Source organism: Bauldia sp., from assembly GCF_020442045.1.
In the GTDB taxonomy this organism is placed as follows: domain Bacteria; phylum Pseudomonadota; class Alphaproteobacteria; order Rhizobiales; family Kaistiaceae; genus Bauldia.
Window position 1 is genome coordinate 1 of the sequence record NZ_JAGRLA010000008.1, and the last position, 52,728, is coordinate 52,728.

At 65.1% G+C, this 52,728-nt stretch carries 55 protein-coding genes and 1 pseudogene; 31 read left to right on the forward strand and 25 right to left on the reverse strand.

The genetic code is table 11. The features are described 5' to 3' along the window. Both KDJ86_RS00865 and KDJ86_RS00870 read right to left on the reverse strand, forming a co-directional pair. Positions 1–408 (reverse strand): annotated as a pseudogene (locus KDJ86_RS00865) (hypothetical protein); the annotation flags it as partial. A gap of 63 nt (positions 409–471) precedes the next feature. Further along, the gene (locus KDJ86_RS00870) at positions 472–726 is read right to left on the reverse strand and encodes a DUF2249 domain-containing protein (protein ID WP_291741664.1); all 255 of its coding nucleotides are present in this window, start codon (positions 724–726) and stop codon (positions 472–474) included. A 218-nt stretch (positions 727–944) separates the two neighbouring features. Between KDJ86_RS00870 and KDJ86_RS00875 the strand changes: the two genes are divergently transcribed. The 3 genes from KDJ86_RS00875 (at position 945) to KDJ86_RS00885 (ending at position 2,468) form a co-directional block, all read left to right on the forward strand. Then, entirely contained in the window at positions 945–1,376 is a 432-nt protein-coding gene (locus KDJ86_RS00875; protein ID WP_291741666.1) for a hypothetical protein, read from the forward strand. Between the two features lie 78 nt (positions 1,377–1,454). Next, positions 1,455–1,733 (forward strand): hypothetical protein, encoded by a 279-nt coding sequence (locus tag KDJ86_RS00880; protein ID WP_291741668.1) that lies wholly within the window; start codon positions 1,455–1,457, stop codon positions 1,731–1,733. A 252-nt stretch (positions 1,734–1,985) separates the two neighbouring features. Next, a complete protein-coding gene (locus tag KDJ86_RS00885; protein WP_291741670.1) occupies positions 1,986–2,468 on the forward strand; it encodes an RrF2 family transcriptional regulator in 483 nt (160 codons plus the stop codon). A gap of 91 nt (positions 2,469–2,559) precedes the next feature. On the opposite strand, the gene KDJ86_RS00890 is transcribed toward KDJ86_RS00885, so the two are convergent. From KDJ86_RS00890 to KDJ86_RS00935, 10 genes are all read right to left on the reverse strand, one after another. After that, on the reverse strand, positions 2,560–3,840 hold the full coding sequence (locus tag KDJ86_RS00890; RefSeq protein WP_291741671.1) for a molybdopterin molybdotransferase MoeA: 1,281 nt from the start codon (positions 3,838–3,840) through the stop codon (positions 2,560–2,562). A 261-nt stretch (positions 3,841–4,101) separates the two neighbouring features. Beyond that, positions 4,102–4,305 carry a cbb3-type cytochrome oxidase assembly protein CcoS gene (gene ccoS / locus KDJ86_RS00895; RefSeq protein ID WP_291741673.1) on the reverse strand — a complete coding sequence of 68 codons (204 nt, stop codon included), beginning with the start codon at positions 4,303–4,305 and terminating at the stop codon, positions 4,102–4,104. Next, on the reverse strand, positions 4,302–5,105 hold the full coding sequence (locus tag KDJ86_RS00900; protein WP_291741675.1) for a DUF2189 domain-containing protein: 804 nt from the start codon (positions 5,103–5,105) through the stop codon (positions 4,302–4,304). Before KDJ86_RS00900 ends, ccoS begins: the two co-directional genes overlap by 4 nt. Before the next feature lie 13 nt (positions 5,106–5,118). Further along, positions 5,119–5,283, reverse strand: coding sequence for a hypothetical protein (locus KDJ86_RS00905; protein ID WP_291741678.1), 165 nt, complete (start codon positions 5,281–5,283; stop codon positions 5,119–5,121). Next, the gene (gene ccoP / locus KDJ86_RS00910) at positions 5,280–6,170 is read right to left on the reverse strand and encodes a cytochrome-c oxidase, cbb3-type subunit III (protein ID WP_291741680.1); all 891 of its coding nucleotides are present in this window, start codon (positions 6,168–6,170) and stop codon (positions 5,280–5,282) included. The genes KDJ86_RS00905 and ccoP overlap by 4 nt, the downstream gene beginning before the upstream one ends. Further along, positions 6,167–6,343: a cbb3-type cytochrome oxidase subunit 3 gene (locus KDJ86_RS00915; RefSeq protein WP_291741682.1), complete on the reverse strand. Its 177-nt coding sequence runs from the start codon at positions 6,341–6,343 to the stop codon at positions 6,167–6,169. Before KDJ86_RS00915 ends, ccoP begins: the two co-directional genes overlap by 4 nt. Then, a complete protein-coding gene (ccoO, locus tag KDJ86_RS00920; protein ID WP_291741683.1) occupies positions 6,340–7,068 on the reverse strand; it encodes a cytochrome-c oxidase, cbb3-type subunit II in 729 nt (242 codons plus the stop codon). The genes KDJ86_RS00915 and ccoO overlap by 4 nt, the downstream gene beginning before the upstream one ends. 4 nt (positions 7,069–7,072) lie before the next feature. After that, positions 7,073–8,701 (reverse strand): cytochrome-c oxidase, cbb3-type subunit I, encoded by a 1,629-nt coding sequence (gene ccoN, locus KDJ86_RS00925; RefSeq protein WP_521085243.1) that lies wholly within the window; start codon positions 8,699–8,701, stop codon positions 7,073–7,075. Positions 8,702–8,726: 25 nt separating this feature from the next. Next, positions 8,727–9,143, reverse strand: a complete 417-nt coding sequence (locus KDJ86_RS00930) for an RrF2 family transcriptional regulator (protein WP_291741687.1) — start codon at positions 9,141–9,143, stop codon at positions 8,727–8,729. Between the two features lie 161 nt (positions 9,144–9,304). Continuing rightward, positions 9,305–10,198: a LysR family transcriptional regulator gene (locus KDJ86_RS00935; RefSeq protein ID WP_291741689.1), complete on the reverse strand. Its 894-nt coding sequence runs from the start codon at positions 10,196–10,198 to the stop codon at positions 9,305–9,307. Positions 10,199–10,369: 171 nt separating this feature from the next. Between KDJ86_RS00935 and KDJ86_RS00940 the strand changes: the two genes are divergently transcribed. Further along, a complete protein-coding gene (locus tag KDJ86_RS00940) occupies positions 10,370–10,939 on the forward strand; it encodes a cbb3-type cytochrome c oxidase subunit I (RefSeq protein ID WP_291741692.1) in 570 nt (189 codons plus the stop codon). Positions 10,940–10,962: 23 nt separating this feature from the next. Here the strand turns inward: KDJ86_RS00940 and KDJ86_RS00945 are convergent, their stop codons facing one another. Then, positions 10,963–11,337: a DUF488 domain-containing protein gene (locus tag KDJ86_RS00945; RefSeq protein WP_291741694.1), complete on the reverse strand. Its 375-nt coding sequence runs from the start codon at positions 11,335–11,337 to the stop codon at positions 10,963–10,965. A 106-nt stretch (positions 11,338–11,443) separates the two neighbouring features. On the opposite strand from KDJ86_RS00945, the gene KDJ86_RS00950 reads away from it, so the two are divergent. Beyond that, positions 11,444–12,151, forward strand: a complete 708-nt coding sequence (locus KDJ86_RS00950; protein WP_291741696.1) for a 5-formyltetrahydrofolate cyclo-ligase — start codon at positions 11,444–11,446, stop codon at positions 12,149–12,151. Here KDJ86_RS00950 and KDJ86_RS00955 read toward each other — a convergent pair. Continuing rightward, positions 12,148–12,609: a redoxin family protein gene (locus tag KDJ86_RS00955; protein WP_291741698.1), complete on the reverse strand. Its 462-nt coding sequence runs from the start codon at positions 12,607–12,609 to the stop codon at positions 12,148–12,150. The two genes, KDJ86_RS00950 and KDJ86_RS00955, sit on opposite strands and share 4 nt — an antisense overlap. Continuing rightward, complete coding sequence (locus tag KDJ86_RS00960; RefSeq protein WP_291741702.1) at positions 12,606–13,091, reverse strand: PAS domain S-box protein; 486 nt, start codon at positions 13,089–13,091, stop codon at positions 12,606–12,608. The genes KDJ86_RS00955 and KDJ86_RS00960 overlap by 4 nt, the downstream gene beginning before the upstream one ends. 581 nt (positions 13,092–13,672) lie before the next feature. On the opposite strand from KDJ86_RS00960, the gene KDJ86_RS00965 reads away from it, so the two are divergent. The 7 genes from KDJ86_RS00965 to KDJ86_RS00995 are packed head-to-tail and all read left to right on the forward strand — an operon-like array spanning position 13,673 to position 21,847. Next, positions 13,673–14,758: a substrate-binding domain-containing protein gene (locus tag KDJ86_RS00965; RefSeq protein ID WP_291741704.1), complete on the forward strand. Its 1,086-nt coding sequence runs from the start codon at positions 13,673–13,675 to the stop codon at positions 14,756–14,758. After that, a complete protein-coding gene (locus KDJ86_RS00970; RefSeq protein ID WP_291741705.1) occupies positions 14,758–16,338 on the forward strand; it encodes a sugar ABC transporter ATP-binding protein in 1,581 nt (526 codons plus the stop codon). Before KDJ86_RS00965 ends, KDJ86_RS00970 begins: the two co-directional genes overlap by 1 nt. Beyond that, the gene (locus KDJ86_RS00975) at positions 16,338–17,378 is read left to right on the forward strand and encodes an ABC transporter permease (RefSeq protein ID WP_291741708.1); all 1,041 of its coding nucleotides are present in this window, start codon (positions 16,338–16,340) and stop codon (positions 17,376–17,378) included. The genes KDJ86_RS00970 and KDJ86_RS00975 overlap by 1 nt, the downstream gene beginning before the upstream one ends. Positions 17,379–17,411: 33 nt before the next feature. Further along, positions 17,412–18,209: an SDR family NAD(P)-dependent oxidoreductase gene (locus tag KDJ86_RS00980; RefSeq protein ID WP_291741712.1), complete on the forward strand. Its 798-nt coding sequence runs from the start codon at positions 17,412–17,414 to the stop codon at positions 18,207–18,209. Between the two features lie 44 nt (positions 18,210–18,253). Beyond that, positions 18,254–19,090: a phosphoenolpyruvate hydrolase family protein gene (locus KDJ86_RS00985; RefSeq protein ID WP_291741715.1), complete on the forward strand. Its 837-nt coding sequence runs from the start codon at positions 18,254–18,256 to the stop codon at positions 19,088–19,090. A gap of 4 nt (positions 19,091–19,094) precedes the next feature. Then, complete coding sequence (locus tag KDJ86_RS00990) at positions 19,095–20,339, forward strand: Tm-1-like ATP-binding domain-containing protein (RefSeq protein ID WP_291741717.1); 1,245 nt, start codon at positions 19,095–19,097, stop codon at positions 20,337–20,339. Next, on the forward strand, positions 20,336–21,847 hold the full coding sequence (locus KDJ86_RS00995) for a flavin-containing monooxygenase (RefSeq protein ID WP_291741719.1): 1,512 nt from the start codon (positions 20,336–20,338) through the stop codon (positions 21,845–21,847). The genes KDJ86_RS00990 and KDJ86_RS00995 overlap by 4 nt, the downstream gene beginning before the upstream one ends. Positions 21,848–21,918: 71 nt before the next feature. Here KDJ86_RS00995 and KDJ86_RS01000 read toward each other — a convergent pair whose 3' ends face one another. Further along, positions 21,919–22,503 (reverse strand): TetR/AcrR family transcriptional regulator, encoded by a 585-nt coding sequence (locus KDJ86_RS01000; protein WP_291741723.1) that lies wholly within the window; start codon positions 22,501–22,503, stop codon positions 21,919–21,921. A 157-nt stretch (positions 22,504–22,660) separates the two neighbouring features. Between KDJ86_RS01000 and KDJ86_RS01005 the strand changes: the two genes are divergently transcribed. Both KDJ86_RS01005 and KDJ86_RS01010 read left to right on the forward strand, forming a co-directional pair. Continuing rightward, positions 22,661–24,172: an AMP-binding protein gene (locus KDJ86_RS01005; RefSeq protein ID WP_291741725.1), complete on the forward strand. Its 1,512-nt coding sequence runs from the start codon at positions 22,661–22,663 to the stop codon at positions 24,170–24,172. Between the two features lie 60 nt (positions 24,173–24,232). Continuing rightward, on the forward strand, positions 24,233–24,682 hold the full coding sequence (locus KDJ86_RS01010) for a MaoC family dehydratase (RefSeq protein ID WP_291741728.1): 450 nt from the start codon (positions 24,233–24,235) through the stop codon (positions 24,680–24,682). A 63-nt stretch (positions 24,683–24,745) separates the two neighbouring features. On the opposite strand, the gene KDJ86_RS01015 is transcribed toward KDJ86_RS01010, so the two are convergent. Further along, the gene (locus KDJ86_RS01015) at positions 24,746–25,918 is read right to left on the reverse strand and encodes an acetyl-CoA C-acetyltransferase (RefSeq protein WP_291741731.1); all 1,173 of its coding nucleotides are present in this window, start codon (positions 25,916–25,918) and stop codon (positions 24,746–24,748) included. Between the two features lie 102 nt (positions 25,919–26,020). Here KDJ86_RS01015 and KDJ86_RS01020 point away from each other — a divergent pair, with 102 nt between their 5' ends. The 9 genes from KDJ86_RS01020 (at position 26,021) to glcF (ending at position 37,822) form a co-directional block, all read left to right on the forward strand. Continuing rightward, positions 26,021–27,973 (forward strand): acetoacetate--CoA ligase, encoded by a 1,953-nt coding sequence (locus KDJ86_RS01020; RefSeq protein ID WP_291741734.1) that lies wholly within the window; start codon positions 26,021–26,023, stop codon positions 27,971–27,973. After that, positions 27,973–29,130: a thiolase family protein gene (locus tag KDJ86_RS01025; protein WP_291741735.1), complete on the forward strand. Its 1,158-nt coding sequence runs from the start codon at positions 27,973–27,975 to the stop codon at positions 29,128–29,130. Before KDJ86_RS01020 ends, KDJ86_RS01025 begins: the two co-directional genes overlap by 1 nt. Further along, entirely contained in the window at positions 29,127–29,537 is a 411-nt protein-coding gene (locus KDJ86_RS01030; protein ID WP_291741736.1) for a Zn-ribbon domain-containing OB-fold protein, read from the forward strand. Before KDJ86_RS01025 ends, KDJ86_RS01030 begins: the two co-directional genes overlap by 4 nt. A gap of 5 nt (positions 29,538–29,542) precedes the next feature. Further along, positions 29,543–30,748 (forward strand): MFS transporter, encoded by a 1,206-nt coding sequence (locus tag KDJ86_RS01035; RefSeq protein ID WP_291741738.1) that lies wholly within the window; start codon positions 29,543–29,545, stop codon positions 30,746–30,748. A gap of 3 nt (positions 30,749–30,751) precedes the next feature. Next, on the forward strand, positions 30,752–31,942 hold the full coding sequence (locus KDJ86_RS01040) for a YbfB/YjiJ family MFS transporter (protein ID WP_291741740.1): 1,191 nt from the start codon (positions 30,752–30,754) through the stop codon (positions 31,940–31,942). Between the two features lie 122 nt (positions 31,943–32,064). After that, positions 32,065–34,014 (forward strand): oxidoreductase, encoded by a 1,950-nt coding sequence (locus KDJ86_RS01045; protein WP_291741743.1) that lies wholly within the window; start codon positions 32,065–32,067, stop codon positions 34,012–34,014. Then, positions 33,998–35,389: an FAD-binding oxidoreductase gene (locus tag KDJ86_RS01050; RefSeq protein WP_291741744.1), complete on the forward strand. Its 1,392-nt coding sequence runs from the start codon at positions 33,998–34,000 to the stop codon at positions 35,387–35,389. The genes KDJ86_RS01045 and KDJ86_RS01050 overlap by 17 nt, the downstream gene beginning before the upstream one ends. After that, positions 35,386–36,519, forward strand: coding sequence for an FAD-binding protein (locus KDJ86_RS01055; protein WP_291741747.1), 1,134 nt, complete (start codon positions 35,386–35,388; stop codon positions 36,517–36,519). The genes KDJ86_RS01050 and KDJ86_RS01055 overlap by 4 nt, the downstream gene beginning before the upstream one ends. A 10-nt stretch (positions 36,520–36,529) precedes the next feature. Further along, positions 36,530–37,822: a glycolate oxidase subunit GlcF gene (glcF, locus tag KDJ86_RS01060; RefSeq protein ID WP_291741749.1), complete on the forward strand. Its 1,293-nt coding sequence runs from the start codon at positions 36,530–36,532 to the stop codon at positions 37,820–37,822. 233 nt (positions 37,823–38,055) lie between these two features. Here the strand turns inward: glcF and KDJ86_RS01065 are convergent, their stop codons facing one another. Beyond that, positions 38,056–39,033, reverse strand: a complete 978-nt coding sequence (locus tag KDJ86_RS01065; protein ID WP_291741751.1) for a zinc-dependent alcohol dehydrogenase — start codon at positions 39,031–39,033, stop codon at positions 38,056–38,058. Between the two features lie 254 nt (positions 39,034–39,287). Between KDJ86_RS01065 and KDJ86_RS01070 the strand changes: the two genes are divergently transcribed. The 4 genes from KDJ86_RS01070 to KDJ86_RS01085 all read left to right on the forward strand — a co-directional run bounded on the left by KDJ86_RS01070 (position 39,288) and on the right by KDJ86_RS01085 (position 44,080). Then, positions 39,288–40,430 (forward strand): sugar ABC transporter substrate-binding protein, encoded by a 1,143-nt coding sequence (locus KDJ86_RS01070; protein WP_291741753.1) that lies wholly within the window; start codon positions 39,288–39,290, stop codon positions 40,428–40,430. Between the two features lie 122 nt (positions 40,431–40,552). Then, a complete protein-coding gene (locus tag KDJ86_RS01075; RefSeq protein ID WP_291741787.1) occupies positions 40,553–42,064 on the forward strand; it encodes a sugar ABC transporter ATP-binding protein in 1,512 nt (503 codons plus the stop codon). An 82-nt stretch (positions 42,065–42,146) separates the two neighbouring features. Then, positions 42,147–43,058, forward strand: coding sequence for an ABC transporter permease (locus KDJ86_RS01080; protein ID WP_291741756.1), 912 nt, complete (start codon positions 42,147–42,149; stop codon positions 43,056–43,058). A gap of 5 nt (positions 43,059–43,063) precedes the next feature. Continuing rightward, positions 43,064–44,080 carry an ABC transporter permease gene (locus tag KDJ86_RS01085; protein ID WP_291741758.1) on the forward strand — a complete coding sequence of 339 codons (1,017 nt, stop codon included), beginning with the start codon at positions 43,064–43,066 and terminating at the stop codon, positions 44,078–44,080. A 46-nt stretch (positions 44,081–44,126) separates the two neighbouring features. Here the strand turns inward: KDJ86_RS01085 and KDJ86_RS01090 are convergent, their stop codons facing one another. Beyond that, positions 44,127–44,570, reverse strand: a complete 444-nt coding sequence (locus tag KDJ86_RS01090; RefSeq protein WP_291741761.1) for an Rrf2 family transcriptional regulator — start codon at positions 44,568–44,570, stop codon at positions 44,127–44,129. 106 nt (positions 44,571–44,676) lie between these two features. Here KDJ86_RS01090 and KDJ86_RS01095 point away from each other — a divergent pair, with 106 nt between their 5' ends. The 4 genes from KDJ86_RS01095 (at position 44,677) to KDJ86_RS01110 (ending at position 47,856) form a co-directional block, all read left to right on the forward strand. After that, entirely contained in the window at positions 44,677–45,105 is a 429-nt protein-coding gene (locus tag KDJ86_RS01095; RefSeq protein WP_291741764.1) for a group III truncated hemoglobin, read from the forward strand. Further along, positions 45,102–45,440 (forward strand): ferredoxin FdxA, encoded by a 339-nt coding sequence (gene fdxA / locus KDJ86_RS01100; protein WP_291741767.1) that lies wholly within the window; start codon positions 45,102–45,104, stop codon positions 45,438–45,440. The genes KDJ86_RS01095 and fdxA overlap by 4 nt, the downstream gene beginning before the upstream one ends. 248 nt (positions 45,441–45,688) lie before the next feature. Beyond that, on the forward strand, positions 45,689–46,783 hold the full coding sequence (locus tag KDJ86_RS01105) for an NAD(P)H-dependent flavin oxidoreductase (protein WP_291741768.1): 1,095 nt from the start codon (positions 45,689–45,691) through the stop codon (positions 46,781–46,783). Between the two features lie 374 nt (positions 46,784–47,157). Then, positions 47,158–47,856: a cyclic nucleotide-binding domain-containing protein gene (locus KDJ86_RS01110; RefSeq protein WP_291741770.1), complete on the forward strand. Its 699-nt coding sequence runs from the start codon at positions 47,158–47,160 to the stop codon at positions 47,854–47,856. A 118-nt stretch (positions 47,857–47,974) separates the two neighbouring features. Here the strand turns inward: KDJ86_RS01110 and KDJ86_RS01115 are convergent, their stop codons facing one another. The 6 genes from KDJ86_RS01115 to narH all read right to left on the reverse strand — a co-directional run. Continuing rightward, positions 47,975–49,156: an NnrS family protein gene (locus KDJ86_RS01115; protein WP_291741773.1), complete on the reverse strand. Its 1,182-nt coding sequence runs from the start codon at positions 49,154–49,156 to the stop codon at positions 47,975–47,977. Next, positions 49,156–49,449, reverse strand: a complete 294-nt coding sequence (locus KDJ86_RS01120; protein ID WP_291741775.1) for a hypothetical protein — start codon at positions 49,447–49,449, stop codon at positions 49,156–49,158. Before KDJ86_RS01120 ends, KDJ86_RS01115 begins: the two co-directional genes overlap by 1 nt. Before the next feature lie 9 nt (positions 49,450–49,458). Then, complete coding sequence (locus tag KDJ86_RS01125) at positions 49,459–50,292, reverse strand: peptidylprolyl isomerase (RefSeq protein WP_291741777.1); 834 nt, start codon at positions 50,290–50,292, stop codon at positions 49,459–49,461. Beyond that, entirely contained in the window at positions 50,289–51,023 is a 735-nt protein-coding gene (narI, locus tag KDJ86_RS01130) for a respiratory nitrate reductase subunit gamma (protein ID WP_291741779.1), read from the reverse strand. The genes KDJ86_RS01125 and narI overlap by 4 nt, the downstream gene beginning before the upstream one ends. 7 nt (positions 51,024–51,030) lie before the next feature. Next, positions 51,031–51,729, reverse strand: a complete 699-nt coding sequence (narJ, locus tag KDJ86_RS01135) for a nitrate reductase molybdenum cofactor assembly chaperone (RefSeq protein ID WP_291741782.1) — start codon at positions 51,727–51,729, stop codon at positions 51,031–51,033. Continuing rightward, positions 51,729–52,728 (reverse strand): nitrate reductase subunit beta (gene narH / locus KDJ86_RS01140; RefSeq protein WP_291741784.1); only part of this gene is annotated, 1,000 nt, incomplete at its 5' end. The genes narJ and narH, both read right to left, overlap by 1 nt.

Here is a 52,728-nt window from a genome sequence, read left to right on the forward strand (position 1 = left end):
CCAGAGCGTGCGACCGAGATTATAGAGGACAAGCGCAAATCCGCCTGACAGCAGGCCGGCGGCGAGCGGGAAGAGCCATCCGCCCACGTCGATCATGCCGGAGAGCTGAAGGAAGCCAAAAAGCAGCGCGGCGAGTCCCACCACCAGCAGGACAAGGGTCGGCAGAGGAAGCGCGTTGCTGTGAAGGCGCCGCGCGATGAGGACCGGGACAAACTGAAACAGCGCCCCGCAGAGCAAAAGGCTGAGCCAGCCGATGGCGATGAGATGGACAAGAACGAGCGTCTGCGGAGCCCGGATCGGCGCGGACGGAAAGCCATATCCTGCCGCCATGAGGGACTCGCCAAGGATCAGCGACACGAGCGCTGCCGCGAAATAGGACATGGTCCAGCGTGAGAGCGTGACACCCATCTTGATATCTTCCGCCGGACGCGACGACGGTCGGAGCCGGCGTCGCGTCGATGCGCCTCGGCCTCAGGCCGCCTTGGCGTGCTTGCCGATCTCGACGCGCCAGACCTGCGGCCCCTGTTCGACATAGGTCCAGGAGAACTGGTCCGGATACTCGGCTTCGAGCTGATAATAGAGCGGCTTGGGATCGTGATCGTTGACCAGGACGAAGGATGTGCCCGGTTCCAGCGCGTTCACGAGCTCGAAGATCTTGGCGTGGCGTTCCGCCGGCACGAGGCTCCGGACATCGACGATGTCGGCGGTGCTTGATGGCTCACTCATGGCATTCTCCTTGTCTTGGTATGGGGCCCAGAGAGCTGGTCGCGGCCGAAGCGGCCCTGCTCGGCATCTCCGGTCCCGTTATTCACGGTCCCAGTCTCCATGCTAAAAGATATATTGTCAATACATCTTTTATGGGATAGGAGAATGAAGACGACAGCCCATGGCCGGCGGGTCAGCCGGCCGGTGGTGTCGCCAAGACAATCCTACGGAGGTGCGCCATGAACATGATGGTAAGCGGAGTCGAACCGACACAGGTGCTGATGGATGATCTTCGTGAGCCGGCTGCGTCTCTCGCCGGCGGTGATATCGCGGAGCTGCCGGTATCGGAGCTGGCGGCAATCGTCGTGTCGCAGTTCCGCGCGCATGGCCACATCTGCAATGTGCTGACGCACATTTCCGGCGCCCGGTGGGATCGTGTGGAGGAGGCGATTGGCGCGATCCTCGATCCTCGCGCGGGCAAGCGCCGGATGACGCCGCTCGCCGAGAATATCGTTGATCTTCTGTGCGCCGAGCGGGGAGTCACCGGACGGATCGTCAAGCCGTATTTCGAGACGCTTCTCGGCCGGCTGCTGCCGGGTGAGGTCGCGGCGCGGCTATGCGCCCATGTGGCATGCCTTGGCGGCGAGCAGTCGAAGCAGGATCATGGGTGAGGGTGACACAAGCGAGATGGTCGCGGTGTCCGGAGATGCTCGAAAGGGCAGCGCTTCGGAGACGAGGAGAGAGCGATGATGCAGTCCAAGGAACGGCTGGGCATGTCAGCCAATGGCGTGAGACAGCCGATATTACCGGACGATCCCCATAGGCGTCTCAGCTATGAGTCGCTTATTCGCGCGGATTACGAGCGGTGCCGTCCGGACGACTCTTTCGAGGATCTGAAGCGTCGCGCCCGGTTCTCGAAGGAGGACCAGGGCTTGCTACGCGATTGGATGGCGATCGCCGCCGAGTGGGCGCGGCAACAGCAAAAGGACGCAATGCCGGAGAATGGGCGGCTTTCGATTGCAGCCTAGCGCAGGCTGACAGTGCTGGATGGCGCCTGATCGTCTTCGGTCGGCGGCGCAGGGCCACCGACATCCGCGATGACGGGACCTCAGGATAGGATTCATTCGACATCCATCCGGTGCAAAGATGCTATTGCATGAACAATCGCGGCGAGGCGGGTCTTGAATGATGCGCCGGACATACGGCGCTTTCTCGGTTCCCCTCGCCAACTCATGCGCGCTGATCGCAACGGCGCTGGGCTGCGGACCGGGTAGAAACAGATGCGATTGACGACATTCTCCGACTATGCGCTGCGCGTGCTGATGTATGCCGGATCGGCTGGCGAGCGGCTGGTCACCATCGAGGATACCTCGAGGGTCTACGGGATTTCGCGCGCGCACTTGATGAAGGTCGTCAATATCCTGACGAAGACGGGATATCTGAAGGGGGTTCGCGGGCGTTCAGGTGGGTTCACCCTCGCCAGGCGCCCGGAAAAGATAAACCTCGGAGAGGTCCTGCGTGCGACCGAGCCGGATTTCGCCTTGGTCGAGTGCTTTACAGCCGGCAATCAGTGCGTGATTACCGGCTGTTGCCGGCTGCCCAACGTTCTGAATGAAGCCTTGAACGCGTTCGCCACGACCTTGGATCGTTACACGCTCGCCGACATCATGCTGGCGGAACCCGATTTCACGGCGCCGGATCCTCCCGTCGGTGAAACGCGCGGCCCTGACTTTGCAGGTGGGATGCACCGCCAACCGAGATGAACGCAAACGGAGCCGGGTTTGGACCTGGCTTCCGCCAGACACCCGGCTATCGGGCGTAACCCCTGACGACCTTCGTTGCGGAGCGCATCGTTCAGCGCGGGGAGCAAAAGCGGACAAACTCCACGACGTCACCCGGTCTGACCGAACCCTGTTCCGCCGGGATCATGGCGAGGCCGTCGGCCTGGCACAGCGCATGCAAAGTCCCCGAGCTGCGGTTTTCAGCTATGTCGATCGTCGGCACGCCTTCCTTCGACCAAGAGACGACCCGCGCCGGGATAATCTCCAGGCGCCCGCTCTCCCGCGCGAGGGAAAACCCCGCGACCGCGCGACCGCACGCGCCGTGTGGTTCGTCGACACCACAAAGCCGCGAGATCTGTCGTCGTCCGAAGAGTTGAAATCCGACAAACGCAGATAACGGATTGCCCGGCAGTCCGAGATACGCTCTGTCATCGAGCGTCCCGAGCAGGATCGGCTTGCCGGGCTTGAGCGCAACCTTCCAGGCATGCACGGTTCCACCGGCCTCGACAAAAGCCTGCCCGACGAAGTCGCGCGCACCAATCGAAGCGGCACCGGATGAGATCAGCAGGTCAAATCTGCCCGCGATCCCACGAAAGAATCGCGCCGTTTCGGCGAGATCATCATCGACGATTCCCAAGTCGACGACATCGGCTCCGGCGCGATTTGCCAATGCAATCAGCATTGGCCTGTTGGCGTCATGGATCCGCGCTGCACCGGTCGCGCCATTTGGCAATAGCTCGCTTCCCGTCGAAAACACGCCGACGCGCGGACGTTTGAACACGTTGACGCTCGTGTAGCCATTCGCCGCCAGGAGGCCGATGTGGCGAGGCTCGATCCTGATTCCTGCCGCAACGAGCACCGCGTCGCGTGCGATATCGGATCCTTTCGCACGGATGTTTTCTCCCGGAACCGGACGAATCCCAACGACGACGACGTCTCCGTCGTCCCGGCAATGCTCCATCATCACCACGGCATCAAAGGCACCGGGCACTGGCGCGCCTGTGTAGATGCGCATCGCCGCGGGTTCCGTGCCAGGGATTGGATCTGGACGGTCACCGGCCGCGATCGTGCCTGCGACGGGAAGACGCCAGGGTCCATGTCCCGCCAGGTCAGCGGTACGAACAGCAAATCCATCCATTGCCGACTGGCTGAAGAAGGGCATCGGCCTTGGCGCCCTGATCTGTCCGGCCGAAATGCGACCCGATGCATTCCGCAGATCAATGCATTCCGCGTTCATCAGCGGCGCGACGATCGCATCGGCAATGGCGAGTACATCCCTTACGGAGCGGTCTCCATCCATTTGATCCGTTGCCCCATTCTCGCGGGTTATGCGTCGGGCGCATCCGATGGTCATCGCGTGGTTCCACACACAGTTTGCGTCCCGTCCCCGCGGCCTCAACTGGATCGCCGGACGTCAGGCACGCCCGGACAGGGGGCGGCACAATCGCATGTCCCAAAACGAGGCGCCCGCGCCTGCTCGCCACAAGCCGACGAAGCGACCGGCGCGATCCGGTGGAAATCCCGAGCGGCTCACCGTCAATGCGATCCTCGAAGGCAGGGGGACGACGCCGCTGTTCGACGCAGCCGGCTTGCTCCGGAATGCCCGGCGAAACCGTTAGACCATGGCACGCTTGCGCGCTCGCTCGCGGTCACCGGTTCCCGGTCCGACTTGATCTTCGGGTTCGCCGCTCCGATCGAGAACCCTCCATCTCGCGCGTTCCAGGTCGTCAAATTGATTGTGTTGCAGGGCCCAGATGAATGCCACAAGCCCGATGGCTCCCATCCCGATGGCCAGCGGAATCAGGAACAGCGCATTCATCTTGCCGGGCCCGTCCCATGGATGCTTCTGAAGACGTGCCAGGTCCCATGGCCGAGTACCGGGAAGACGACGACCAGGCCGAGCAGGCCGGTGGCGACCGAGAGGGCGAGCCCTGCTGCGACGACCGCGCCCCATGCGACGACGGCTCGAAGATTCTGGGCGGTCATGGCGAAGCTCAAACCCATCGCCGTCAGCGCGTCACGCCGTTCGGACATCAGCATCGGGATCGAGAACAGGCTGATGGCGAAGGCAAAGGCGGCGAACAGGGCGCCCAACGCGCTGCCGACCAGGATCAACGCCCAGCCGCGCGGGGTGGTGAGGACGTTGATCAACGCATGTTCCGCACCCGGAAAAGGCGTGAGCCCGAAGAACAGCGCATAGAGCAGATCCGCCGTGCGCAACCAGAACAGGACGAGAAGGGAGAGCATCAGCCCGGCATAAGCCAGCTGCGCTCCCGCCGCCGGCCGGACAAGCAGCATGGCGCCGAGACCGAGGCGCCGCCCCTCCTCGCGGGCCCGGCTTTGCGCGTAGAGCCCGATCGCCAGAAACGGGCCGACGATGAGAAACCCGGCAACGGCCGGCAGCACCAGATACATCAGCCCCGCCGCGCCCAGCCCGGCCAGGACGGCAAGGGACAGGACGAGAAGGAAGAAGCCATAGGCAAGATTGGCTCCCAACGCGGCTCGAAAATCGGCCCATCCGGCCGCCAGCCACTGGCGAACGATGCCGGCGGGCAGGCCACGGGCAAAGGCGGCCGGTGGACGTCTCGGCGCAACCAGGGTGGGTAGCGGCTCCAGCACGATCCGGCCTCCCTCAACAGGACAGACGCGCCGGCGCCTTGCCCGGAGGCGGCGTGACGCAATCGGGTTGGGACATGAAAGCCACCTTCACGAGATGAGCATTGGCCGCAAGAAACAGACCGGCGAAGACCACGGCGCCAGCGATGGCCAGGCGCCGTTGCAGCCGTGCGTCAATCATCGGTCCCGCTCCCCGTCATTCTCCGAAAGGCTGGCAACATAGAGAGCCAGGATATTGATCTCCGCAGTCGACAGGCGGTCCTGCCACGTGGGCATCTCTCCCTGACGGCCATTCCACAACGTGGTCATGACGGTCTGTATGTCGCCGCCGTAGATCCAGTGACCGGAGATCAGGGTTGGCGCGCCATTGTCGGGAATGCCCTTTCCACCTTCGCCGTGGCAGGCGACGCAATTCTCGGCGAAGACGGCGGCGCCCCGGCTGTCGGGATCGGCTTGCCCGTGGCCGAGCGCGACGACATGCTTCGCCACCGCCACGATATCCTCACGGGAGAGCATGCCATCGCGGCCGAAGGCGGGCATCTGGGCGAAGCGCGTGTCCGGGTCGGTGCTGTTGATGCCGACGCGGATGGTTTCGGCGATGGTCTCGGGCGCTCCCCCCCAGAGCCAGTCGCGATCGGTCAGGTTCGGGAATCCCGGTCCGCCCGTACCATCGGTTCCATGGCAGGCTGCGCAGTTGTCGGCAAACAGCCGCACGGCGGTCGGCCGTGCGCGCGCCAGCAATCCGGGATCGGCCGCGAGATCCGCGACAGGATTGTCGGCGAAGGCCGCCATCCAGTCACTTCGTGCCTCCTCGAGTTTCTCGTATCCGGCGAGGGCCATCTCCCCCTGGTCGAGGCCAAGGAGCCCGCGCGTGAAATCCCGCCCGATGGGCCAGGCGGGAAGCAGGATCCACGCGATGACCGAATACAGGAATGCCAGCGCCAGGGCCCACAGGACGATGCGCGGAAAAGGGGTGTTGAGCTCGCGGATGCCGTTCCAGTCATGCCCGGTCGTCTCGTATCCGGTTACCGGATCGACATCACGCTCGTGGGGGCGCGACCCTGTCATCGATCTTTTCCTCGGGGCTCGCGATCGATCAGGACAGAGCGGGCCGCGCGTTCGTGAGCGGACTTTCGGCTCGGCCGATAGGCCAGCAAGACGACGATCAGAAAGAACGCCAGCATCCAGATCAGGCCGGCCGTCTTGGCCGCGTAGACAGCCATCTCGTGAGTGAGGTTCATGGCTGCTCCTCCGACATGATCGCATAGGGCAAACGCGTCTGCGTCCCGAGCGACTGCAGATAGGCGACCAGGGCATCCATTTCGGTCAAACGCGACGGATCGCCGTCGAAGGCACGGATAGCGACGTTATCGCCGTAGCGTTCCGCGACCCCGGCCGCGCCGTCGCTGTCGGGACTCGATTGCGCCAGCGCATCGGCGGCGGCGTTGGCCAGGCGGGCATCGTCATAGGGCACGCCAAGCCGGGCCAGCGTTCCCATCTGCGCCCCGATATCGCTCGCGTCGAGCGACCTCTCCAGCCATGGATAGGCAGGCATGATCGACGTCGGGACCACGGCCCTCGGGTCGATCAGATGCGCGACATGCCAGGCGTCCGAGTATTTTCCCCCAAGCCGTGCGAGATCCGGCCCGGTGCGCTTCGACCCCCACAGCATGGGGTGGTCCCACGCCGATTCGGAGGCCAGCGAATAGGGGCCATAGCGGTCGATCTCATCCGCCAGGTGCCGCACCATCTGGCTGTGGCACGCGTAGCAGCCTTCCCGGATGAACACTTCGCGGCCGGCGAGCTCGAGCGGCGTGAGCGGCCGCATGTCGTCCGGAATCTCGACCGTCTGGTCGATGGTGAAGAGCGGCGCGATCTCGACGGCTCCGCCGATCGAAGCGGCGACGATGATCCCGACGACCAGTCCCATCGAGAGCTTCTCGAGATTGTAGTGGAGCCTCAGCATCCGTCTACTCCGCAGGCTGTGACACGAGCGGCCGGTCTGCTGTACCAACGCCGAAGCGGACCCCTTTCAGCGTCGCGCGGGTGTTCAGGGCACACAGGATGGCCCCCGACAGGAACAGCACGCCGCCGATGGCCCGCAGCAGATAGTAGGGCGCCATGGCCTGAACGGATTGCAGGAAGCTGTAGCTCAGCGCGCCATTCGCGTCGTAGGTACGCCACATCAGGCCCTGGGTGATGCCGGCGTTCCACATCGCCACGACGTAGATGAAGGTTCCCGCGACGGCGAGCCAGAAGTGCCATTCGACAGCCCGGGGCCAAGCCATGTCTTCGCGGCCGGAAAGCTGCGGAACAAGCGTGTAGATCGCTCCGAAGACGATCATCGCGACCCAGCCGAGAGTGCCGGAGTGAACGTGGCCGACAGTCCAGTCGGTGTAGTGGGACAACGAGTTGACCGGACGGATGGCGAGGAAGGATCCCTCGAAGGTCGACAGGCCGTAGAACACGGCCGCGACGAACATGAAGCGCAGGGTCGCGTCGTCCCGCACCTTGTGCCAGGCGCCGTTCAGCGTCGCGATCGCGTTTCCGGCGGAGGCCCAGCTCGGCACCAGCAGCATCACCGAGAACGTCATTCCCAGTGTCTGCACCCAGTATGGCAGCGCGGTATAGTGCAGGTGGTGCGATCCCACCCAGATGTAGAAGAAGACGATCCCCCAGAAGCTGACGATCGACAGCCGGTAGGACCAGATCGGGCGTCCCGACCGCACGGGCAGGAAGTAGTAGAGCATCCCGAGGAAGCCCGCGGTGAGGAAGAAGGCGACGGCGTTATGGCCGTACCACCACTGTACCATCGCGTCCTGAACGCCGGCCCAGATGGTGAAGCTCTTCGTTCCGGCGAAGCTCACCGGCAGCGCCAGGTTGTTGACGATGTGCAGCATCGCCACCACCAGGATAAACGCCAGGTAATACCAGTTGGCGACGTAGATATGCGGCTCCTTGCGGCGCGCCAGGGTCCGCATATAGAGGGCGAAATAGACGACCCAGATCACCACCAGCCAGAGATCGGCATACCATTCCGCCTCGGCATATTCCTTCGACTGGGTGCTGCCCATCAGGTAGCCGGTGACAGCCCAGACGCAAAAGAGGTTGAAGCCGATCAGGACCACCCAGGGACTGACCGAATCCGCGAGCCTGGCGCGCGACGTCCGCTGCAGCACGTGGAAGGAGGTCGCGATCAGCGCGTTGCCGCCGAAGCCGAAGATCACACCGGTGGTGTGGAAGGGACGCAGGCGGCCAAAGCTGGTGGCCGGCCACGGCGGAGTTGCCTCCGGCCAGTAGAGCAGCGCCGCCACCCAGACGCCGACGCCCATCGCGATGACCGCCCAGATCAGGGTCATCACGATGCCGAAGCGCGTCGGCTCGTCATAATAGTTTTGCTCGCGGTCCGCCCGCGGCGACGGCTTGTCGAGGGCCCCGGCCAGCGCAATGGCGAGGAAGAGGCCGAGGATGAGCGCCATCGTGCCGTGAACCGCCATCGGACCCTGGCGGGCCGCCGCGGCCATCGTCAGTCCGATGACGCTCAGGATGATGGCAATGAACAGCCCCGTCTGGCGTTCTGCGATGGTCAGGGATCGGATCATGCCGCGGTCCACTATGTCCGGATCACGCGGCAGCGGCCGCTGGCAGCGCGATGTCGGCCAGCGTCGAGCCGTCGAGGTCCCTGAGGAAGGCCGCCTCGGCCGAGCGCAACCGTGCCTTCAGGCGACAGCATCCGGTGATCGTGCAGTCGCCACCACCGGGCGCGAAGCACTCGACGATCGCCTGTCCCTCTTCGAGCAGGCGGACGATGGTACCAATGGTGATCTCGCTCGGAGACTTTGCGAGGACAGCTCCGCCTCCGCCGCCGCGGCGGGTCTCGATCAACCCGCCCCTTGCGAGCCGCTGCATGATCTTCGCCAGGTGATGACGCGACAGCCTGAACTCTTCGGCGATCTCGGCCGTCGAGAACGCGGTTCCCGGCGAACTCGCCATCCTCATCATCATCCGGAGGCCATAGTCGGTGAAGGATGTCAGGCGCATCTTTCGTTCGTGTTTAATTGGTATTTGCAATGCACATTAATCAGCTTGTCCCGAGATGCAAGCCCGCATGAGCCGGTGCATCTCTTCGTCACACCACGCCGTCCGCCGATGCCGGACGCGGCTTGCCCTGGCGCGATCCGCGGCGGGGACCGCGCCCCGCGTCATGCCGAAATGACCTGACGCAGGGTTGCGAGAGCCGGCGCAACGAGCGCCTCTTCCGCGTCGGTCGATGTGACGGCATAGATGGGATAGGAGAATTTCGGCGCTTCGGGCACCAGGTGGAGTTCCCCGGATTCGATATAGCGCTTGACTGCCTGCGACCTGAAATAGCCGGTCCCGCCCGCTGTCAGCAGATAGCCAAGGGCCAGCGGGCCGAAATCAAAGGAAAGACCCGACGTCCCCGCATCAGGAAAAGCCGAGCTGAACTCCCGCGCGAATTCCGGTCCCCAGTCCACCGTCAGGAAGCCGGGATCGTCGACGGTCCCGGCGTCTGGATCACTTGTCACCAGAACGAGCTTCTCGTCGAGCAACAGCTCGATACGCAATCCCGGCCGATGCGACGGCGCGTACATGACAGCGGCATCGACCAACCCATCCGCGACCTGATCGATCAGGTCCCATGGTACGTCGACATGGGCGCGCAGGGCGAGTTCGGGCAGCGCCTTTCGCATCCCCACCACCCAGTCGAGGAGGAGCGGCTGCCAGAGGCTCGTCTCGGCGCCGACGGTCAATACCGATTGGTGCCCTTCGGGCACCGCCACCACATTCCTTACCCGCTGCCACAGTTGGACGAAGGTCGGGGCATGGCGGAGGAACTGTTCGCCGGCCGGCGTCAGGGATGCGCCGGCCTTGTTGCGGACGAACAGGGGTCGTCCGAGCTTCTCCTCGAGCGTACGGACGCGTGCACTCACCGTCGTCTGGGCAACGTTCAGCCGTTCTGCCGCCCTGACAAAGCTGCCGGTCGATACGATTTCGAGAAAGGTTCGGGCGAGCTCAACGTCCACACGGCGATTGATAGCATAAAAACTGCAGCAAATCCCTCTTCTGCGCTGCATCGCTGGTTTTGCAGCACACCACCCACGGCCGTTCTTCCTGCTGTTCCCCAGGCGGCGCCTCCCGGTTTGCCCGAGATTTGATCGCAAGTTTTTTGATTTGAAAGTCCAATTATATTCGTTTGTATGGCTTCATCTTTGGTGAGACGGTGACGGCATCAGCTCTGCCAGCGAGTGTTCCAATGTCGGAACCAAAGCCATCCGGAAACCCTTTCGGCGGCCAGAGGCGCGCCGGGCCGGCGGTTGCGGGACAACGCCGCCGCGGGCGTCGCGACAGCCGCTCCCGCCTCCTGCGGCGTGGCTGGCCCCGCATGGCGGCCCGTCCTCCGACCCTGCGCGCTCCACGACATCTACTCCGTGGTGGCCCGCTTCCACTGCGTTCTGTCGCTCGGCGCCGTCTTCGCGATCTTCGGCGGCTGGTACTACTGGTTCCCGAAGATGAGCGGCTACATGGACAACGACAAGATCGGCAAGCTGCGCTTCTGGGTCACCTTCATCGGCGTCAACCTGGTGGTCTTCCCGCAGCATTTCCTCGGTCAGTCGGGCATGCCGCGCCGCTATGCCGACTACCCGGACGCCTTCGCCGGCTGGAACAAGGTGTCGTCGATCGGCATGTGGGCCGCCTTCGCCAAGAAGCGCGAAGCCGGCAACAACCCGTGGGGCCCGGGCGCCACGACGCTCGAGTGGCAGCTTTCCTCGCCGCCGCCATTCCACCAGTGGGAGGTATTGCCGAGGATCAATTGAGGGCCACCATCGGCCGCCATCTCTCAGGTTTCGCGATCGAGCAACACCTCCCGCAGGACGACGGCGTCGTTGTGTGCCTGGTCACGTGCGGCATAGACGAGGGTGAGGGTGCCGGCCCGTGCGACGTCGCGCAGCCGGTCGAGATCATCGCCAAAGGTGGCGAGCTCCGCCCGATAACGGCTGCGGAACGCCTGCCAGCGCCGGGGATCATGGCCGAACCACTTTCGCAGCTCCGTGCTCGGAGCAAGGTCCTTGGCCCATTCGTCGATCGCCGCCTCGGCCTTGCTGACCCCGCGCGGCCACAAACGGTCGACGAGAACGCGACGACCGTCGTCGTCGGTGGCCGGCTCGTAGGCGCGCTTCAGCCTGATTCTGTCTGCGTCGATCTTCCCGGTCATGTTCCCGCTACCCCGCTTCACCATCCGGCCGGACAACCGGGCCGGTCGAAATGCGCCGCCGGGACGGTTCCCGGCCAGTCCATGACGGATACAATGGTGCTTCGTGATGACCGCGCCCTATGACAACGACGAAGTCTTCGGACACTACGCGTCCCCGCCCTGCTTCATGCACGAGCTGGACCCGGCTTATCTCGGCGTGCCGGAAATGCATGACCGTGACGTCAAGGACTGGCGCAGGGCCGAGCGGCGGCGCCTGATCGCCAGGCGGCTTGCTCTCCACCCGGACGAACGGCAGCATGCTTCGGCGCGGATCCGCCATCGGCTGGACGAGACCGTCGGCGATCCGTCCGGACTCGTCGTCAGCGGCTACTGGCCATGGCGGGGTGAGCCGGACCTGCGCGCCTGGCTGGCTCTCGTGCATGCCCGCGGCGGCCGATGCGCGCTGCCGGTGGTGACCGCCAGGAACGAACCACTCACGTTCCGCCACTGGCAGCCTGGCGACCGCATGGCTCGCGGGTCGCACGGCATTCCGGAGCCCGTCCATGGCGAGGCCGTCGTTCCCGATGTCGTCGTCGCCCCGGTCGTCGGGTTCGATGATTCCGGCTATCGACTGGGATATGGCGGCGGTTTCTACGACCGAACGCTTGCCCACCTGTCGGCGCGACCGCGGGCGATCGGCGTCGGATTCTCGGCTGCCCATATCCCCACCATCCATCCCCGGCCGCATGACATCTCGATGGACCTCATCGTTACCGAACGCGAGGTTCATGCCGCGACCGCGCCCCGGGCCGACGTCCCCGGCTTGCGTTTCTAGGTCTCGGCGAGCAGACCCCCGATATCGGCGCCAACGCGAAGATCGTCCTCCGCTCCGAAAGCCTGTCTCCGGATCCGTCCCGCCCGATCGATCAGGACGAGCGTCGGCGTGCCTTTCATACCATAGGCGGCCATCGTCAAGGGGATTGCTCCATCCGGTGACGGCTGGTCGACCGCCACCGGAAAGGCGATGCGGTATTCGGCGATGAAGGCGGCAAGGGATACCGGCTTCATGGCATCATGGTGCTCGAAGACAGTGTGGATGCCGATGACCGCGACGTCGTTCGGCGAGAACAGCTCGGCGATCCGCTGCGCCTGGGGAATCCCCGACCTGACGCATCCGGGGCAGAGCATCTGGAAGGCGTGGAGCACGACGACCCGACCCCGCAGAGCCTCGAGCGTCAGGGGTTCGGCGGTATTGAACCACTGCGCTGCGTGCAGTTGCGGAGCGATCTTCATCGACCTGCTCCTTCTTCCCCGACAGCCGCCATTGGCGCCTTCTCGAGATCGGCGACACGCCGCCTCAGGGTCCGGATCTCGTTGAACCGCGACGTCACATCCCGGAGGATGGCCGCCATGCCGGTCGGCCTCGATCCGGATTCCGACAACGGCACAATCGTGAACTCCACCGATATCTGGCTCCCGTCCCGAGTGAGTGCCGGCACGGCGAGGAGATCACCGGAGCCGTAGCGGCTTTCTCCCGTCTCCATGACCCGGTCATAGCCGTCCGCGTGGCGCGCCCGAAGTCTCTCGGGGATGATCAGGTCAAGCGGCTGTCCGATCGCCTCTTCCGGGCTAAATCCGAAGATGCGTGCGGCGCCCGGGTTCCACAAGCGGATAATTCCCTGGCGATCGGCGACAAGGATCGCGTCCGCAACCGTTTCCAGAATTGCCGCACCGAGCTTTTCGGTGATGCTTGCCGGCTCGTCATTCACGGTCATTGGGAAATTCCTCGCAGCAGGGATCCCCCGAGTCTGCCGGATAAGTCGGCGCAGACAAACGAATATTATTGGATTATCAGCGTAAGATTCTTGTTGTGAAATAGCGGGTCTGGCGGGCGTCTTCCCCAGCCTGCCTGCTCAAGGCAATCCCAAGCCCAAGCCCAAACCAGGCATAAAAGCCGCTGGGATGGACGCGCAGTCGGTCGCATTGCCTTGAATGTCGCGCGCCCCAGTGACCCCTCGCTGGTGTCCGCTGCCTCAGCCGCTTCCGTTCCCTGACCATCGCGGTGGCCGCGTTCCGTGGGGGACGCTCGCTGGTGACGGCTTTCCGCCGGAGCGCCCACGGAGATCGTGTCGGATTGGCCTGCCGGCAGGCGAGTGGCGAGCGGCCGGAGACAGCCGTTCGGCGGATGGCGTTCCCTGGCCCAAATGAGACAGGCGATATCTCGCCACTGGTCGTCGATCACACGGCCGGCACCCAAGATGATTGACACGTCCCGCCTCTCCGTGTACCGATCGGTCGGTACGAGAAAGTTACGCCGAACGAAAATGTTGGACGAACAGCAATGGGAGGAATCGCAATGTCTATCCAGGGAATTTCCCGCGGGTTACTGATCGCGGGAGCACTCGGAGTTTGTCTCGCGGGTCCCGCCTTCGCCGAAACCAAGACCCTGTCCGTCAAGCCGGGCGCACCGACTGACGTTCCGGAAAAATTCGCCAACAAGGACGTTGCGATCGCGGTGGTCCGCCAGCTCAACGTCGGCGACGTCTATCAGGCATGGATCTCCGGTGTCGAGGCCGAGGCTGACCGTCTCGGCGTGAAGCTGACCGTCTATGATGCCGATGGCGACAACGCCAAGCAGGCGCTGCAGCTGCAGCAGGCGGCTGCGACAAGCCCCGACGCGATTCTCATCGGATGGGGCTTCGGCGACAGCCTTCAGGCGGGTCTCGAGGCGGCCTGTTCCGCCGGCATACCTGTCGTCGCTGCGAATGCCTCGGTCGAGGCTTCCGACTGCGTGACGCTTGTGAACCAGTCCGAGCATCTGATGATGCAGGGCATCATGGACCAGTTCAAAGCGGACATGGGTGGCGAGGTTAAGGGCGATGTCATCTATGTCTACGTCGCGGGATACCGACCGCTCGATCTCCGCAACGAGGTCTGGGAGACGTTCAAGGCGGAAAATCCCGGTGTCAACCAGGTCGCCCAGATCGGCGTGGTGAACGCCAACACCGCCGCGCAGACTGCCGACCAGGCCAAGGCCGCGCTGTCGGCAAATCCCGACACCATCGCGATCATCGCGCCTTATGACGAATTCACGAAGGGTGCCGCGCTCGCGATCACCGAGCTCGGCTTGCAGGACAAGGTGAAGACCTACGGGATGGACATCTCGACGGCGGACATCGCGGTCATGACCGAGGACGGCAGTCCGTGGGTCGCCACCGCGACGACGGATATGGCGAACTTCGGTGCCGTGTCGCTTCGGGTAGCGGCCGGCGAGATCACCGATGCCTACGACGGCAATGATCTGCAGATTCCGCCGCTGGTGATCACCCAGGAGGATCTGCGCACGAAGGGGATCAAGAACGTCGAGCAGCTCGGCGAAGCCTTTCCCGCTCTGGCTACGCCGAATCTCGCTGAAGCGCCCTGGATGGCCAAGCTGGACTGATGCTGGCGCCCGCCGCAACCTCCGCTGCCGACGGCGACAACCCGTCGGCGGCCGGTCGGGATACGCTTGTCGAGTGTCGCGGTCTTGCCAAGGTATTTGGTGCGACCAGGGCGCTAAACGGCGTCACCTTCGACATTCGTCCGGGCGAGACGCTTGGTCTGCTCGGAGCGAATGGCGCCGGTAAGTCGACGTTGATCAAGATCCTGTCGGCCATGCACCGGCCGACCACTGGCAAGATCTTCGTCGAAGGCAGGGAATGCGCCTTCCAGTATGCGTCCGACGCGCGCGATGCCGGCATCGCTACCGTCCATCAGAATATCGACGACAATGTCGTCTTCGGCATGACGGTCGCCGAAAACCTGCTGCTCGATGAGATTGCCAGGCCCGGTGCCCGGATATTCCTGAACCGGGGGGAGATTCTGCGCCGCGCCAGGGTGATCCAGGAGAAGCTCGAGCTCGACCTGCCGCTGACTCTCCCGGTCGAGCATCTCGCCCCGAGCCGCCGGCAGGAACTGGCTATCGCGCGTGAGCTCGTCAAGAATCCAAAGCTTCTGATCCTTGACGAGCCGACATCGACGCTTTCCGAGCGCGAGGCGCAGAAGCTCTTCGACGCGGTTCAGGAGATGAGGCGGAAAGGGATCGCGATCCTCTATATCTCGCATCGCATGAGCGAGGTGAAGCTCCTGTGCGACCGGGCGGTGGTGTTGCGCAATGGCATGATCGTGTCGGAGCACCAGTCGCCGCTGGATACGAAGGCGATCGCGTCTTCGATCCTGGGCGAGCTCGTCCTGTCGACGGTGCGCGGCAGCCGCGAAGGGCGAGGGACCGCCGTCAAGATATCGGGGATGCGATGCAGGCCGCATTCCCCCGAGGTCAGCTTTTCCATGAAAAAGGGGGAAGTGCTCGGACTCACCGGCTTGATAGGTGCGGGAAAGACCGAGATTCTGGAGCAGATTTGCGGGTACCGGCCGCTGGTCTCCGGGGCGATGGAGATCGAGGGCAAGGCGCTCAGGCCCAAGGACGTGGCGGACGCGATGCTCAAGGGCGTCGTCATGGTGCCGGAGCAGAGAGCGATGCAGTCGATCTTCCCCGGAGACACGCTCTGGCAGCATTGCTCCATCGGCCTGATAAACCTTTTCAGCCGCGCCGGCTTCATGGAGCGGAGCCGGGAGATCGCGTTTGCGCGTGATGTGATCAAGGCTTTCCGGGTGGTCTGTCCCGGCGCCGAGGCGACCATCGAGGAGCTCTCCGGCGGCAACCAGCAGAAGCTCCTGGTGGGGCGGTGGCTCCAGCAGGAATGGAGGCTCGTCGTCCTGGACGAACCGTTCCGCGGCATCGACATCGGCGCGCGGGGGCTGATCAGCCAGGAGCTCAGGCGCTTCTCCGAACATACGCCGGTTCTGGTCTGCAGTTCCGATCCGGAGGAGGTCATCGAGGTCGCCGATCGCGTCATCATCATGGTCGACGAGCGCATCGCCCACGAGGACAAGGCGTCAAACCTGACCGCCGACTCGCTTGCGGAAATCATGAGCGGCGCCGCTTTCGAAGGCGGCTTGCAGCCAATTGGGGAGGCCTCCTGATGGCCGATACATCTGCGCGGCAGACCGGGGCAGGGACGAACGAATATTCGCGGCCTGACGGGTTCGAACGAGGCAAGGCATTCGTCTACCGGTACGGCCTCCTCACCGTGCTGGTCGTGATGATCGCCTATTTCAGCGCGACGCAGCCATTCTTCCGCACCTTCGCGAATGCGATGATCATCCTGCAGGCCGCATCCATCGTCGCCGTGGTCGGCCTCGGATGCACTGTTTCGATGACGGTGGGCGGGTTCGACCTGTCGGTCGGATCGGCGATGAGCCTGTCGATCATGGCGGCCGCCGCCGCGATGGTGATCGGCGATGTCGGCGGCGTTCCCGCCATCCTGATCGGCATCCTGGCCGGGCTCGCGGTCGGAGTGTTCAACTCGCTTCTCATCGTTCTGGCGCGGGTGCCCGATCTCGTCGCAACGCTCTCGACGCTCTTCCTCGTCAACGGGCTGACGCTGATGGGCGTGAGCGGCCAGTCGGTTGCCGAGGGCATGGCGTGGAACGGCACGACGACCAGCGGAAAGTTCGCCCCGATCTTCAAATGGCTGGGCTCCGGCAAGGTCGTCTCGATCCCGTCATCGGTCATCGTGGCGGGGTTGGTCTTCCTCTTCGTGGTGGGCCTCCTGAACTACACCCGCTGGGGACGCGCCTTCTACGCGGTCGGCGGCAACCCGATCGCTGCTGCGGCGGCAGGCATTCGTGTCGCCCGCTACAGGGTATCCGCCTACCTGATCTCCGGCGGGCTCGCGGCGATCGCCGGTCTGATGCTTGCCGCCCGGTCGAACCGCGGCGACGTCAATGTCGGTGACCCCTACCTCCTGCAGGCGGTCTCGGCGGCGCTGGTCGGCTACGCGGTACTCGGCGCCAACAAGCCCAATGCATTCGGCACGCTGATCGGCGCCGTCTTCGTCGCCGTGCTGATCAACGGGCTGACCATGTTCAATTTTCCCTATTACGCGCAGAGCTTCGTGCAGGGCGTGCTGCTCGTCGTCGCCCTTCTCATGTCCTACACGCTCGGTCCGCGCCGGCGCTGAAGCCAATTCCCAGGAACCCGATTGGAGAGTTGCATGTCGAGACTAGCTGTACCGGACATCCGGAAGAATCTCTTCGACGTTACCGACAAGGTGGTCGCGATCACCGGCGCCGGGCAGGGGATCGGCCGTGTCCTTGCGATCGGCTTCGCGTCGGCCGGCGCGAAGGTGGTCATGGTGGATCTCAGCGCCGACCTGCTGAAGGAATCCGAGGCGATCGTCAGGGAAATCACGCCGGATGTTGCGGCGGTCGCGACGGACGTCTCTGCCGAGGATGCGCCGGAGAAGATCGTCGAGGCCTGCATGAAGCTCGGTGGCCGGGTCGATTGCCTGATCAACAATGCGGGGATCATGTCCTACACCGATCCGCGCACGATCACCGACGACGAATTCGATCGGATGATCAGGATCAACCTCAAGGCACCCGTCCGCATCATGCGCGCCGTCCTGCCGGTGATGGAGAAGCAAGGCTCGGGGTCGGTGATCAATATCGGCTCGTCGTGGTCCTCACGCGCCTCGATGTTCAACCAGTCGGGCGGCGGCGTCGATTATTGCGCCGCCAAGTCGGCGCTTCAGTCCTATACCCGCGGCGCCGCGCAGAACCTGGCCGAGCATCAGGTCCGGCTGAATGCCATCGCGCCCGGCGGCGTCGACACGCCGATGCACGCGCACCATCGCGATTTCCTGATGGAATACGAGAAGTATATCCCGCTCGGCCGCATGACCGTCGCCGAGGACCTGGTCGGGACGGCGCTGTTCCTGGCGTCGGACGCCTCGACCTACATCACCGGACAAACGATCCATGTGAATGGCGGCATGATCATGGTGGATTGAGCCGCCATCGATCCTGCTCCCCGAAAAGACAAGGGCATTAGTGGATGTATACGCGCCAACAGGTGCTTGCGCGGCTCAGGAAGACCCTGGACGAAGGGCGCCCGATCATCGGGTCGGGCGCGGGAACCGGCATCTCCGCCAAGTTCGCGGAACGCGGCGGGGCCGACCTGATTCTAATCTACAATTCCGGACGCTACCGGATGGCCGGCCACGGATCGAATGCCGGGCTTCTCGCCATCGGCGACGCCAATGCGATCGTCGTCGAGATGGGCGAGCGGGACGTGCTGCCGGTCGTCAGGGAGACGCCGGTCATCGCCGGCGTGAACGGGACCGATCCGACGCGGGTCATGCCCCGTTTCCTTGCCGGCCTCCCGCCGATGGGCTTTTCCGGCGTCATCAATTTCCCCTCGCACGGGATCATCGATGGCCGCTGGCGCGAAAGCCTCGAGGCGACCGGCTTCGGCTACGACAAGGAAGTCGAGATGATCGCCGAGGCGCGCCGGCAGGACCAGTTCACGCTGGCATATTGCTTCACGCCCGACGAGGGCGCGCGGATGACCCGGGCGGGCGTCGACGTGGTCGTCGCCCATATGGGACTGACCACCGGCGGATCGATCGGTGCATCGGACAGCTTCTCGCGGACGGTCGCCGACTCGGTCGAACTCACCAGGGCAATCGCCGAGGCATCACGGGCCGTGCGCGGGGATGTGATGGTCGTGACCCATGGCGGGCCGCTGGAATCTCCCGACGACGCCCGGGCGGTGATCGTCGGCGCTCGGATCGAAGGCTTCATCGGGGCCTCCACGATGGAGCGCCTGCCGGTCGAGACAGCGATCGAGGACACCGTCCGCGGCTTCAAAGAGATCAGTCTCGAAAGGTAGAGCGATGAGTCGCGTAGTCATCGCCGGGTCATTCGACACCAAGGCCGAACCACTCGGCCTGTTGATCCGCCTCCTGCGGGATCGGGACGAGGATCCCGTCGTCATCGACACGTCCGTCTTTGCGGGTGATCCGGCAGCGACCTATCCGGCGTCTGTGGTGGCCGAACGCGCCGGAATGTCGCACGGCGACCTGCCATCGCTGGGCCGCGCCGATGCGGTGGCGGCCATGTCGCGCGGTACGGCGGCGATCCTTTCGGAACTGCATGAGCGGCGGGAGGTGGGGGCGCTCGTGTGCATGGGGGGCTCGAACGCGGCCTCGGTCTTTTCTGCCCTGGTGCCGTCGTTGCCGCTCGGCATCCCGAAGATCGTGATGGCGACGTCGGTCGCCGGCGACACCCGGCCGATCGTCGGCGGAAGCGACGTGGTGATGTTCTACCCGGTCGTCGACGTCGACGGACATAATCCGATCCTGCGGCGGATGATCGAGCGGGTCGCCGCGACGGCGGTGGTCCTGAAGTCGGCATCTCCCTTGTCCGACGCACCGAAGACGAGGCCGCTCGTGGCGCTGACCATGTATGGCGTCACGACGCCCTGCGTCCAGCGCGTCGCGAGGCTGCTTGGCGAAGCGGGGGTGGAACCCCTGGTCTTTCATGCCAACGGAGTCGGGGGCAGGTCGGTCGAAGCCTTCGCGCGACACGGTGTCATCGATGCGGTCGTCGACGCGACGCTTGCGGAAGTCAGCAACGACGTGGTGGGCGGGGCGTTTGGCGCCGGTCCCGACCGGGGGTCGGCCGTGGCGGCTGCCGGGCTGCCCCAGGTGATCGCGCCCGGCGCCATCGACACGATCGCCTTCGGACCACGACATACCGTTCCCGAACGTTTCAACGACCACGCCATCCTTGCGCATAACGAGCTGGTGACGCTGGTCCGCACGACGCCCGACGAATGCCGCGCCATCGGGCGGAGCCTGGCCGAGCGGCTGGGCAAGCCACGGGGACCGGTGGTGGTCTGCATTCCCCTCGGCGGCACGTCGATGCTCGATACCGAGAATGGCGCCTTCCACGACCCGCGGGCGGTCCGCGCGTTTCGTGATGGGCTGATGGCGGCCGCCGACGGGCGCATCGAGATCAAGGAAAGCCCACACAACATAATCGATCCGGAATTTGCGGACCTCATGGTCTCCGAGCTCAACCGGATCATGGATATCCCGAGGTCCGAAAAGGGCGTTTCCGAAGGGTTCTCGACATGACGAAGGGATCGGTGGCGATCGTCGGCGGCGGTATCGGAGGTCTTTCCGCCGCCCGCTATCTCAGGAGCCAGGGTTTCACGCCCACCGTGTTCGAAAGCCATTCCGACATTGGTGGCCAATGGAATACGGCGAACCCGCATTCCGGCGTCTGGCCGACCATGCGGACCAACACCGCGAGCTTCGCGACGAAGCTCTCGGACGTGCAATATCCCGACGGCGTCAAGATCTTTCCGTTCAACCACCAGGTCCTCGCGATGGTGAAGGACATGGTGGAGCGGAATGGCCTCGCTTCCGACATTCGCTGCAACTGCGACGTTACCCGACTGGCCAGGGCTGTCGACGGCTATGAGGTGACCTGGGTCGAGGACGGCGCCACGCAATCGAAAGTCTTCGACCGTGCCGTGGTGGCTACCGGTCGCTTTGTGAAGCCGGAGATTCCGGAAATCGAAGGGCTGGAGACGTTCACCGGCGCTGGCGGCGTCACCCACTCGCACCGCTACAAGGAGCCCCTGAAATACCGCGACATGAACATAGTCGTGCTCGGCGGCTCGATCTCGTCGATGGAGGTCGCGTCGGATCAGTCGCTGATGGGGGTCGGGCGGGTCTATCTCTCTCAGCGCCGCCAGCGCTACGTGATGCCCAAGATGCTCGCGGGGGTGCCGCTCGAATATTATGTCTTCACGGTCGAAGGGGCGACCGCGCTCGACCACCTCTCCAAGGAGGAGGCGCTCGCGGGCGCGCAGGAATTCCTTGAGGTATTCGGCGGAAATCCGGCGCGCTACGGCGCCCCTCCGCCGCATGTCGACATGGCGAAGGCAGGCGTCACCGGCAGCCAGCATTTCCTCAACCTCGTGGCCGAGGACCGGATCGACGTCCGTCCCTGGGTGGAGAATATCTCCGGCGACCAGGTGACCTTTGCCGATGGCAGCACCGTCCAGGCCGACGCAATCATCGTCGGGACCGGCTTCGACCTCCACCTTCCGTTCCTCTCGGAAGAGATCGCGCGCACGATCAACCTGACGAAGAGCAGCCTGGAGCTGATGGAATTCACCTTTCATTCCGACCTGCCGGGCCTTGCATTCATCGGACTCTGGTCGCAGCTCGGCCCCTACCCGGTCGTCCTCGAGCAACAGGCGCGCTGGGTCGCCTATAGCTGGGGGGGAGAGGTCCCCGGCCCGACGATCGAGGAGATGCGCCTGGGTGTCCGGGATTCGGTCATCCAGGGACACCACCGGGAATACCGCCAGCAGCATGAGATGGCAGTCCGTTTCGCCAGGCTGGCGGGCGTGATGCCGGATGCCGGTGACGATCGGGAGCTGGCCGTCATTCTCGAGAAGTCGCCGGCGATGGGCGAAACCTTCCGGGTGTCCGGGCCCGATGCGGATCCGCGGGCGGCGGAGCGGATCAAGCGGCTCTTCTGGTTCTATGCGCCGATCCCGCTTAAGCGCGAATTGTGCGCCGAGCTCGGGCTCGACCTCGACGGCGTCCAGGCCGTTGCTGCCGAGTGATGGTGGCCGCCGTCACATATGGCGGCACCACCGGGCCGCGCATCCTCCCCGCGGCCCGGTGGCCCGGCTCGCTATTCCTTGCCGGTGCTGACGGCGGCAAGGACGATGTTCGCGAAGTCGCGCGCAATGTCCTTGCTGGTCGCGGGGCCGTTCGTCTTCACCCAAAGGAAAGAGTAGAAATACATGCCGAGGAGCGCCTTGGTCTCGAGCCGCGAAACGACACGGCATTCCCCGCGCTCGGCGCCCTCGGCAAGGGTCCTCTCCCAGACGCGCTGATAGTCGGAATGGAGTTGGAGGACGCTGTCCCGCGTCTCGATCCCAAGCGAATGCACTTCGCGATAGCAAACCGTCATGGCGGCGCGGCTGTGGAACATCGTCTCGGTGAAGGATTCCGACAGCGCGACGATGCGTTCGCGCGTGTCCGCGACGCGTTCCAGAATGTGGTTCGCCGACGCGTTGAGCTGCATCATGTACTCGGTCATGATCGAGTACAGCAGCTCCTCCTTCGAGCCGATGTGGTAGTAAAGGGCGCCCTTGCCGAGACCGGCGACCTCTCCGACTTCGCTGATGCCGACGCTGCCGTAGCCCTTCCGGGCGAAGAGGTCGGCGGCCCGATCCATGATTTCGCGCTTGGTCTTCGAAATCTTGGGCGGCATTGCGTGAGTTTCGGCGCCTGCCATCGGTCCGTCGAGTCCTTCCTGCGGTGGCGAAAAAAGCGTGACGCACCGCTGCGTCGCAATATGCCGATTTTCAGGAAGATATCCAGTTCGGTTCGAAGAGTCCGGCCGGGAGGGATGTCGGGTGACGGCACCGATGCTTGACTCGCATGTCGCACTTGGCCGCTCCGGAACCCTGTGGGCCCCGCGGGCAAGCCGCATCGTCAACAGTTCGCTGGCGAAGTTCATTGCCTCGGTGGGTGGGGCGGTGAATGACTACGCGACTTTCCATGCGTGGTCGGCGAATGATCCGGGCGGGTTCTGGGGAGCGCTCTGGCACTACGCGCGGATCATCGGCAGCCCCGGCAAGGTAGCCCTCTACCGCCCGACGACCTCGGCGATGGATGGCGCGGTGTTCTTTCCCGAGGCGCGGCTCAATCTCGCGGAGAACCTGCTTCGGGGCCGGGCGAGCCGCATCGCGGCCTATGAGATCCGTTCGGGCGGGAAGACCGCCGAAATGACGATGGAGACCCTGCGCGGCGAGGTCGGGCGGATCGCGTCCGGGATGAAGCAGGCGGGGATAAGGCCGGGGATGACCGTTGCTGCGTGGATGCCGCCTGGCCTTGAGCGGTTGGCCACCCTGATCGCAACATTTGCGATCGGCGCCACATGGCTCGACCTGGACCAGAATGTGCCACCCGAGACGCTCGCCGAGCGTCTCGGAGAGATGCGGCCGACATTGCTTTTCATTGACGAGCGCGGCGTTGGCGACGCCCGCCGTTCGCGATTGCTCGAGGCGCTGCCGGGGATTGCGACCGTCGTGAGCCTGGGTCGATCCGGCGATGCCACGTGGGAGGATTTCGGTCGAGGCTGCGCCCGGCCGCGCTACAGGCGTTTCCCCTTCAACCATCCTGCGGCGATCCTCTTCGTCGGGACGACGAATGCCCAGCCGGTGGTTCATTCGGCGGGCGGCATGCTGCTGACGCACCTCAAGGAGCACCTGCTTCATTGCGACCTCAAGGCCGAGAGCCTGCTTTGCGTCATGGGCGAGTGGTCGCCGATGATGCGGCTCTGGCACAGCTCGGCGCTGGCGACCGGCGCGTCGATCGCCTTCGACGGCCGCAGGCGCGGGGCGAAGAATCCGAAAGCGGCCTGGCGGGTTATCGACACGATGCCGATAACCCATCTTGGCATGGAACCCGGATTCCTGGGGCGCTCCGAAGCGTTCGGTTGTGATCCGAAATCGGAGTGCGGCCTGAGGGCGCTCCGCGTGATGCTGGTCAGCGCCAGGGGCTTTCGGCCGGAGCAATTCCAATGGGTCTACGAACACGTGAAGTCCGACCTGATGCTTGCCCCGCTGCTCGGCAGTCCCGCGGTCTGCGGCCACTATTTCCTCGGATCGCCCTTGCATCCGGTTCGTCGCGGAGAACTAACGGCACGCACGCTCGGCATGGCGTTGCACGTCGTCGACCAGAGGCGCGCCCCGGTGATCGGCAGGCGCGGATCCCTGGTCTGCAGCGAACCATTCCCGACGCTCCCGAAAGCGCCGCCCGGTGGCGAGTCGGTATGGCGGAATGGGTCCGAAGACCTGCCCGGTCTTTGGGCGGAAGGGATCGAGATCGAACTTACCCCCTATGGCGCTGCAATTCAGGAACCACCCGCAACCTAGCATCTCGCGAGACGACGAGTTTGGCCGCGGCGGCAAAAACACTGGAGAAGGAGTATCAATATGAACCAAGCGAACGACGGTTGGGCCGGGACCGTGAAGGGGCGTCCCGAGGTCGGGCAGTCAGCCGAACGCAGCCGGACGACCGGCATGCAGGACATCATCGCTTTCACCGAGATGACGGGCGACCGGAACCCGGTCCATTACGACAAGGAACTGGCCGAGAAGACGCCCTTCGGAAAGCTTATCGTGCAAGGCGGCGTGACGACCGGAATACTCAACGCATGCGTCGCCGAGGACCTGCCCGGCCCTGGCACGGTCTTCCTCGGCGTCGAGTGGAAGTTCCTCAAGGCGGTGGGCATCGACGAGCAGATCACCGGCCGCGTCGAGGTGGCGGAGGTCCGTGCCGACAAACCGATCTGCAAGCTGATCACGACCGTCACCAACGGCGTGGGGCAGGTCTGTGTTTCGGGAACGGCTACGACCTACACCATGCCATTGCTCGCCCTCTGAGAGGCGGTCGGCGGGACAGGCCTGACGATGACCGGTCCGGAAAGACGAGTGTCTGAAATGGTCCTAGCGCTCCAGGCAGATCGCGACGCCCTGGCCGCCGCCTATGCACAGGGAAGCGAGTCCGCGCCTCGCATTCGTCCTCGACATTTCGTGGACGAGCGCAACCACGATCCGCGCTCCGGAGCCGGCAAGCGGGTGCCCGAGTGCTATCGCGCCGCCGGAGAGGTTGATGCGATCGGGGTCCCAGCCCATCTCGGTATTCACCGCTATGGCCTGGGCCGCAAACGCCTCGTTGATCTCCATGACGTCGAGGTCGTCGACCGTCCATCCGGCCTTGGCGAGCGCCTTGCGGGAGGCGTCGACGGGACCGAGACCCATGTCCATGGGCTCAACCGCCGCCGATGCGTAGGAGGCGATGCGAACGAGGGGGGACAATCCATGACGATCAAGGGCCTCGCCGCTGCCGATGATAACCGCCGCCGCCCCGTCGTTGATGCTCGACGCGTTGCCCGCGGTGATGGTTCCCTCGGGGTCGAATACCGGCCTCAGCCGGGCGAGCGTCTCCATGCTTGTCGCGGCGTTGGGCTGTTCATCCGCGGTCGTGTCGGCCGACTTTCCGTCCGTGGACGAGACGGTGCGGATTTGCTCGCGGAACCTGTCCGCGGCGAGCGCCTCCGCCGCTTTGCGCTGCGAGGCGAGCGCGAAAGCGTCCTGCGCCTCGCGGGTAATCTGGTAGCGTCGGGCGAGCCCCTCCACGGTGACTCCCATGTGAACATCGTGAAACGCATCCCAGAGGCCGTCGCTGACCATCGTATCCGTCGTCTTCACGGAGCCCATCCGGTGTCCCTCGCGCATTCCGTGGATCGCAAACGGCGCCTGGGTCATCGAGTCCTGGCCGCCCGCCAGAACCAGGTCGGCGTCGCCGCATTTGATCGCCTGGGCGGCGAGATGCATGGACTTCATTCCGGCGCCGCAGACCTTGTTGAGTCCCATGGCGGGGACCGTGACCGGCAGACCGGCCTTGACCGCTGCCTGTCGGGCCGGGTTCTGACCTGCGCCACCGGTGAGGACCTGGCCCATGATCACCTCGTCGACTGCGTCGGGAGCGAGGCCGGCCTCCTCGACCAGGCATTTCAGGACGGTCGCGCCAAGTTCGCTGGCGGCGTGCTTCCTCAGCCTGCCGTTCAGGCGGCCCACCGGCGTGCGAAGTGCAGCGGCGATATATACGTCCTTCATTGCAGCAATCAGGCTCCGCTTCTCGAATATAGATTGATGATCTTTAGACAATAAGCACCAGAGATTCAAGTCATTCGGTAATAATTTGGAATAAAACAAAATATGAATCCGGATATACTTTGGAAGCCGAAGGTCGAAAGCGCCATGGAGACAGCCATGGGGCGCTTCCTGGCGGCCAACGGCTTTGGTCCGCAGGACTATCGGAGCGCTCATGCGTGGTCGGTCTCGGATCTCGGCGGCTTCTGGTCCGCGCTCTGGGACTTTTGTGACTTGCCGGCGGAGAAGGGCGCGGTGGCTTTCGTCCCGGACGAGGCGGCGTGGATGACCGGTGCGCGGTTCTTTCCCGACGCCTCGCTCAATTTCGCCGAGGTGATGCTGCGCGGCGATGCCGATGCGATCGCGATCCATGCGGTCGACGAGACGGGTAGCCGGGACGGCATGACCCGCGGCGCCCTCCGCGCCGAGGTGGCGCGGGTGGCCGCGGGCCTCCGCGACGCGGGTGTCGAGCCGGGTGATCGTGTCGGCGGCATCCTGCCGAATACGGCGGATGCCCTCGTCGCGCTTCTCGCGACCGCGAGCATCGGCTGTGTGTGGACCTCATGTTCCCCCGATTTCGGAACGGCGGCCATCGTCGACCGGCTCGGCCAGGTCTCGCCGAAGGTCCTGTTCGCCGCGGGGCGCTACCGGTATGCCGGCAAGTCCCATGACGTCTCGGACCGACTTGCCGAAGTGCTCGTTCGAATGCCTTCCGTCAGGACGGTCGTGCTCAGCGGGCCCGAGGTGGACTTCCGCTCGCCGGCGTCGGTACGGATCGAGAGGCAGCCGGATTTTGGAAGACCCTCGGCGGAAGCCTATCTGAGACTTCCCTTCGATCATCCTCTCTACATACTCTATACCTCCGGGACGACGGGGGCGCCAAAGGCGATCGTGCATCGCGCCGGAGGCGTCGTGATGCAGCACATGAAGGAGCACATCCTCCATGGCGACGTGCGCGCCGGCGATCGGCTGCTGTGGTACACCAATACCGCCTGGATGATGTACCACTGGATGGTGTCGGTGCTGGGCTGCGGCGCGGCGCCGGTGCTCTACGACGGCGCGCCAATCCTCAAGACCGACGGCGGGCTCGACTGTTCCTGCCTATGGGCCGCCACCGAGCGCCTGGGCGTCACGCATCTCGGGATAAGCCCGAAGTATCTCGCGACGCTGGAAGCACAGGGCTACCACCCGACCGAGCACCACGACCTTTCGGCGCTTCGCGCCCTGATGTCGGCGGGTGCGCCGGTCATGCCGGCCCAGTTTGACTGGGTCTACGAGCACATCAAGCGCGACATGATGTTCGCATCCATCTCCGGCGGGACGGAAATCCTCGGCTGCTTCCTGCTCGGCTCGCCGATTCATCCGATCCGCCGCGGGCAACTTGCGGTTCCGGCGCTCGGCCACGCGATGGCGGTTCTCGACGACCGCGGCGCGCCGGTGATCGGGCGTCGGGGCGAGCTCGTCTGTACCGAGCCGTTTCCCTCGATGCCGCTGACCTTCTGGGGAGAAGGGGGGGACCAGCGGTATCGCGACACCTATTTCTCCGATCGAACGGAGGTGTGGACCCATGGCGACATTGCCGAGTTCCTAGCCACCGGGGGCGGTTATGTCCATGGCCGGTCCGACAGCACGCTGAAACCCGGCGGTGTGCGGATCGGAACATCCGAGATCTATGCCGTCTGCGGCACCTTCCCCGAGATCGAGGACTGCGTCGTCTTCGGCGCGATGCATCAGGCCGACGAGGAAGTCGTCCTCTGCATCAAGCCGGCGGGCGGCATCGCCGTCGGCGACGATCTGGTGAAGGCCATTCGTGCCCGGATACGATCCGAGATATCGCCACGGCACGTGCCGGCGCGCGTGCATCTCGTCGCCGGGATCCCGACGACGATCAATGGCAAGAGGGTCGAGAGCGCCGCGCGTACGGCGTGTGCCGGCGGGCAGGTGAAGAATCTCGGGTCGCTGCAGAACCCGGATTGCCTGGAGGAGTATCGCGGTCTCAGACGGGAGCAGGCCCTGTGATGGACGCATGGGCCGGCGCCTCCATCGTCGGTATTGGGGAACTGAAGCCGGAGCGGCGGACGGAAGGCGTGACGACGCTCGAGATCCTCGCGCGGGTTTCACGTCTGGCGGCGCTCGATGCCGGCGTGGAGCCGGGTGAGATCGACGGGCTTCTCGTCGGGCCGCAGGTTGGTGAAACGCCACAGCACGTGCCGGCGACCGTTGCCGAATATCTCGGCCTGAAGCCGACGATGGCCAATGTCGTGGACCTCGGCGGGGCGTCGGGACCCGGCATGATCTGGCGCGCGGCGGCGGCGATCGCGTCGGGCATGTGCGAGACCGTGCTCTGCGTGCTCGGCAACCACCGCAATCCGGAAGCCCCGCGCAGCCCGAACCGTAATCCGATCCGCGAGTTCGACGTGCCCTTCGGCGCTTCGGGGGCGAACATCTCCTACGCGCTGCTGATGCAGGCGCATATGGCGTCCTACGGCAGCACAGCCGAGGACTTCGCGCTGATCGCGGCCGCCGAGCGGGCCAACGCCCAGCGCAATCCGAACGCCATCTTCTACGGCAAGCCTGCGAGCGTTGCCGATATCCTTGCTTCGCCGATGGTTGCTTCGCCCCTGCATCTCCTGGAGATCGTCATGCCGGTTGCGGGTGGAGAAGCGGTGATCGTGCGTTCTGCGAAAGGTGCGGGGAAAGGCAGGAACAAGCCGGTGAGGTTGCTCGGAGCCGGGGAGAAGGTGACGCACCGGGCCGTCAGTCAGGCGCCGTCGCTGACCTCGGGGCCGCTGAAGCCGTCGATGGAGCGCGCCTTCGCCCAGGCCGGGCTTGCTGCCCGGGACATGAGCCTGCTGTCACTCTATGACTGCTATACGATCATGGTGGCGACGACGATCGAGGATGCCGGGCTCGCGCCGCCCGGCGAATTCGGCGCCTTCCTCCGCGACGCCGGTCTCGGACCCGACGGGCAGTATCCTCTCAACACCCATGGCGGGCAGCTCGGTTTCGGCCAACCCGACCTTGCCGGCGGCATGACCCACGTGGTGGAGGCGGTTCGCCAGCTCCGGGCCGACGCGGCCGGCCGTCAGATCAGGAACGCCACGACCGCGCTGGTCACCGGCAACGGGGCGACGATGAGCGAGGCGGTGGCCCTTGTCCTGGGAGCAGAGGCATGACCGACCTGAGCGGGCTGAGGACGCCGGGACCGACGATCATCGCGCTGACCGAGCCTTTTTGGAAGGGCGGCGAGGAGGGGCATCTGATGATCCAGCGCTGCCGGAGCTGCGGTCGGGTGGTTTTTTATCCGCGCGCGATCTGCCCGCATTGCTGGTCCGAGGATCTCGCCTGGGAGCAGGCGAGCGGCAGGGGACGATTGAAGAGCTTCTCGGAGGTCCACAAGCCGGGGCATCCGGGCTGGCTGCCCGTCACTCCCTATGTCGTGGGGCTGGTCGAGCTCGAGGAAGGGCCGACCATGCTGAGTCATGTCCTCGCGGCGGGTCGCCCTCCGAAGGTTGGCGACACCCTTGTCATGGAGCCGACCGACATCGGCGGCCGGATTCTCCCGGCCTTCCGTCTCGAATGAGCGCGATGACCGTCACCAGCCGGTGGGTCTTCCTGGCGCTCTCCAGCCTTGCGGTCGTGCTCTCCCTGACGGCCTGGTTTTCCGCGACGGCGGTCATGCCGGACCTCGTCGCCCGCTGGAACCTGGGGGCCGGCGAGGGCGCCTGGCTGACGAATGCGGTCCAGATCGGATTCGTTGTCGGGGCGCTGGGGGCGAGCTTCTTCGGACTGCCCGACAGGGTCGCGCCGCAGCGCCTGATGGCGATGTCGGCGACGGTCGCGGGCGTTGCCACCTGGGGCATGCTCGTCGCGCCCGGGCTGGCGGCGGCCGTCGCGCTGCGCCTTGTCACCGGCATCGCGCTCGCGGGAGTCTACCCGCCGTCGATGCAGCTCATGGCAACGTGGTTCCAGAAAGGCCGCGGCGTCGCGCTGGGCACACTGATCGGTGCGTTGACACTCGGCTCGGCGACCCCGCACCTGATCCGGGGGCTTGGCGGCGGGCTCGACTGGCGGCTGGTGCTGATCGCCGCGGGCGCCATGGGCCTGGCCTCGGCGCTGATCTCGGCATTTGCCCTGCACCAGGGGCCCCATCCCTTCATGAAGCGCGCCAAGGTGCATCTCGGCCAGGTCGGGACGATCCTGCTCAACCGTCCGGTGATGCTGGCGAATCTCGGCTATTTCGGCCACATGTGGGAGCTCTATGCCATGTGGGCGTGGTTCCTCGCCTACGGCCGGGCGGCGGCGGGAGCGGGGCTTGATCTCGGCAATGCATCGGTCCTGACCTTCGTGATCATCGCCGCCGGCGTCCCGGGCTGCATCGTCGGCGGGCTTCTCTCCGATCGCATCGGCCGGACCTATACGACCGCCCTGATGATGTCGCTGTCGGGGCTCTCGGCGCTCGCCATCGGCTTCACCTTCGACGGGCCGGTCTGGCTGTTCGCGCTGGTCGCGATGGTATGGGGCTTCACCGTCATCGCCGACAGCGCGCAATTCTCCGCGGCGGTGACCGAGCTCTCGCCGCCCGAGATCGTCGGGTCGGCGCTCGCCTTCCAGATGGGCATCGGGTTCGCGTTGACGACAATCACCATCTGGGCGGTCCCGCTGCTGGCAGGGATGGCCGGCTGGCAATGGGCTTTCGTTGTTCTCGCGCCGGGGCCGTTCCTCGGCGTATGGTCGATGCTGACATTGCGGCGTCTGCCGGAGGCGGCGCGCATGGCGCAGGGAGCGCGCTGACGCGTGAACCATTCCGGTCTCCATGGCGGCGCTTCCGTCTACCGCGCGGCGCTCTACCTGTCTCTCGGTCCCGCTGCCGGACAAGGGCTGGGGCGGTTTGCCTATTCGCTGATCGTCCCGGCGATGCAGGCGGATCTCGGCTGGAGCTATGCAATCGCCGGCTGGATGAACACGGCAAATGCCGGGGGGTATCTTGCTGGCGCGATCGCGGCGCCGCTGGTGATCCGCCGGCTGGGGGAACGCAGGGCCTACCAGATCGGCTTCGTCGGCCTGGTGCCGGTGCTCGCCCTGACCGCCCTCACGGACAGCATTTCGATGCTCTCCGTGCTTCGCGTCATGGCGGGTGTATCCGCTGGCGTCATGTTCGTCGCCGGCGGCGCGCTTCTCGTGGATATGGCGCGGCGGCGAGCATCCGGCGGCAGAGCCGGACTCGTGCTCGCCACCTTCTACGGTGGCGTCGGACTCGGCATGGTCATCTCAGCCGCCGTGATTCCACCGCTCCTCGCGGCGCTGGGCACCGGCGGCTGGCACTGGGCCTGGGCGGTGCTCGCCGCCATGGCGGCTGCCGGCGCGCTGGTTTCGGTACCGGCCGCGCCACGCGAAGCGGACGGTGCCCGGGAGGCCGTCTCGCAGGTGGCCGCGCCGCTGCGCCTCTTCGCGCCGCTGCTCGTCGCCTATCTGCTGGTCGGGGCGGGCGTCATCGGCTATCTCACTTTCGTCTTCGGCTGGCTGTCGAGCCTGGAAGGAGGATGGCCCGTCGCGATGACCTTCTGGATCACGCTGGGCGCCGCGGCCGTCATCGTTCCACCGTTCTGGCGGCGCGTCATGGCTTGCGCAACAGGTGGCCGGGCCTTCGGGCTCCTTGGATTGGTGACCGCCGTCGGGGCAGGCCTGCCATTGGTCTTCACCGCTCTGCCGGGAGGGCTGGCTTCTGCCGCGATGGTCGGCGGGAGCTTCTTCATGATCACGACCGCCACGACGGCCTTCGTCGGACGCATGCCGGCGCATTTCGAGCGGGCCGGCGCCATCCGCGCCTTCACCGTCGCCTTCGCGCTCGGCCAGATCGCCGGCCCTGTTCTGGTCGGGGCTGTGGCGGATGCCGTCGGGGGACTGGGCGTTCCGCTGCAGATTGCCGTCGTCCTGGTCTTCCTTGGCGCGGTGCTGGGCTTCGCCCAGCGCGACCTGGCCTCATAGCTCGGCGCTGGAGGATGGTCTTGTTGACGTGCGCCGAGCGGTAATGTACCGATCGGTCGGTACTAATTCGAATGCGACAAACGACAAAGGCGCGTCGCCGGGCCAAGGAGGAGACTGGGAAGATGGCGTACGAGAGTGTCACGGCTCCCGGCAAGATTGGGAAGCTGGAAATCAAGAACCGTATCACTCTTTCTCCGATGGAAAAGAACTGGTGCGACCGGCTCGGGAACCCGACCCAGGCCTATATCGATTATTATGCCGAACGCGCCAGGCATGGCGTCGGCCTGATGAATTTCGAGGCGACCTATATCGATGCGCGGGGCCGCGGAAACCTCTTCCAGCTCGGCCTGTGGAGCGACGAGAACGTCGCCGCCCACAGGCGGCTGAACGATGCGGTCCACGCCCATGGCTGCCGCACCGCCGCCGAACTGAACCATGGCGGACGGAACGCGAACACGCATCGCACGGGGCTTCAGCCGGTCGGTCCGTCCAACTGCCCTTCCGCGGTCGTCGGCGGTCATCAGCTTCACGAGCTCAGCGTCGAGGAGATCGCGGCGGTCGTGCAGAGCTTCCGCGATGGCGCCCGGCGCGCCATGGAGGCCGGCTACGACGCGATCACCATTCATGCCGCCCACGGCTACCTGATCACCAGCTTTCTCAGCCATGTGAACAACCAGCGCACCGACAGCTATGGCGGCAGCGACGAGAACCGGTGGCGGTTTGCGACCGAGGTGTATCAGGCGATCCGTGACGAGGCGGGCCCGGACGTTCCCGTCGGCATCCGGATCTCCGCCGAGGAGGACGTCGAGGGCGGTTACAAGATCGACAGCATGATCGGGCTGGTCAGGCAGCTGGAAGGACTGGGGCTCGATTATGTCGACGTCTCGACCGGCCTGTACGAGTCGCTTGAGTTCCTGATCCAGCCGATGGACATGCAACAGGGTTGCCTCTTGCCGCTCGCGCGGCAGGTCAAGTCCGCGGTTTCGATTCCGGTCTTCGCGGCCGGCCGGATCAACGACATCGATATCGCGGAACGCGCGTTGTCCGGCGGCGACTGCGATTTTGTCCATATGGGCCGGGCGTTCCATGCCGACCCGCGGATCCTGGTCAAGACACTCGATGGCCGGAAGGACGAGGTCGTCGGATGCATCGCGTGCAACAAGTGCTGCGCCGAGCTCTTCCAGAACAAGCCGTCGGTCTGCACCGTGAATATCGACGCGGGGCGCGAGCGCTTCTCGACCGTCGTCGCGACGGATCGGGCGCGGAAGGTCATGGTCGTCGGCGGCGGGATGGCGGGAATGGAAGCGGCCCGCCTCGCCGCGCAGCGCGGCCATCAGGTCACGCTTTTCGAGAAGACCGGGAAGCTCGGCGGCTGGATCAATGTGCTGCGCGCGCCGCGCAACCGCCTCAACTGGGGACGGGCGATGGAGGATCGCGCCCGGATGGTCGAGCGCGCCGGCGTCAATGTGGTGATGGGCAAGTCTGTCACCGCGGCGGATGTCAGGTCCGAGAAGCCGGACGTCCTGATCGTCGCCACCGGCACCAAGCCCTTCATGCCGCGATATGTGGCGGGCATCGACGAGGAGATGGTCACCAACTACGACGACATCATCCGCGGCCGCGTTGACGTCGGCGTCAACGTGATCGTCGTCGGCGGCCAGAATCTCGGATTGACCACGGCGGAATTCGTCGCGGAGAAGGGGGGCGATGTCACGGTCATCGAGGCGACGGACGGCCTTGCCGGCGATCTCGAATATATGGCGCAGAAGATGCTGCTCGCGCGCATCGCGGCCAGCCACCAGATCCAGGTCCGGAAGAATTCCAATATCGAGCTGATCGGCTCCGACTTCGTGGACGTCCAGTCGGGCGGCAAGATCGAGCGCCTCGAGGACGTCGACCAGGTGGTCTTCGCGATCGAGCGCGCGATGGAGATCGACCTGATCAACGAGGTGACCGGCAGCGGCCTGATCGAGGAGCTCGGCATCGAATACCACGCGATCGGCGACTGCACCTGGCCCGGCGAGCCCTACGACGCCGTCCGGGACGGCAATGCGGTTGCTCGGGCGATCTAGGGCGCGGAACCGGGCAGGGCTCGCGGCGGCGCTCGCTCGTCAGCTCCCACCCGAAGCTCTCGCGCTTTCGGACGTCGCCAAACGTGCCTATGAGCGCGACGGGCTTGACGTGGCCGGGGGGCGACCGCTGGCCGTCGTCCTGCCCGAATGCGCCGGGCAGGTTGCGGACATCGTCCGCGAATGCCACCGCCGCGGCGTTCCGGTCGTGCCTCGCGGCGCCGGTACCTGCCGGACCGGCGGAGCGATGCCGCCGGAGGGCAGCGTCGTGGTCTCGACCACGCGGATGCGGCGGATCCTGGACCTTGACGCCGTCGCCGGGACGATCCGGGTCGAGGCCGGAGTCCGAAACCTTGCCGTCTCGGAACGGGCGCGCGATTCCGGCTGGTTCTACGCGCCCGATCCCAGTTCACGCCGGACATGCACCATCGGCGGCAACATCGCGACGAATGCGGGCGGTGCCGGCGCACTGCGCCATGGCGTGACGGTCAACCACCTGGCCTCGGTGACCGTCATTCTGCCCGATGGCGAGGTCGCAACCCTCGGTTCTGCCGCGCATGACGCTGCCGGAGCCGATATCGCGGCGCTTCTCTGCGGCGCCGAGGGTCAGCTCGGCATCGTCACCGAGGCGACGTTGCGGCTCACCCCGAGGCCGCCGGCGACCCGTTCGCTCCTCGTTGCCTGCGAGTCGGCCGGGGCGGCGGTGGATACGGCGCTGGGCATCCTGCGCCTGGGCATCGTTCCGCTCCAGATGGACATCATGGACAGGGAGGCGGTGGCGCTGTGCGAGGCTTTCTCGCCGTCCGGCTATCCCGACGGCGCAGTCCTTCTGGTCCAGATCGGGGGAATCCCGGAGGAGCTCCGCGAGGCAATCGAGCGCATCTCCAATATCGCGGCGGTCTCCACGATCGCCACCGCGAGCGAAGCAGAAGCATCCCTGTGGCGGGGGCGGGAGGCCTATTACGGCGCGGCGATGCGGAAGGGGCCGTTCCTCGCCCTTGACTGCGCCGTGCCGCTTGGCGATCTCGCGGCCGGCCTTGCCGGCGCGCGTGTGCTCGCGCTGTCGCACGGCCTCGATTGCGCGACCTTCGCGCATGCCACCGACGGCACAATCCACGCCTTCATCTTCCATGAGGGTGGCGACAGCGGGCGGCGTCGCGGCAATGCCTGCGGCGACGCCATCCGCGTCGCCTGTGCCCGCATGGGCGGCACGATCTCCTCCGAATACGGGATCGGGATGGAGAAACGCGCCCTGATGACGGCGCAGTTCACCGCGGAGGAGCTTGCGCTGCAGCGACGCGTCGTCGACGCGTTCCAGGGCGCGGGCGACTTCAACCCGGGTAAGGTGCTGCCGCCGATTGCCGAGGCCGCGGAATGAGACTATTCGCGCCAGCGACAGAGGCCGAGGCGGCGGGCATCGTCCGCGCGCATCCCCGTATCGGACTGGCGATCGCGGGTGGCGGGACGCGGATGGTGAATCATCGCAATCCGGCGCTCAGCGCGCGGTCTCTCTGCGGCGTGCGGCGCTATCGCCCGCAAGACATGACGATGACCGCCGCGGCCGGCACGCCGCTCAGCGCGATCGAGGAGGTCCTCGCTTCGCACGGACAGCGGCTCGGCTTCGAGCCGACGTCCGCGATTGCCGGCCGGTCGACGATTGGAGCCGTCGCGGCGATGAATCTCTCCGGTCCGCGCCGTCCCTTTGCCGGCAGCGCGCGCGACGCGCTGCTCGGATTGCGGATGGTGACCGGCCTCGGCGAGCGCGTCTCGACGGGCGGCCGGGTGATCAAGAATGCGGCCGGCCTGGACCTCACCAGGGCGATCGCGGGGTCGTTCGGCTCCCTCGCATTCATCACCGAGGTGACGTTCCGGACGATGCCGGTGCCGGCGGCGGGGATCAATGTGGTGCTGCCGGGCATGCGGGCGAGCATGCTCCCGGCGGTGGCTGCGCGACTGATGCTGAAGGGCCTGCCGCTGACCGGCGCCGCTCACCTTGACGGTGTGGGCCTGGGCGGGGTCGCAGGCGCCGGTCCGGTCGCCCTCCTGCGGTTTGAGGGAAGCGCCTCGGCCGTCGCGGCCGCGAAGCGCCACCTCGACAGCCTCGACCTCGCGGTTGCTGTCCATGATGGCGGCGATCCCTGGGGCATTGTCGCGCGGGCGACGGTCCTTGCGCCTGGAGCCGGTCAGGCGCTGTGGCGGGTGACGATACCCGAAACCGCCGGCGGAGCGCTCGCCGAGCAACTTGCCAGGGAAGGAGCCGACGTGCTGACCGACCGGCGCGGCGGGCTTCTCCGGCTGAGGCACGGGGTCGATTTCGCGCGACGGCTGGCGGCGCTTGTCGCGCCGATGCCGGGGGCGTCAGCCAGCCTTGAGGCGGGGCCGCCCCGCGCCGCGATCCTTCCGGACCACAATCAACCGGGTGCGGCGATGCTCGCTCGCCTGAAGCAGGCGCTGGACCCGAACGCGGTATTCGTCGCCGCGAACCGGCCGGGTGCCGCCGCAGCATGAGGAAAAGAAGATGTCCATGACCGAAGCGTCGATCCCGAGCCCCACCGGCGCCGGCGAGGCCGAGGCGATCATCAAGACCTGCATCAACTGCGGTTGCTGCAACAGTGGCTGCCCGACCTTCGACCTGCTTGGCGACGAGCTGGACAGTCCGCGGGGGCGGATCAACCTCATCAAGGAGATGATGAAGGAGGACGGGGCGCCGGATGCCGAGACGGTTCTGCATATCGACCGCTGCCTGTCGTGCAATTCCTGCCTGACGTCCTGCCCGTCGGATGTCGACTACATGCATCTCGTCGACTTCGCCCGCAGTCACATCGAGAAGACCTACCGGCGGCCGATCCTCGACCGGATGCTGCGCGCGATGCTGGCCGCGATCCTGCCGGATCCGGACCGGTTCCGCCTGGCGCTCGCGGTCGCCCGCCCGTTTCGCGGGCTTGCGCCGGTCGTCAGCTCGATCCCGGGTTTCAAGCCCTATGCGGCTCTGCTTGCCGCGACACCGAAGAAGAGGCTGTCACGGTCGGATGAGATCGAAGCCGGTGTCTTTGCCCCGGATGAGGCGAAGAAGCGCGTCCTGATACCGTCAGGCTGCGTGCAGCGGGTGCTCGATCCGGAGATCAATCGCTCCGCTATCCGGGTGCTGAATGCCGCCGGCGTCGCAGTGACGCTCCCCGACGACGACAACTGCTGCGGCGCGCTCGTCCTCCACCTCGGCAAGGAAGCTGCGGCGAAGGAGCAGGCGCGGCGGAACGTCGACGCCTGGTACCCGCATGTCGAATGCGGGCTGGACGCGATCGTGATCACCACGTCCGGCTGCGGCACGACGATCAAGGATTACGGGCACCTGCTCGCCGACGATCCCGCCTACCGCGAGAAGGCGGCGGCCGTCGCCGGCATCGCCCGGGATATCAGCGAGTTCCTGACCGAGATCGAGCTGCCCGAGCCGGTGATCAAGCCGGGGCTCAAGGTCGCCTATCATGCCGCCTGTTCGCTCCAGCACGGCCAGAAAGTGCTGAATCCGCCGCGCAAGCTGCTGCTCAAGGCCGGCTTCAAGCTCGCCCGCCCGAAGGATGAGCATCTTTGCTGCGGTTCGGCCGGGACCTACTCGATCCTGCAGCCGGATATCTCGATCCAGCTCCGCGACCGCAAGGTAGCGAACCTCGAGGAACTTGGGGCGGATGTCATAGCCGCCGGCAATATCGGCTGCATCGATCACATTGCCGGGGGAGCGCAGCTGCCGGTCCTTCATACCGTGCAGCTGCTCGACTGGTCCTATACCGGCCGGAAGCCGGCGGCCCTTGCGTGACGGCGGCGCCCGTCTTCAGGTCAAGGGGCGCCGCCCGCCGAAGCCCGGCATCCGCTCACCTTGAACGTGGCGCCGCCTTTCGCCATCCCGGCACAGGTTGAGACGCCTGGCTGGCCAGGTCGGACGAGACCAGCCATGCGTTTTGAAGAGCCGTCGACCGCCAGGCATTGCTGGCCTCTCCCCCGGAAGCGCGGCATCGCGTCACGGGCTCCACCTGGCCGGGCCAGTCCGGGTCATACGTCGCCGTCGGCCCATGAGAAGACGATCCCCATCAGCGTGTCGGGACGTTCGCGCAAGGCGTCATATATCCTTGCGCAGTCCTTGGCCGGTACGACCTCCTGGATCAACGGGCCGATCCTGACCTTGCCTGATTGCACGAGCCGGGTCAGCTTTTCGAGGTCGTCATTGTCGAAATGGGCGATCTGCCGGATCGTGATTTCCTTGAACTGGCCAGCGTTGAAGTCATAGTCCACCCTCGACCGGCCCGCGATGAAGAGAACCCTGCCGGCGACGGCAGCCGCGTTGAGGAGGGCGTCTTCCATTCCGGGGACGCCGGCGACGTCGATCACCACGTCGAAGCTGCCATCCTCGATCTGGTCGGGCCATCCCCGGCCAGCCGTGTTCAGCACCCGGTCGGCGGCACCGATCGATTCGGCGAGGTCAAGTCGGCCGACATTGATGTCGCACGCGGTCACGCTTCCTCCCATGGCGCTGGCTACCTGCGTGACAATCTGGCCGAGACCTCCAAGCCCGACGACGAGGACCCGTTCGCCGAGGCGAATATCGGCTGCTTTGCAGATTCTTACGCCGACCGAGGAAAAGCCGAAGAGCGCGGCGTGCTTCGGGTCGATCCCGGCGGGCAGCTTCATGAAGGCGTCGAATCGCTGGAAATCGGTGGCCGGGACGGTCACGCGCTCCGCGTGATCGGAGAGGAGCCAGGTGCCGCTATAGACGATATCTCCCGGCGTCACGCCGTCTACCGCGCTGCCAACCTCGATGACGCGCCCGACATTCTGATAGCCCATCCCCGCCGGCAGCTTCTCGTCTGGGGTCGAGTAGTTGCCGGCAATCAGGTCGTTACGTTCGGTTCCGTTTGTCAGGCCGGTGAACATCGTCTGAACCTTGACCTGATTCGCTGCCGGGGACTGAGGCTCGGACAGACCGGAAATCAGTCGCTTCTCGCGTCGTCCATCGCTTGCCTTCTGCGTCATGAATGCCTTCATTTCGGACGTCCTCTCGTTGTGTTTGTCGTTCGATTCGTGAATGTGGGTGGTCGATTGCCACGGGTGAGCCAATCGTATTGACCGGTCGGTACAATACAAGTTATATGGACCGGTCGGTACAGAAAATCTCACTCCGGGAGGAACCTCTGGATATGATTGTGATCAGAAGATTTTTGTCCTTGTTCGCCATCGCGGTCGCCTTGGGGGCCCCGCAATTCGCGAATGCGCAGGCGCCCGCGGGCGTGAGCGAGGGCGACTGGGAGTCGATGAAGAACCTCGTCGATCCGACCGCGGTTCACTTCGAGGGATACGAAGCGGGGCTCGGGCTCAAGGAGGATGGATCGCCCTATCGCGTCCTCTACACCCCTTCCTGGCTCGGCGACGACTATCAGGTGGTAGCCAATGGCCTCCTGCATGCCCAGCTTGGCAAGGCCGGCGTTGAGGTCACCACGATATCCGGAGATCTGGGCGCTGCGAACCAGGTCCGGGCAATCGAGGATGCGATCGCCACCGGACAATATGACGCGATCATCCTGCAGCCCCTCAATCCGCAGACCATCGCGGTTGCCGTCGACAAGGCGGTGGCCGCGGGAATCGACGTCTACTCGTGGGTAACGACACCGAATACCGAAGAATATACGGGGTTCGCGGGATATGATGCCGACCTTGTCGAAACCAACGGGCAGGTGGGGACGAAACTCGTCGAGCTGGCGGAGGCCGCCGGTGCAACCGAGGAGAATCCCTATCTGGTTCTGGAAATCTGGGGGGGACGTTCCTATCCGACGAGTCAGACCCGGCATTCCGGCGTCCACAAGGGCATCGGCGACAGCAAGATAGTCAAAGTCATCGAAACCGCCGACACGGATGGCAACCCCGATACCGTGATCCGCGCGATCCAGGACGCCTTTGCCCAGTATCCGGGCATCCAGGCGATGTATCCACACTGGGGCGATGCGAGTTCGTTCGAGGAAGGACTCCGTTCGGTCGGCCGCCTGGCCGACAAGGGCGAGGATGGCCATGTCGTCGTCTTTCTCCAGGACATCGACAAGTCGATGCTCGGCGGCATGCGTGATGGTGTCTTCGACTACACGCTCTCCAATGGCCCCTGGCCGCAGATCGACCTGGTCATGAAGATGTTCCTTTGGCATACCGTGCTGAAGCAGCCGCTTGGCGACGGGGCTGACCTCCCGAAGGACGTCTATCTTCCCATGCCGCTGTTGACCGGCGAGCAGCTCTACACGCCGGAAGGCCAGCTGTTCGGCGCGTCGGTCGCTTTCGCGGATATGCCGCTTGGCAAGTGGGACGTCTGGCCGGTTCTGGACACAACGTCTGTCGGGTATCCGGTTCCGACACTCGCCGCCCGCAAGACCTTGCTCGGATACTGAGCCTCTGCGGGAGCAGGAGGGCCGCGGACAGTGGTCCCCTGCTCCATGCGAGGCTGTCCCATCGGTTTGGCGTGAGAAGATGCGGGGAGCACGGGATGGCGGATCGGCGACCCGCTTTGCAGATGGTGAACATCACCAAGTCGTTCGGGTCGGTCGAGGTCCTGAAGGGAATCTCGTTCGACGTTTATCCCGGCGAGGTCCATGCGCTGCTCGGCGAAAACGGCGCCGGCAAGAGCACGCTCATGAAGATACTCATGGGCATCCATGCCAAGACGTCCGGCCGCTACCTTGTCGACGGGGTGGAAGTCGGCTTCTCCGGCCCTGCGGACGCCCAGCGCAATCGCGTTTCGATGGTCTACCAGGAATTTGGGCTGGTCCCCTATCTGAGCGTCACCGAAAACATCTTCATGGGCCGCTTGCCGACCGCGTTTGGACGCGTTCAATGGAAGCAGGCGCGCCAGATGACGCTGGCCGCGCTGGCCCAGGTCGGGAGCAGCGTCGATCCCGACAAGCTCGTCGGAGACCTCAAGGTCGCTGATCAGCAGGAAGTCGAGATCGCCCGGGCGCTGTCCTACGATCCGCTGATCTATATCATGGACGAACCTTCCGCGGCGCTGTCGCGCGTCGAGATCCAGAACCTCTACGAACTGGTGCGGCTCCTGAAATCGAAGGGGGTCGCGATCGTGTATATCAGTCACAAGCTGGAGGAGGTGTTCGATCTCGCCGACCGAGTGACGATCCTTCGCGACGGCTATGTCGCGGGAACGCATTCCACCTCGGATCTGACGATGGCCACCATCGTCGAGGAAATGACCGGACGCAGCATCGAGGCCACCCTCCGCGACGAGCATCGGAAGCCCGCGTCGGATGGAGAGCCGCTGCTCGAGGTCAAGGCGCTCACCTACGAGCCGTTCTTCGAAGACGTCAGCATTACCGTACCGAAGGGAAAGATTGTCGGCGTGGCCGGCGTCGTGGGAGCCGGCAAATCCGAGCTTGCGCGTGCCATATTCGGCGCCCTGCCGCCAAATGCGCTGGTTACCGGCGGGTTACGCTTCGACGGCCGGGACCTCCGGCCATCCCGGATGGCTCCCAACAAGTCCCGATCCTTGGGAATCGGCTTTGTGACCGAGGATCGGAAGGCTGAAGGCTTCGTGCCCGGCCAGCCGGTCAGCTTCAACATTCTTCTGCCCGCCTTGCGTCGGGTGAATGCGCTTGCGTTTCTTCTGGCCGGCCGCATGAGCCAGGTCGTCACCCGGGCGATCGATGAGGTGAAGCTGCGGCCCCGCGACCCCGGCAAGCTGGTCGACGAATTGAGCGGCGGCAATCAGCAGAAGGTTGTCATCGCCAAGTGGCTGGCCGCCGAGTCCCGCCTGATCATTCTTGATGAGCCGACCCGCGGCATCGACGTCGGGGCGAGGCAGGAAATCTATGAGCTGATGCGCAAACAAGCGGCGGAGAACGGCGCCGGCATGCTGGTGCTTTCCTCGGACATGCGTGAAATTCTGGTCGCCTGCGATGAGATCTACCTGATGGTGCAGGGGCGCATCATCGACAAGATCGATCCCGCGGCGGTGACCGAGCATGAACTGATCGAGATGACCCTCGTGCGGGAGGGCGCGGCGAATGTCCATTGAAAGGCGCCGCGCGGTTCGGCTCGAGCGCATCGCGGTCTCATCCGATTTCATTCGATTCCTGATCCTGATCGCCGTCATCCTGTTGTTCGCGCTCCTGACCAACGGGCGGACGGTATCCGCGATAGGGATCAACAACATCCTGCAGCAGACCGCGACGGTGGGGATCGTCGCGATCGCGCAGACATTCGTGATGCTTACCGGTGCCATCGACATTTCGTTCTACGGCGCCGGGCTTTTCATCTCCGTGCTCGGCGCCGCAACGATGACGAGCCGTTACGACCTCAACATTGTCGGTGGAGAACCCGTTCCGATCAGCGTCGGGATAGGCCTGATGATTCTCGCGGGAATCTCGGTGGGATTTGTCAATGGCTTCGTGTCGTCGTATTTCGCCGTCCCGGCACTCGTCGTCACTCTCGGCACCTGGCAGATCACCCAGGGCCTCGCGCAGTTCCTCGGCCAGGGGTACACGATCACCGACCTGCCCGAGGCCCTGAAGCCTTTCGGTCGCGGCGAGATCCTTGGCCTGCCCATCCCCGTCTGGCTGATGCTCGGCTTGTTCGTGGCGGCCTATGTTGTGTTGCAGCACACCAGGTTCGGTCGCGCCATCTACGCGGTCGGGGGCAACCCGGGTAGTGCCCACCTCTCCGGAATCAACGTCCGACGCATCCAGGTCGGTGTCTTTGTGGTGGCCGGATTGCTGCTGGCCATCGCCGCGATCTCGGTCGAGGCGCGCCTGATGGCGGTTTCCAACCGAACCTTCCTCGGGATCACCATCGATTCGATCGCGGCGGTCACGGTCGGCGGTGTCAGCATCTACGGAGGGCGGGGGACCATTGCCGGCGTCTTCCTCGGGACTTTCATTCTGGCGGTCATAGGAAACGGGCTGAACTCGATCGGCGCCACCCCCGACATTCAGGGCGTTACCAAAGGCGCGATCATCCTGGCGGCCATTGCAATTGACTCGCACCAGAGTCGCAGGCGCAACCTGGTTTGACGGCAATGAAACGAATCCTTGCAAACGAAAACACCGTCCGGCTGATGATCCTGCTGACGCTGGTGGTGCTGTTCGGCATTCTGACCGACGGAGCAAGCACCTCCCTGTCAAACCTGACAAACGTGCTGGTTCAATCGGCGATTCGCGGGATCGCCGCCTGCGGGCAGGCGCTCGTGATCATGTCGGCGGGGCTGGACCTGGCGGTAAGCGGCATCGTCTCGGTCTCGCTCATGCTCGGCGCTGGCCTGGTGACTGCAAATCCCGAGCTGAACCTTCTCGGCTATCAGTTGCCGGTCGTGGTGGTCTTTCCGGTCATGCTGTTGGTTGCAGCCGCCTTCGGCCTGTTGAATGGCGTTCTGGTTGCCGGGCTCCGCATCCCGGCATTGTTGGCGACGCTCGGCGTCTGGCAGATTTCCGAGGGACTGGCCTACAAGCTGACCGGCAAGGGTTATGTCGACGGCATTTCCGAAAGCATCGGCGCGATCGCGACAACGGATGTCCTGTTTCTGCCCCTGCCGGTCGTCATCTTGTTTCTGGTTGTCGCTGCGACTCATGTCGTGCTTGGGCATACGACCTTCGGACGGGAGCTTTACGCGGTCGGCGGCAATGACCGGTCGGCCGTGATTTCCGGCGTCCGCGTGTCCTGGATCCGGTGCAGCGTCTACGGGATAGCGGGCCTGCTCTATGGAATCTGCGCGATCCTGAGCCTCGCCCACTACCAGGGTGCCACCATGGCGCAGGCATCGGGCCTTGAACTGGAAACCATAGCGGCCGTGGCGATCGGCGGTGTGAGCCTGTCGGGCGGCAAGGGAACCATCGTCGGGGTGATCCTGGGTGTTCTCATAGTGAGCGTGATTGGCAACGCACTGAACATCCTTGGTGCCGGTCCGACCTATCAGAACGTCGTCAAGGGTGGATTGCTGATTCTGGTGGTGGCGCTCGATACGGCCGTCGCGAGGAGGCTGGTATTGCAGATGCTCGGTTTCTTCGCTGGACGGCGGGCCCAGCAAGATCAGCGATAGCCGATTTGTCCGACGGTGCGGGCGGAAACAGGAGACGCCGGGTGCCTTAGGCAATCCCGAGCAGGTTGCGCAATGGCGTTCGCGGCTTGGCCAGGTCACCGATTGAATAGCCGTCGAGCGCCGCCATGAAGGCATCTTCCGCCTTTTGCAGCGCCTTCCTCAGGACGCAGCAGGAGCGGATCGCGCATGGCGCGTCGACGGGATCGAAACACGGAACCAGGGCCATGTCCGGCTCGGTCCTGCGGACGACCTCACCGACGCCGATCTCGCTCGCTGCCATGGCGAGCCGCAGTCCACCGCCGCGGCCGCGAAGCGTCTCGACATAACCGGCGGTGCCGAGCTGGTAGGCGACCTTCATCAGATGGTTCCTGGATATCCCGTGATGCTCGGCAATCTCGCCGATGGTTGCCAACCGACCATCGCCGTCGTTCATGACTGCGAGATACATCAGCAGCCGCAGCGCATAGTCGGTGTAGACCGTCAGCCGCATGCAGGTGCCTCCCTCCGGTTATCGCTGAAAGATGTATATCATATATTGCTTTTTCTCAAGCCGATGATTACATGTATTTGGAATACTGGTTATGAAGGATCGCGCAATGACCCGCCAGATCGACGACGCGACGCGGCGCCCGCGCCGCGCCACTGTGACCGAGGACGGAATCCGCGATCTGGTCGACGTCTTCTATGCGAAGATCCGCCGCGATCCGGAACTGGGCCCGATCTTTGCCCGCGCGATCCCCGGTGACTGGGGCCCGCACCTGGCAACGATGCGGGACTTCTGGTCATCGCTCGCGCTGACCAGCGGCCGCTACAAGGGAAATCCTCTGGCCGTTCATCGCCGCATTATAGGCATGGAGCCGGCTCTGTTCGACCGCTGGCTCGCCCTTTTCGACGAGACCTGCGGCGAATTGTTCACAGCCGACCTCGCCGCGGCCTTCGTCGACAAGGCGACGCGTATCGCCGAGAGCTTCAAGCTCGGTCTCTTCTTTCGGCCTCACCAGACCTGGCCACCGGGCACGCCATGACATTCGTCGTCACCGACAATTGCATCAAATGCAAATATATGGACTGCGTCGAGGTCTGTCCCGTCGACTGTTTCTACGAAGGGCAGAATATGCTCGTCATCCATCCGGATGAGTGCATCGACTGCGGGGTCTGCGAACCAGAATGCCCGGCGGAAGCCATCCTGCCCGATACCGCGCCGGGCCTGGAGAATTGGTTGAGGCTCAACGCCGAGTTTGCGGCAACCTGGCCGAACATAACCAATCGCCGTGATCCACCCTCGGATGCCAAGGAATTCGACGGCGTCGCTGGAAAGCTTGAGCGGTATTTCTCGCCAGAGCCCGGCGAGGGAGGCTAATCTGCGCGGCAGGCGAAACATTCGGCCGTGCCGCAACTAGCCGGTATCAATCTCTTGGGTCCGGTGTCAGCGACCGACCGGGTGGGACATGGACCGCGTCCCGCTCTGGGGGGCCTGGGCGCTCATTCGTCGCGACGCCAGGGAGTGGCGGGGGCATCGCGGCGGCGATTGCCTCGCCTGAGAGCGGGCACGCCGCTTCATCGCGAAGCTATATTCGTCGGCTTGAGACCGACCGGTGGAGAACAGGGATGAACAGCATATGGACTGATCGACGGTTTCTCGATCTGGTCGGAGTCGACTTACCCATCGTCCAGGCGCCGATGGCCGGGCCCGTATTTTCCGACATGGTGGTCGCTGTCGCGAATGCCGGCGGGCTTGGGTCGCTGCCCTGCGCAACCTTTACTCCGGCAAAGATTCGAGAAGAACTTTCCCTTGTCAGGCAGCAGACCTCAGGTCCGGTCAACGTCAATTTCTTCTGCCACCGGCCGCCCGTATTCGATGCCGAACGGGAGAAGCGGTGGCGGACACGTCTTGGCCCTTACTACGAGGAGTTCGGGCTCGATCCTGAGATGCCTGTTCCCGCGTCCAGCAGGACGCCCTTCGATGAAGAGGCCTGTCTCCTCGTCGAGGAGTTCCGTCCCGAAGTCGTCAGCTTCCATTTCGGTCTCCCGGAACAACCCCTGCTGGCCCGCGTGAAGGCAACGGGAGCAAGGATCCTCTCGTCGGCTACGACCGTAGCCGAGGCTCGCTGGCTGGAGGATCGGGGCTGCGATGCGATCATTGCGCAAGGCGTGGAGGCCGGGGGCCACAGGGGAATGTTCCTCACTGACGATATATCCACGCAGGTGGGAACCTTTTGCCTGGTGCCGCAGATAGCGGACGCGGTGAAGGTGCCGGTCGTCGCGGCAGGCGGAATTGCCGATGGACGCGGGATCGTTGCTGCCTTCGCCCTTGGCGCCTCGGCGGTGCAGGTCGGCACGGCCTTTCTCTTCACACCGGAAGCCAGGTTGGCGAAGCCCCACAGGGAAGCCCTGGCTGGCGACCATGCCGGCGAGACGGCTCTCACCAACATCTTCACGGGCCGGCCGTCGCGCGGAATCCTCAACCGCGCGATGCGGGAGCTTGGCCCGATGACCGGGAGCGCGCCGGCGTTCCCACTGGCGGGCGGCAGCCTGGCACCTCTCCGCGCTGTCACGGAGAAAGCCGGTTCCGGAGACTTCATGTCCCTTTGGGCCGGTCAGGCCGCGAGGATCTGTCACGGCCTTCCGGCGGGTGACCTAACGAGGAAGCTCGCCTCGGATGCGCTTGAGCGCCTTGGCGCCCGCATCGCCGGAACCCCGTAGAACGATCCGCCGCGGCTCCTGTGCTCCCAGGCGGCGTCGAGCCCGGCGAAACCGTCCGGCGCGGCGTCCGGCCGGCCAAGCAACGCCGTGGCCTGCTCCCTGTCGGGCCTGATCGCCGAGGTCGCCGGGCAGGCCTCCGAGGATCGGCGACCCGGCGGGAAAGCCGAGTTCGGACCCCGGAAAGACCCGGATCCGGGGCGGGAATGACGAGGGTAGACGGCACGTGTTTGATCGTGATCAAACACGATACCGGGCATGTCGAGAATAATTGGAATGACCTGTTTCGCCAGTTGCCGATTTTAATAAATCATATCAATGATTTACCAGAACAGATTTGTGGCCTAACATTTATCGATCCTGCTCTCGGTTCAGCGATGCGCCAAGACGAACTCACTCTCATTCGCGCTCTGCCGCTCTTCGCCGACATTGACGAGGAGAGTTTCGCTTCGCTGATGCATGCCGCCTATTTCCAGCGCTTTCCCGAATCCGTGGAACTCATCACGGAAGGCGACGTGCCCGACTTCCTGCATGTGGTCGTCGCCGGGATGGTCGAGCTGACCACGGCGGGAAACGGTCGCGAGACGGTGATCGAGATCGTCCGCCCGATCGAAACCTTCATCCTTGCCGCCGTCGTCCGTGATCAGCCCTACCTGATGTCGGCCCGGACGCTCGACGCCTCGCGCATCCTGATGATCCCGTCACGCGACGTGAAGTCGGTCTTCCTCAATGACACGGCATTCGCGCGGGCGGTGGTCGCGGAACTCGCCGGCCGTTATCGCGGCATGGTCAAGGCGCTGAAGAACCAGAAGCTGCGCACGTCCGTCGAACGCCTCGCCAACTATCTGCTCTGCTGCAGCCAGCAGAATGGCGACTCGATGGTGTTCCGGCTGGTCATCGAAAAGCGCACCCTCGCCTCGCTTCTCGGGATGACGCCCGAGAACCTGTCGCGGGCATTCGGAACCCTGGCGAAATACGGCATCGCCGTCCAGGGCCAGGAGGTCCGGATCGAGAGGCCGGCCGACCTGATCGCTCTCGCGCGTCCGAACATGCTGATCGACGATCCGGAAAGCTGAAGCCGCGGGGACGTCCTTCCGAGCCGCCGGATAGGTGCCGGGAACCGGCTTGCTCCCGGCAGCCTCTCGTCGAGACGGCCGAAGGGCCGATCCTCGACAGGCTTGGCGCTCCGGCGGATCAGGAAGCCAGGCGAGACCGCAGGAGCATGGGTCCGAAGACGGTCGCAAATCCCAGGAAGCCGGCTATCCAGCCAATGGCGGCGAGGGTGAGGAGGGGCATGGTGGCGCCCGGGGCAAACGGCACCGCGAGCCGGCAGACCACGGCGGTGACAAGCGTGAAATAGATCATCCGCGTGAGCGGACTGGCGACCAGATCCCGGCCGGTATGGCCGAGGGTGGCGCGCGTCATCACGGCGATCGTCATCACCGCGACCGCGCCGACCGTCCAGGCGTGGAGCGCGTCCGCGGCCGGGATTGCCGCGGGCCGCAGGATCGAAGCGCCGACCAGGGCAAAGCCGAGCGGCACGAACAGGTAGCCGACGTGGAGAATGAGAACGAGCGGCTCCTGCCATGTGGAGCGGCCGGCCCATCGCCACAGTCGTATGAGCTGGAGGCCCGCGGCGGCGAGCAGGATCGACCCGGTCACGATTCCGGTCGGAGCCAGGATCCAGAATGCCAGGCCGAGGCCCGAGACCGCCAGCGTGACGACGTCATACCGGCCGAACGGCGCCGGCAGTGCGGCGGCGCCGGAGCGGACCAGCCAGTTCCGGGTGAAGCTCGGGGTGATGCGGCCGCCGATCAGCATGATCATCCCGATGATTGCGGCCGTCCCGGCGCGGATGGAGATGTCGGCCGAGCCGTCGAGAAGGACCTCGAGATGAAAGCCGATATTGGACGCGGCCATCAGCAACAGCAGGGCGACGGTCTTGAGGTTTTTCCAGTTCCGGCCGGCGGCGATCTCGCGAAGGATGACCAGGGCGAAGACGAGGAGGAAGGATGAATCGACAAGGATCGCCGCGATGATGCCGATGCGGTCGACACAGAGCAGTGCCAGGCGGCCCGCGATCCAGAGAATGAAGAGGGCGAGGAGAGGACCACCGCGCACCGGCAGGCGTCCGGTCCAGTTGGGTATCGCGGTGAGAAGGAATCCCGCGACGATTGCCGTGACATAGCCGAAGAGCAGCGAATGCGCATGCCAGGCGACGGGACCATATGCCTCGGCGAAGCTCCAGGCGCCGGAGAGCTCGCCAATCCACAGGGCCATTGCCACGGCCGCCCAGATCGCTCCACCAAGGAAGAATGGGCGAAATCCGTAGCTCAGCAGCGGGATGCGTGCGAGGCCCCTTCTGTCCCGTTGCATCATCGGGCCTCTTTCGGTTCCTCCGCCAGGGTATAGGCGAAAGCCCGCATGAGGCATGCGGCACCCGGGTCTTCCGCGCGCGAGAGGAGGCCCATGAGCTGGGTCCATTCATCGTCCGGCGCCGTGTCCGCGTAGTGGCGAATAATCACTCGCGCATATGCGCCAAGCGTCAGGCCTGTCTCCTCCGCTCCCGCCCGCATCGCGGCGACGAGGCGAAGGTCGCCGAGCCGCAGCAGCGTTTCGCTGGCCACGGCCTCGTCATCGAACCGTGCGATGAGATCGCCAAGCAGCATGGTCCCGCCTCAATGGACGCGCCGGGAATCGGCACCGGCCATGGTGATGCCGGTGATGTCGGCGCGCTCGACAAGGCGCGCCATGTATTGCGCCGTCGCCGTCCGCTCCGCCCTTTCGGTCAGGTATTCGGCGATCCGCCCCGCCACCGCCTCGAACGGCAATGTCCGCGCTGCAATTCGCCGTTCGAGCCGGATGAGATGGAACCCGTAGCGGGTCTTCACCGGGTGCCTGGTGGTCTCGCCATCATTCATCCCGGCGATCGCTGCCGCGAATTCAGGGGTCGTCTCGCGCGGCGTGAGCTGACCGAGGAAGCCGCCTTCCCCCGAGGAAGCGCAATCGGAATAGTCGCGGGCGAGTTCGGCAAATCGATCGGGCTCGGTCGCAAGTGTTTCGGCGAGCGCCTCGGCGCGCTCCTGAGCCGCCGCGTAGCCCGCGGCGTCGTCCGCGCGGGCGGCGACGAGGATGTGCCGGGCCTCGACCAGTTCGGCAGCGCGGAATTTCGCGACATTGGCGTCATAGTAGCGCCGGAGCTCGGCCTCGGTCGGGGAGGGGATATGAACCGCCTGTTCAAGCAGGACGCGGATCAGCGCTTCGTCTTCCGTCTCGCGCCGCCCCCGGTCGTCGGCGAGTGGCGAGGCGACGATCCCCTCGCGTCGCGCTTCATCCAGCAACAAGACGCGCAGCACCATTGCCTCGGCGGCCAGGCGCCACGACTCGGTGGGCGTCGCAGCCGGGTGGTACTGGATCTCGCGGACGATGTCGCTGTTCGGAATGACCGAGCCGTTGACCGAGACGATCGTCGGTCCCCGCGACGCCTGCTTCTGCCGTGGCAGGACGTTCATGACGTCCGGTCCCGCGGCCAGGCCGCCGGTGTCGTGCGGGGCGCATGCGGCCGGGCGCGAACGACCTGGTAGCCGCGCCGGCCAAGATACCAGACCGGCGCGCTCCAGATATGCACGAGCCGCGTGAAGGGGAAGACCAGGAAGATGGTCATGCCGAGGAAGATATGGAGCTTGAAGATCGGGTTGGCGCCGGCGATCAGCTGCCAGCTCTCCGGCCTGAGGATGAGGATCCCCTGGGCCCAGTTCATGAACCGCACCATCTCGTGGCCGTCGAGGTGGTTGAGCGAGACGAAGATGGTCGCCAGCCCGAGCGTCAGTTGGACGTAGAGCAGGAGCAGGATGGCGATATCGCCGAAGGACGAGGTCCGCAGGATCCGCGGGTCGAACAGCCGCCGGTGGACGAGCAGGGTCAGGCCGACGAAACAGGCGATGCCGGCAACCCCGCCGACCACGATCGCCAGCATCTGCTTGAAGGAATGCGACACGCCGAGCCAGTCGAACACGGCGATCGGCGTCAGCAGCCCGACGAAATGGCCGGCGAAGATCACCAGGATGCCGATGTGGAACAGGTTCGAGCCCCACATCAGCTGGCGGCGGCGAAGCAGCTGGCTTGAGCCCGACCGCCACGAATATTGCTCGCGATCGAATCGGATGACGCTGCCGACGATGAATACCGTCAGGCAAACATAGGGATACCAGCCGTAAACGATGTAGTTCAGGACGGTGCTCATCGTAGCCTCACTCCGGCATTGCTGTCGGCGTCGGCCGGCGGGCGGCCCTCAGCCTGGCAATCAGGTTGTCCTTGCAGCCGCTGTCGGCGCCGGGCCCGAAGGTGACTGGCTCGTCCTCCCAGGCTGCATCGAGTGCGGCGAAGTCGTCCGGGGCGGCGTCCGGCTGGTCAAGCAGCGCCGCGACCTGTTCCCTGTCGGGCTTGATCGCCGAAAGCACCACCAGGGCGTCGAATACCGCGGCATAGGGCGACTGGCGCTTCGCGAGCCTGTCGCTGATCGCCGCGAGGATATGGGCCGTCTGGCCGAGAAGTTCGCAGGCCTCGCCGAGCGGGCGGGTCGAAAGGAATTCGAGAAAGAGCGGCAGATAATCGGGCAGCTCCGTCGCATCGACGACGAGACCGTGAGTCTCGTAGAGCGTCGCGAGATCGATCATCGCCTGGCCGCGGTCGCGGCTCTCGCCATGGACATGCTCGAAAAGGTGAAGCGACAGGGAGCGCGTCCGGTCGAAAAGATCGACGTAGCGCTCCTGCAGTGAAATGAGGTCTTCGCCTTCGAGGTCGGCGAGAAGCGGATCGAGTGCCGCGCAGGATGCGCCCGAAACGAGGCCTTCTTGCCTGACCGCCGCGCGAAGGTCTTCCGCCGCCGCCTTCAACGCCTCATCGGGATAGGACAGCAGGGCGGAGAGCGCCTTGAATGTCTTCGCCATCACCTCACCTCCATCGGTGTCTTCGCGCGCTTCGGAGTCCCGAACAGGTTCGGTTCCGACGTCCCCCCGGAGCAGCCGTTCCCGAACGAGAAGCCGCAGGAGCCGCGAATGTCGTAGGCGTCCTCGCCGAGCTCGCGATGGGCGGTCGGGATGACAAAGCGGTCCTCGTAATTGGCGATCGCCAGGATCTGGTACATCTCGTCGATCTGACCGGGGGTCAGCCCGACACGGGCGGCGATCGCCTCGTCGATCATCCCGTCGACGGTCTTCGCCCGCATGTAGCCGCGCATGGCCAGCATCCGCTCCAGGGCGAGCGCGACCGGCTCCTCGTCGCCCGCCGTCAGCAGGTTGGCGAGGTATTTCAGCGGAATGCGAAGCGAGCGGACGTCCGGCATCTCGCCGTCGATGCCGATCTTGCCGGCCTCGGCCGCGGACTGGATCGGCGACAGCGGCGGCACATACCAGACCATCGGCAGCGTCCGGTATTCCGGGTGCAGGGGGAAGGCGACCTTCCACTCCATCGCCATCTTCCAGATCGGCGAGCGGCGCGCTGCCTCGAGCCAGTTCTCGGTGACGCCGTCGGCGCGCGCCTGGGCGATCACCGCCGGGTCGTTCGGGTCCATGAAGAGGCTGAGCTGCGCCTCGTAGAGGTCCTGCTCGTCGGCCGCGCTCGCCGCCTCCTCGATCCGGTCGGCGTCATAAAGCACCACGCCGAGATAGCGGATGCGACCGACGCAGGTTTCGGAGCAGACCGTCGGCTGGCCGGCCTCGATCCGCGGGAAGCAGAAGATGCACTTCTCGGACTTTCCGCTCGACCAGTTGTAGTAGATCTTCTTGTAGGGGCAGCCGGAGACGCACATCCGCCAGCCGCGGCACTTGTCCTGGTCGATGAGGACGATGCCGTCCTCCTCGCGCTTGTAGATCGCCCCGGACGGACAGGCAGCGACGCAGGCCGGGTTGAGGCAGTGCTCGCAGAGCCGCGGCAGGTACATCATGAAG

Excerpts from the sequence above, each read along its gene's own strand:
- KDJ86_RS01000 (WP_291741723.1), bottom strand. The coding sequence starts at position 22,503 with ATGCCGCCCAAGATTTCGAAGACCAAGCGCGAAATCATGGATCGGGCC.
- KDJ86_RS01090 (WP_291741761.1), bottom strand. The coding sequence starts at position 44,570 with ATGCGGCTGACGGTCTACACCGACTATGCGCTGCGGCTGCTGATGTAT.
- KDJ86_RS00880 (WP_291741668.1), top strand. The coding sequence starts at position 1,455 with ATGCAGTCCAAGGAACGGCTGGGCATGTCAGCCAATGGCGTGAGACAG.
- KDJ86_RS00990 (WP_291741717.1), top strand. The coding sequence starts at position 19,095 with ATGAGTCGCGTAGTCATCGCCGGGTCATTCGACACCAAGGCCGAACCA.
- KDJ86_RS01020 (WP_291741734.1), top strand. The coding sequence starts at position 26,021 with ATGAATCCGGATATACTTTGGAAGCCGAAGGTCGAAAGCGCCATGGAG.
- fdxA (WP_291741767.1), top strand. The coding sequence starts at position 45,102 with ATGACATTCGTCGTCACCGACAATTGCATCAAATGCAAATATATGGAC.
- KDJ86_RS00885 (WP_291741670.1), top strand. The coding sequence starts at position 1,986 with ATGCGATTGACGACATTCTCCGACTATGCGCTGCGCGTGCTGATGTAT.
- KDJ86_RS01065 (WP_291741751.1), bottom strand. The coding sequence starts at position 39,033 with ATGACGCAGAAGGCAAGCGATGGACGACGCGAGAAGCGACTGATTTCC.
- KDJ86_RS00965 (WP_291741704.1), top strand. The coding sequence starts at position 13,673 with ATGTCTATCCAGGGAATTTCCCGCGGGTTACTGATCGCGGGAGCACTC.
- KDJ86_RS00945 (WP_291741694.1), bottom strand. The coding sequence starts at position 11,337 with ATGACCGGGAAGATCGACGCAGACAGAATCAGGCTGAAGCGCGCCTAC.
- KDJ86_RS01025 (WP_291741735.1), top strand. The coding sequence starts at position 27,973 with ATGGACGCATGGGCCGGCGCCTCCATCGTCGGTATTGGGGAACTGAAG.
- KDJ86_RS00890 (WP_291741671.1), bottom strand. The coding sequence starts at position 3,840 with ATGACCATCGGATGCGCCCGACGCATAACCCGCGAGAATGGGGCAACG.
- KDJ86_RS00930 (WP_291741687.1), bottom strand. The coding sequence starts at position 9,143 with ATGCGCCTGACATCCTTCACCGACTATGGCCTCCGGATGATGATGAGG.
- KDJ86_RS01045 (WP_291741743.1), top strand. The coding sequence starts at position 32,065 with ATGGCGTACGAGAGTGTCACGGCTCCCGGCAAGATTGGGAAGCTGGAA.
- KDJ86_RS01055 (WP_291741747.1), top strand. The coding sequence starts at position 35,386 with ATGAGACTATTCGCGCCAGCGACAGAGGCCGAGGCGGCGGGCATCGTC.
- KDJ86_RS01015 (WP_291741731.1), bottom strand. The coding sequence starts at position 25,918 with ATGAAGGACGTATATATCGCCGCTGCACTTCGCACGCCGGTGGGCCGC.
- KDJ86_RS01105 (WP_291741768.1), top strand. The coding sequence starts at position 45,689 with ATGAACAGCATATGGACTGATCGACGGTTTCTCGATCTGGTCGGAGTC.
- KDJ86_RS00935 (WP_291741689.1), bottom strand. The coding sequence starts at position 10,198 with ATGCAGCGCAGAAGAGGGATTTGCTGCAGTTTTTATGCTATCAATCGC.
- KDJ86_RS00960 (WP_291741702.1), bottom strand. The coding sequence starts at position 13,091 with ATGACCGTGAATGACGAGCCGGCAAGCATCACCGAAAAGCTCGGTGCG.
- KDJ86_RS01035 (WP_291741738.1), top strand. The coding sequence starts at position 29,543 with ATGACCGTCACCAGCCGGTGGGTCTTCCTGGCGCTCTCCAGCCTTGCG.
- KDJ86_RS00970 (WP_291741705.1), top strand. The coding sequence starts at position 14,758 with ATGCTGGCGCCCGCCGCAACCTCCGCTGCCGACGGCGACAACCCGTCG.
- KDJ86_RS00875 (WP_291741666.1), top strand. The coding sequence starts at position 945 with ATGAACATGATGGTAAGCGGAGTCGAACCGACACAGGTGCTGATGGAT.
- KDJ86_RS00870 (WP_291741664.1), bottom strand. The coding sequence starts at position 726 with ATGAGTGAGCCATCAAGCACCGCCGACATCGTCGATGTCCGGAGCCTC.
- narI (WP_291741779.1), bottom strand. The coding sequence starts at position 51,023 with ATGAGCACCGTCCTGAACTACATCGTTTACGGCTGGTATCCCTATGTT.
- KDJ86_RS01125 (WP_291741777.1), bottom strand. The coding sequence starts at position 50,292 with ATGAACGTCCTGCCACGGCAGAAGCAGGCGTCGCGGGGACCGACGATC.
- KDJ86_RS00995 (WP_291741719.1), top strand. The coding sequence starts at position 20,336 with ATGACGAAGGGATCGGTGGCGATCGTCGGCGGCGGTATCGGAGGTCTT.
- KDJ86_RS01005 (WP_291741725.1), top strand. The coding sequence starts at position 22,661 with ATGCTTGACTCGCATGTCGCACTTGGCCGCTCCGGAACCCTGTGGGCC.
- KDJ86_RS00915 (WP_291741682.1), bottom strand. The coding sequence starts at position 6,343 with ATGAACCTCACTCACGAGATGGCTGTCTACGCGGCCAAGACGGCCGGC.
- KDJ86_RS00975 (WP_291741708.1), top strand. The coding sequence starts at position 16,338 with ATGGCCGATACATCTGCGCGGCAGACCGGGGCAGGGACGAACGAATAT.
- glcF (WP_291741749.1), top strand. The coding sequence starts at position 36,530 with ATGTCCATGACCGAAGCGTCGATCCCGAGCCCCACCGGCGCCGGCGAG.
- narJ (WP_291741782.1), bottom strand. The coding sequence starts at position 51,729 with ATGGCGAAGACATTCAAGGCGCTCTCCGCCCTGCTGTCCTATCCCGAT.
- KDJ86_RS00950 (WP_291741696.1), top strand. The coding sequence starts at position 11,444 with ATGACCGCGCCCTATGACAACGACGAAGTCTTCGGACACTACGCGTCC.
- KDJ86_RS00985 (WP_291741715.1), top strand. The coding sequence starts at position 18,254 with ATGTATACGCGCCAACAGGTGCTTGCGCGGCTCAGGAAGACCCTGGAC.
- KDJ86_RS01095 (WP_291741764.1), top strand. The coding sequence starts at position 44,677 with ATGACCCGCCAGATCGACGACGCGACGCGGCGCCCGCGCCGCGCCACT.
- KDJ86_RS01010 (WP_291741728.1), top strand. The coding sequence starts at position 24,233 with ATGAACCAAGCGAACGACGGTTGGGCCGGGACCGTGAAGGGGCGTCCC.
- ccoS (WP_291741673.1), bottom strand. The coding sequence starts at position 4,305 with ATGAATGCGCTGTTCCTGATTCCGCTGGCCATCGGGATGGGAGCCATC.
- ccoO (WP_291741683.1), bottom strand. The coding sequence starts at position 7,068 with ATGCTGAGGCTCCACTACAATCTCGAGAAGCTCTCGATGGGACTGGTC.
- KDJ86_RS01075 (WP_291741787.1), top strand. The coding sequence starts at position 40,553 with ATGGTGAACATCACCAAGTCGTTCGGGTCGGTCGAGGTCCTGAAGGGA.
- KDJ86_RS01115 (WP_291741773.1), bottom strand. The coding sequence starts at position 49,156 with ATGCAACGGGACAGAAGGGGCCTCGCACGCATCCCGCTGCTGAGCTAC.
- KDJ86_RS00980 (WP_291741712.1), top strand. The coding sequence starts at position 17,412 with ATGTCGAGACTAGCTGTACCGGACATCCGGAAGAATCTCTTCGACGTT.
- KDJ86_RS00955 (WP_291741698.1), bottom strand. The coding sequence starts at position 12,609 with ATGAAGATCGCTCCGCAACTGCACGCAGCGCAGTGGTTCAATACCGCC.
- KDJ86_RS01110 (WP_291741770.1), top strand. The coding sequence starts at position 47,158 with ATGCGCCAAGACGAACTCACTCTCATTCGCGCTCTGCCGCTCTTCGCC.
- KDJ86_RS00905 (WP_291741678.1), bottom strand. The coding sequence starts at position 5,283 with ATGATTGACGCACGGCTGCAACGGCGCCTGGCCATCGCTGGCGCCGTG.
- ccoP (WP_291741680.1), bottom strand. The coding sequence starts at position 6,170 with ATGACAGGGTCGCGCCCCCACGAGCGTGATGTCGATCCGGTAACCGGA.
- KDJ86_RS01120 (WP_291741775.1), bottom strand. The coding sequence starts at position 49,449 with ATGCTGCTTGGCGATCTCATCGCACGGTTCGATGACGAGGCCGTGGCC.
- KDJ86_RS01030 (WP_291741736.1), top strand. The coding sequence starts at position 29,127 with ATGACCGACCTGAGCGGGCTGAGGACGCCGGGACCGACGATCATCGCG.
- KDJ86_RS01085 (WP_291741758.1), top strand. The coding sequence starts at position 43,064 with ATGAAACGAATCCTTGCAAACGAAAACACCGTCCGGCTGATGATCCTG.